Source organism: Micromonospora sp. NPDC048842 (assembly GCF_040649935.1).
Lineage (GTDB): Bacteria > Actinomycetota > Actinomycetes > Mycobacteriales > Micromonosporaceae > Micromonospora > Micromonospora hortensis.
Genome location: NZ_JBEZGK010000004.1, coordinates 173,938 through 230,304, shown reverse-complemented (window position 1 = coordinate 230,304; position 56,367 = coordinate 173,938). Strand labels below are relative to the sequence as shown.

The 56,367-nt window shown below is 70.3% G+C and carries 55 protein-coding genes, 1 tRNA gene and 1 other RNA gene (1 of these 57 only partly in view); 39 read left to right on the top strand and 18 right to left on the bottom strand.

The genetic code is table 11. The features are described from left to right. The first annotated feature begins 77 nt into the window (after positions 1–77). Positions 78–524 carry an SRPBCC domain-containing protein gene (locus AB0C19_RS08150; RefSeq protein ID WP_210783445.1) on the top strand — a complete coding sequence of 149 codons (447 nt, stop codon included), beginning with the start codon at positions 78–80 and terminating at the stop codon, positions 522–524. Between the two features lie 251 nt (positions 525–775). On the opposite strand, the gene aceE is transcribed toward AB0C19_RS08150, so the two are convergent. Beyond that, complete coding sequence (gene aceE / locus AB0C19_RS08145) at positions 776–3,514, bottom strand: pyruvate dehydrogenase (acetyl-transferring), homodimeric type (RefSeq protein WP_357181230.1); 2,739 nt, start codon at positions 3,512–3,514, stop codon at positions 776–778. Between the two features lie 178 nt (positions 3,515–3,692). Between aceE and AB0C19_RS08140 the strand changes: the two genes are divergently transcribed. From AB0C19_RS08140 to AB0C19_RS08110, 7 genes are all read left to right on the top strand, one after another. After that, a complete protein-coding gene (locus AB0C19_RS08140; protein WP_357181227.1) occupies positions 3,693–4,166 on the top strand; it encodes a hypothetical protein in 474 nt (157 codons plus the stop codon). A gap of 26 nt (positions 4,167–4,192) precedes the next feature. Then, entirely contained in the window at positions 4,193–4,597 is a 405-nt protein-coding gene (locus tag AB0C19_RS08135) for a YjbQ family protein (RefSeq protein ID WP_167457620.1), read from the top strand. Positions 4,598–4,847: 250 nt separating this feature from the next. Then, entirely contained in the window at positions 4,848–5,252 is a 405-nt protein-coding gene (locus tag AB0C19_RS08130) for a MarR family winged helix-turn-helix transcriptional regulator (RefSeq protein WP_330441281.1), read from the top strand. A 51-nt stretch (positions 5,253–5,303) separates the two neighbouring features. Further along, positions 5,304–7,835, top strand: a complete 2,532-nt coding sequence (locus AB0C19_RS08125) for a thiamine pyrophosphate-dependent enzyme (protein WP_357181224.1) — start codon at positions 5,304–5,306, stop codon at positions 7,833–7,835. Between the two features lie 112 nt (positions 7,836–7,947). Further along, positions 7,948–8,385, top strand: coding sequence for a DUF3052 domain-containing protein (locus AB0C19_RS08120; protein ID WP_030330240.1), 438 nt, complete (start codon positions 7,948–7,950; stop codon positions 8,383–8,385). Between the two features lie 87 nt (positions 8,386–8,472). Beyond that, positions 8,473–8,937: a peroxiredoxin gene (locus AB0C19_RS08115; protein WP_266304779.1), complete on the top strand. Its 465-nt coding sequence runs from the start codon at positions 8,473–8,475 to the stop codon at positions 8,935–8,937. A 73-nt stretch (positions 8,938–9,010) separates the two neighbouring features. Further along, a tRNA-Val gene (locus AB0C19_RS08110) sits at positions 9,011–9,082 on the top strand. Between the two features lie 69 nt (positions 9,083–9,151). Here AB0C19_RS08110 and AB0C19_RS08105 read toward each other — a convergent pair. Continuing rightward, a complete protein-coding gene (locus AB0C19_RS08105; RefSeq protein WP_266304780.1) occupies positions 9,152–9,895 on the bottom strand; it encodes an SDR family oxidoreductase in 744 nt (247 codons plus the stop codon). Positions 9,896–10,133: 238 nt separating this feature from the next. Between AB0C19_RS08105 and AB0C19_RS08100 the strand changes: the two genes are divergently transcribed. Beyond that, entirely contained in the window at positions 10,134–10,763 is a 630-nt protein-coding gene (locus tag AB0C19_RS08100) for an HAD-IA family hydrolase (RefSeq protein ID WP_357181220.1), read from the top strand. 6 nt (positions 10,764–10,769) lie between these two features. Here the strand turns inward: AB0C19_RS08100 and AB0C19_RS08095 are convergent, their stop codons facing one another. Both AB0C19_RS08095 and AB0C19_RS08090 read right to left on the bottom strand, forming a co-directional pair. After that, positions 10,770–11,363 (bottom strand): Pr6Pr family membrane protein, encoded by a 594-nt coding sequence (locus AB0C19_RS08095; RefSeq protein WP_357181217.1) that lies wholly within the window; start codon positions 11,361–11,363, stop codon positions 10,770–10,772. Positions 11,364–11,420: 57 nt separating this feature from the next. Then, positions 11,421–12,686: a glycosyltransferase gene (locus AB0C19_RS08090; RefSeq protein ID WP_357181214.1), complete on the bottom strand. Its 1,266-nt coding sequence runs from the start codon at positions 12,684–12,686 to the stop codon at positions 11,421–11,423. Between the two features lie 122 nt (positions 12,687–12,808). On the opposite strand from AB0C19_RS08090, the gene AB0C19_RS08085 reads away from it, so the two are divergent. Both AB0C19_RS08085 and AB0C19_RS08080 read left to right on the top strand, forming a co-directional pair. After that, a complete protein-coding gene (locus tag AB0C19_RS08085; RefSeq protein WP_357181212.1) occupies positions 12,809–13,288 on the top strand; it encodes an N-acetyltransferase in 480 nt (159 codons plus the stop codon). 93 nt (positions 13,289–13,381) lie between these two features. Further along, positions 13,382–14,524 carry a polysaccharide pyruvyl transferase family protein gene (locus tag AB0C19_RS08080; RefSeq protein WP_238680330.1) on the top strand — a complete coding sequence of 381 codons (1,143 nt, stop codon included), beginning with the start codon at positions 13,382–13,384 and terminating at the stop codon, positions 14,522–14,524. Positions 14,525–14,532: 8 nt separating this feature from the next. On the opposite strand, the gene AB0C19_RS08075 is transcribed toward AB0C19_RS08080, so the two are convergent. Further along, positions 14,533–14,739 (bottom strand): hypothetical protein, encoded by a 207-nt coding sequence (locus AB0C19_RS08075; RefSeq protein ID WP_030488784.1) that lies wholly within the window; start codon positions 14,737–14,739, stop codon positions 14,533–14,535. A gap of 82 nt (positions 14,740–14,821) precedes the next feature. Between AB0C19_RS08075 and AB0C19_RS08070 the strand changes: the two genes are divergently transcribed. The 3 genes from AB0C19_RS08070 (at position 14,822) to AB0C19_RS08060 (ending at position 20,032) form a co-directional block, all read left to right on the top strand. Beyond that, positions 14,822–15,340 carry a DinB family protein gene (locus tag AB0C19_RS08070; RefSeq protein ID WP_357181208.1) on the top strand — a complete coding sequence of 173 codons (519 nt, stop codon included), beginning with the start codon at positions 14,822–14,824 and terminating at the stop codon, positions 15,338–15,340. A 512-nt stretch (positions 15,341–15,852) separates the two neighbouring features. After that, entirely contained in the window at positions 15,853–19,089 is a 3,237-nt protein-coding gene (locus AB0C19_RS08065; protein WP_357181204.1) for a DEAD/DEAH box helicase, read from the top strand. Positions 19,090–19,123: 34 nt separating this feature from the next. Continuing rightward, on the top strand, positions 19,124–20,032 hold the full coding sequence (locus AB0C19_RS08060; protein ID WP_357181201.1) for an SWIM zinc finger family protein: 909 nt from the start codon (positions 19,124–19,126) through the stop codon (positions 20,030–20,032). Between the two features lie 46 nt (positions 20,033–20,078). Here the strand turns inward: AB0C19_RS08060 and AB0C19_RS08055 are convergent, their stop codons facing one another. Beyond that, complete coding sequence (locus tag AB0C19_RS08055) at positions 20,079–20,336, bottom strand: DUF3040 domain-containing protein (protein ID WP_091409372.1); 258 nt, start codon at positions 20,334–20,336, stop codon at positions 20,079–20,081. A gap of 431 nt (positions 20,337–20,767) precedes the next feature. On the opposite strand from AB0C19_RS08055, the gene AB0C19_RS08050 reads away from it, so the two are divergent. Genes AB0C19_RS08050 through AB0C19_RS08030 form a run of 5 tightly spaced genes read left to right on the top strand, consistent with a single transcriptional unit; the run spans position 20,768 to position 27,058 of the window. Then, positions 20,768–22,849 carry a DUF1800 family protein gene (locus tag AB0C19_RS08050; RefSeq protein WP_357181198.1) on the top strand — a complete coding sequence of 694 codons (2,082 nt, stop codon included), beginning with the start codon at positions 20,768–20,770 and terminating at the stop codon, positions 22,847–22,849. An 8-nt stretch (positions 22,850–22,857) separates the two neighbouring features. Continuing rightward, on the top strand, positions 22,858–24,240 hold the full coding sequence (locus AB0C19_RS08045; protein ID WP_357181195.1) for a DUF1501 domain-containing protein: 1,383 nt from the start codon (positions 22,858–22,860) through the stop codon (positions 24,238–24,240). Further along, positions 24,237–25,655, top strand: a complete 1,419-nt coding sequence (locus AB0C19_RS08040) for a ferredoxin reductase family protein (RefSeq protein WP_357181192.1) — start codon at positions 24,237–24,239, stop codon at positions 25,653–25,655. Before AB0C19_RS08045 ends, AB0C19_RS08040 begins: the two co-directional genes overlap by 4 nt. 13 nt (positions 25,656–25,668) lie before the next feature. Beyond that, positions 25,669–26,286: an FMN-binding protein gene (locus tag AB0C19_RS08035; protein ID WP_357181189.1), complete on the top strand. Its 618-nt coding sequence runs from the start codon at positions 25,669–25,671 to the stop codon at positions 26,284–26,286. Positions 26,287–26,335: 49 nt separating this feature from the next. Continuing rightward, entirely contained in the window at positions 26,336–27,058 is a 723-nt protein-coding gene (locus tag AB0C19_RS08030) for an FAD:protein FMN transferase (protein ID WP_357181625.1), read from the top strand. A 413-nt stretch (positions 27,059–27,471) separates the two neighbouring features. Here AB0C19_RS08030 and AB0C19_RS08025 read toward each other — a convergent pair whose 3' ends face one another. Then, positions 27,472–28,143: a bifunctional DNA primase/polymerase gene (locus tag AB0C19_RS08025; RefSeq protein WP_091409390.1), complete on the bottom strand. Its 672-nt coding sequence runs from the start codon at positions 28,141–28,143 to the stop codon at positions 27,472–27,474. Between the two features lie 248 nt (positions 28,144–28,391). Here AB0C19_RS08025 and AB0C19_RS08020 point away from each other — a divergent pair, with 248 nt between their 5' ends. From AB0C19_RS08020 to mctP, 7 genes are all read left to right on the top strand, one after another. Next, positions 28,392–29,621, top strand: a complete 1,230-nt coding sequence (locus AB0C19_RS08020) for a helix-turn-helix domain-containing protein (RefSeq protein WP_091409394.1) — start codon at positions 28,392–28,394, stop codon at positions 29,619–29,621. 16 nt (positions 29,622–29,637) lie between these two features. After that, on the top strand, positions 29,638–30,210 hold the full coding sequence (locus AB0C19_RS08015; protein WP_357181185.1) for a flavoprotein: 573 nt from the start codon (positions 29,638–29,640) through the stop codon (positions 30,208–30,210). A gap of 82 nt (positions 30,211–30,292) precedes the next feature. Then, complete coding sequence (locus AB0C19_RS08010) at positions 30,293–31,165, top strand: Nif3-like dinuclear metal center hexameric protein (protein WP_238690552.1); 873 nt, start codon at positions 30,293–30,295, stop codon at positions 31,163–31,165. Continuing rightward, positions 31,155–31,892: a C4-type zinc ribbon domain-containing protein gene (locus AB0C19_RS08005; protein WP_210783496.1), complete on the top strand. Its 738-nt coding sequence runs from the start codon at positions 31,155–31,157 to the stop codon at positions 31,890–31,892. The genes AB0C19_RS08010 and AB0C19_RS08005 overlap by 11 nt, the downstream gene beginning before the upstream one ends. 3 nt (positions 31,893–31,895) lie before the next feature. Then, positions 31,896–33,065 (top strand): bifunctional RNase H/acid phosphatase, encoded by a 1,170-nt coding sequence (locus AB0C19_RS08000; RefSeq protein ID WP_357181180.1) that lies wholly within the window; start codon positions 31,896–31,898, stop codon positions 33,063–33,065. A 162-nt stretch (positions 33,066–33,227) separates the two neighbouring features. Further along, positions 33,228–33,470 (top strand): DUF3311 domain-containing protein, encoded by a 243-nt coding sequence (locus AB0C19_RS07995; RefSeq protein WP_091409411.1) that lies wholly within the window; start codon positions 33,228–33,230, stop codon positions 33,468–33,470. Continuing rightward, the gene (mctP, locus tag AB0C19_RS07990) at positions 33,470–35,122 is read left to right on the top strand and encodes a monocarboxylate uptake permease MctP (RefSeq protein WP_357181176.1); all 1,653 of its coding nucleotides are present in this window, start codon (positions 33,470–33,472) and stop codon (positions 35,120–35,122) included. The genes AB0C19_RS07995 and mctP overlap by 1 nt, the downstream gene beginning before the upstream one ends. Before the next feature lie 325 nt (positions 35,123–35,447). Here the strand turns inward: mctP and AB0C19_RS07985 are convergent, their stop codons facing one another. After that, complete coding sequence (locus AB0C19_RS07985; RefSeq protein ID WP_357181172.1) at positions 35,448–35,909, bottom strand: MarR family transcriptional regulator; 462 nt, start codon at positions 35,907–35,909, stop codon at positions 35,448–35,450. Between the two features lie 54 nt (positions 35,910–35,963). Between AB0C19_RS07985 and AB0C19_RS07980 the strand changes: the two genes are divergently transcribed. Continuing rightward, positions 35,964–37,196, top strand: coding sequence for an MFS transporter (locus AB0C19_RS07980; RefSeq protein WP_357181169.1), 1,233 nt, complete (start codon positions 35,964–35,966; stop codon positions 37,194–37,196). A gap of 172 nt (positions 37,197–37,368) precedes the next feature. Here AB0C19_RS07980 and AB0C19_RS07975 read toward each other — a convergent pair whose 3' ends face one another. Then, positions 37,369–38,130: a sulfite exporter TauE/SafE family protein gene (locus AB0C19_RS07975; RefSeq protein WP_266304789.1), complete on the bottom strand. Its 762-nt coding sequence runs from the start codon at positions 38,128–38,130 to the stop codon at positions 37,369–37,371. A 127-nt stretch (positions 38,131–38,257) separates the two neighbouring features. On the opposite strand from AB0C19_RS07975, the gene rnpB reads away from it, so the two are divergent. The 4 genes from rnpB (at position 38,258) to AB0C19_RS07955 (ending at position 41,556) form a co-directional block, all read left to right on the top strand. Next, positions 38,258–38,673, top strand: an RNA gene (gene rnpB / locus AB0C19_RS07970) — RNase P RNA component class A. Between the two features lie 662 nt (positions 38,674–39,335). Next, a complete protein-coding gene (locus tag AB0C19_RS07965; protein WP_357181165.1) occupies positions 39,336–39,479 on the top strand; it encodes a hypothetical protein in 144 nt (47 codons plus the stop codon). Between the two features lie 74 nt (positions 39,480–39,553). Then, complete coding sequence (locus AB0C19_RS07960) at positions 39,554–40,081, top strand: hypothetical protein (RefSeq protein ID WP_357181162.1); 528 nt, start codon at positions 39,554–39,556, stop codon at positions 40,079–40,081. Between the two features lie 2 nt (positions 40,082–40,083). Continuing rightward, positions 40,084–41,556 carry a HEPN domain-containing protein gene (locus AB0C19_RS07955; protein ID WP_357181159.1) on the top strand — a complete coding sequence of 491 codons (1,473 nt, stop codon included), beginning with the start codon at positions 40,084–40,086 and terminating at the stop codon, positions 41,554–41,556. Positions 41,557–41,891: 335 nt separating this feature from the next. Here the strand turns inward: AB0C19_RS07955 and AB0C19_RS07950 are convergent, their stop codons facing one another. The 3 genes from AB0C19_RS07950 to AB0C19_RS07940 form a co-directional block, all read right to left on the bottom strand. Beyond that, the gene (locus AB0C19_RS07950; protein ID WP_357181156.1) at positions 41,892–42,083 is read right to left on the bottom strand and encodes a DUF397 domain-containing protein; all 192 of its coding nucleotides are present in this window, start codon (positions 42,081–42,083) and stop codon (positions 41,892–41,894) included. Positions 42,084–42,203: 120 nt separating this feature from the next. Further along, on the bottom strand, positions 42,204–42,395 hold the full coding sequence (locus AB0C19_RS07945; RefSeq protein ID WP_357181152.1) for a DUF397 domain-containing protein: 192 nt from the start codon (positions 42,393–42,395) through the stop codon (positions 42,204–42,206). Next, on the bottom strand, positions 42,382–43,188 hold the full coding sequence (locus AB0C19_RS07940) for a helix-turn-helix transcriptional regulator (RefSeq protein WP_357181149.1): 807 nt from the start codon (positions 43,186–43,188) through the stop codon (positions 42,382–42,384). Before AB0C19_RS07940 ends, AB0C19_RS07945 begins: the two co-directional genes overlap by 14 nt. Positions 43,189–43,454: 266 nt before the next feature. On the opposite strand from AB0C19_RS07940, the gene AB0C19_RS07935 reads away from it, so the two are divergent. Then, positions 43,455–43,721 carry a hypothetical protein gene (locus AB0C19_RS07935; protein ID WP_357181621.1) on the top strand — a complete coding sequence of 89 codons (267 nt, stop codon included), beginning with the start codon at positions 43,455–43,457 and terminating at the stop codon, positions 43,719–43,721. Then, on the top strand, positions 43,718–43,972 hold the full coding sequence (locus AB0C19_RS07930; RefSeq protein WP_357181147.1) for a hypothetical protein: 255 nt from the start codon (positions 43,718–43,720) through the stop codon (positions 43,970–43,972). The genes AB0C19_RS07935 and AB0C19_RS07930 overlap by 4 nt, the downstream gene beginning before the upstream one ends. A gap of 72 nt (positions 43,973–44,044) precedes the next feature. Here the strand turns inward: AB0C19_RS07930 and AB0C19_RS07925 are convergent, their stop codons facing one another. The 3 genes from AB0C19_RS07925 to AB0C19_RS07915 form a co-directional block, all read right to left on the bottom strand. After that, positions 44,045–46,840 carry a TIM-barrel domain-containing protein gene (locus AB0C19_RS07925; RefSeq protein WP_357181144.1) on the bottom strand — a complete coding sequence of 932 codons (2,796 nt, stop codon included), beginning with the start codon at positions 46,838–46,840 and terminating at the stop codon, positions 44,045–44,047. A 184-nt stretch (positions 46,841–47,024) separates the two neighbouring features. After that, entirely contained in the window at positions 47,025–47,396 is a 372-nt protein-coding gene (locus AB0C19_RS07920) for a hypothetical protein (protein ID WP_357181142.1), read from the bottom strand. Between the two features lie 47 nt (positions 47,397–47,443). After that, positions 47,444–47,824, bottom strand: a complete 381-nt coding sequence (locus tag AB0C19_RS07915) for a hypothetical protein (protein WP_357181138.1) — start codon at positions 47,822–47,824, stop codon at positions 47,444–47,446. A gap of 195 nt (positions 47,825–48,019) precedes the next feature. Here AB0C19_RS07915 and AB0C19_RS07910 point away from each other — a divergent pair, with 195 nt between their 5' ends. Then, positions 48,020–49,402 carry a hypothetical protein gene (locus tag AB0C19_RS07910; protein WP_357181135.1) on the top strand — a complete coding sequence of 461 codons (1,383 nt, stop codon included), beginning with the start codon at positions 48,020–48,022 and terminating at the stop codon, positions 49,400–49,402. Between the two features lie 51 nt (positions 49,403–49,453). On the opposite strand, the gene AB0C19_RS07905 is transcribed toward AB0C19_RS07910, so the two are convergent. Further along, complete coding sequence (locus AB0C19_RS07905) at positions 49,454–50,383, bottom strand: expansin EXLX1 family cellulose-binding protein (RefSeq protein ID WP_357181132.1); 930 nt, start codon at positions 50,381–50,383, stop codon at positions 49,454–49,456. 177 nt (positions 50,384–50,560) lie between these two features. Between AB0C19_RS07905 and AB0C19_RS07900 the strand changes: the two genes are divergently transcribed. Continuing rightward, positions 50,561–51,049, top strand: a complete 489-nt coding sequence (locus AB0C19_RS07900) for a hypothetical protein (RefSeq protein ID WP_357181130.1) — start codon at positions 50,561–50,563, stop codon at positions 51,047–51,049. 40 nt (positions 51,050–51,089) lie between these two features. Here the strand turns inward: AB0C19_RS07900 and AB0C19_RS07895 are convergent, their stop codons facing one another. Then, on the bottom strand, positions 51,090–51,728 hold the full coding sequence (locus tag AB0C19_RS07895) for a TetR/AcrR family transcriptional regulator (protein ID WP_357181127.1): 639 nt from the start codon (positions 51,726–51,728) through the stop codon (positions 51,090–51,092). A gap of 119 nt (positions 51,729–51,847) precedes the next feature. Here AB0C19_RS07895 and AB0C19_RS07890 point away from each other — a divergent pair, with 119 nt between their 5' ends. The 3 genes from AB0C19_RS07890 (at position 51,848) to AB0C19_RS07880 (ending at position 55,008) form a co-directional block, all read left to right on the top strand. After that, the gene (locus tag AB0C19_RS07890; RefSeq protein ID WP_357181124.1) at positions 51,848–52,684 is read left to right on the top strand and encodes an SDR family oxidoreductase; all 837 of its coding nucleotides are present in this window, start codon (positions 51,848–51,850) and stop codon (positions 52,682–52,684) included. Between the two features lie 155 nt (positions 52,685–52,839). Further along, on the top strand, positions 52,840–54,066 hold the full coding sequence (locus AB0C19_RS07885) for an epoxide hydrolase family protein (RefSeq protein ID WP_357181121.1): 1,227 nt from the start codon (positions 52,840–52,842) through the stop codon (positions 54,064–54,066). Beyond that, entirely contained in the window at positions 54,067–55,008 is a 942-nt protein-coding gene (locus AB0C19_RS07880; RefSeq protein WP_357181118.1) for a redoxin family protein, read from the top strand. A 48-nt stretch (positions 55,009–55,056) separates the two neighbouring features. Here the strand turns inward: AB0C19_RS07880 and AB0C19_RS07875 are convergent, their stop codons facing one another. Beyond that, on the bottom strand, positions 55,057–55,932 hold the full coding sequence (locus AB0C19_RS07875; protein WP_357181114.1) for a transglutaminase domain-containing protein: 876 nt from the start codon (positions 55,930–55,932) through the stop codon (positions 55,057–55,059). Positions 55,933–55,997: 65 nt separating this feature from the next. Here AB0C19_RS07875 and AB0C19_RS07870 point away from each other — a divergent pair, with 65 nt between their 5' ends. Next, on the top strand, positions 55,998–56,367 hold the 5' portion of the coding sequence (locus tag AB0C19_RS07870) for a GNAT family N-acetyltransferase (protein WP_357181111.1). 206 nt of this gene lie beyond the right edge of the window; the window shows 370 of its 576 coding nt (coding positions 1–370); its start codon is at positions 55,998–56,000; its stop codon lies off the right edge, out of view.

Genomic DNA, 56,367 nt, shown 5'->3' with positions numbered 1-56,367 from the left:
GAACCCGTCCAGGTAAGTCCGATTTAGCGCATAGAGTGCCGATATCGTGGGATGTCCTCACCGGAGGAAAGACGGAAATGATCCTCGTGGAACGCAGTGCGCACGTGGCGGCGCCAATTGAAGTGGTCTGGGATGTCGTGCAGCGGGCCGAGCAGTTGCCGGCCTGGCTGGCCGGGGTCCGAGCGGCCGAAGTGCTCTCGGGAGAGGGCTTCGGGCGGCGACAACTCGTCCAGGCCGGGCGCGGCTCGGCGCATGAGGCCGAGGTGATCGCCTACCAGGAGCCGACGCTGATCGGCTGGCGGGAACGGGCCAAGGGTGCTGGATCTCGGGCGGAGGCGCGTACCGAGATCTACGTCCAGCTCACCGGGGACGAGGAGGAGGGCGGGACCATAGTGCGCCTCATCGTGGTCCGCTGGCCGGCCGGCCCGGTCAAGGCGGCCATGCTGCGCCTCGGACTGCGTCGGGTCGGCGCCGACCTGGAGGACTCGCTGGCCCGGCTCACCGACCTGGCCGCCGTCGGCTGACGAGCGCCCATCCTCCCGGCGTCACCCGCGACGGCGGTGGTCCGGATCCCCGCCAGGGCTCCCGGACCACCGCCGCTCCGTACCCCGCCCCGCCCGCCGCTTGGCGTCGATCATGGACTTGTGGTGCCGGGAAAAGTGCGGTTCACGTGCTTCGTCCACCACCACAACTGCATGATCGACGGGTGCAGTTGGGGGCAGGCATGCGGGAGGGCCCGGCGCGGATGCGCCGGGCCCTCCCCAGTGGTGCTGGATCAGCTGTCGCCGCCGGTCTCGCCGACCGGGGCGGCGTTGACGTCGTCGATCGCGTACTTCTTGGCGGCCTCGGCCGGCACCGTGGTCGCCACCGCGCCGCTGCGGGCGAGCTGCCGCAGCGTGGCCACCACGATCGACTCCGCGTCGACGTGGAAGTGCCGGCGCAGCGCGTGCCGGGTGTCCGACATGCCGAAACCGTCGGTGCCGAGCGACGTGTAGTCGCCGGGTACCCACCGGGCGATCAGATCCGGTACCGCGCGCATGAAGTCGCTGACCGCGATCTTCGGCCCGTCCGCCTCGGCCAGCTTCTGCTGGATGTACGGAACCTTCGCCTCGGCGCCCGGGTTGAGGAGGTTGTACTCCTCGGTCTCCACCGCGTCGCGGCGCAGCTCGGTCCAGGAGGTCACCGACCAGACGTCGGCGCCCACCCCCCAGTCCTGGGCGAGGAGCTGCTGGGCCTTGAGCGCCCACTGCATCCCGGTGCCCGAGGCGAGCAAGTTGGCCTTCGGACCGTCGACCTGCGGTGCCGGCGAGTAGCGGTAGATGCCCTTGAGCAGGCCCTCCACGTCCACGTCGGCCGGCTCGGCCGGCTGGAGGGTCGGCTCGTTGTAGACAGTCAGGTAGTAGAAGACGTTCTCCTGCGCGTCCCCGTACATCCGGTGCAGACCCTGCTCCAGGATGTGCGCGATCTCGTACGCGAACGCCGGGTCGTACGCCACCACTGCCGGGTTGGTCGCGGCGATCAGCAGCGAGTGCCCGTCCTCGTGCTGAAGGCCCTCACCGTTGAGCGTGGTCCGACCCGCCGTGGCGCCGAGCAGGAAGCCCCGGGCCATCTGGTCGGCCGCTGCCCACAACCCGTCGGCGGTCCGCTGGAACCCGAACATCGAGTAGAAGATGTACATCGGGATCATCGGCTCGTCGTGCGTGGCGTACGCCGAACCGGCAGCGGTGAACGAGGCCACCGAACCGGCCTCGTTGATCCCCTCGTGCAGGATCTGCCCGGAGGTCGACTCCTTGTACGACAGGAACAGCTCGCGGTCGACCGAGGTGTAACGCTGGCCGTGCGGCGAGTAGATCTTCGCGGTCGGGAAGATCGAGTCCAGACCGAAGGTGCGGGCCTCGTCCGGGATGATCGGCACCCAACGCTTGCCGAACTCCTTGTCCTTCATCACGTCCTTGAGCAGACGGACGAAGGCCTGCGTGGTGGCCACCTTCTGCTTGCCAGAGCCGCGCTTGATGTCGGCGAACCGCTCCGGCCCGGGGATGGCCAGCCGCTTCGTGCTGGTCCGCCGGGACGGCAGGTACCCGCCGAGCTGCTCGCGCCGCTCCTTGAGGTACGCCAGCTCCTCGGACTTCTCGCCCGGGTGGTAGTACGGCGGCAGGTAGGGGTTGTCCTCCAGCGCCGAGTCCGGGATGTCCAGGTAGAGCCGGTCACGGAAGGTCTTCAGGTCCTCCAGCGTCAGCTTCTTCATCTGGTGGGTCGCGTTGCGGCCCTCGAAGTGCGAGCCGAGGGTCCAGCCCTTGATCGTCTTCGCCAGGATGACAGTGGGCTGACCGGTGTGCTCGGTGGCCGCCTTGTAGGCCGCGTAGAGCTTGCGGTAGTCGTGCCCACCCCGCTTGAGGTTCCAGATCTCGTCGTCGCTGAGCGGCTCGACCATCTTGCGGGTCCGTGCGTCACGGCCGAAGAAGTGCTCTCGCACGTACGCGCCGGACTCCGCCTTGTAGGTCTGGTAGTCGCCGTCGGTCGTCGTGTTCATCAGGTTGACCAACGCGCCGTCGGTGTCCGCGGCGAGCAGCGGGTCCCACTCACGACCCCAGACGACCTTGATCACGTTCCAGCCGGCACCCCGGAAGAACGCCTCGAGCTCCTGCATGACCTTGCCGTTGCCCCGGACCGGGCCGTCCAGCCGCTGCAGGTTGCAGTTGATCACGAAGGTGAGGTTGTCCAGCTCCTCGCGGGCAGCGACGCCGATGGCGCCGAGCGTCTCCGGCTCGTCCATCTCGCCGTCGCCGAGGAACGCCCAGACGTGCTGCTGGGAGGTGTCCTTGATGCCGCGGTGCTGCAGGTACCTGTTGAACCGGGCCTGGTAGATCGCGTTCAGACCGCCGAGACCCATCGAGACGGTGGGGAACTCCCAGAAGTCCGGCATCAGCCGAGGGTGCGGGTACGAGGGCAGCCCACCACCGGGGTGCGACAGCTCCTGGCGGAACCCGTCGAGCTGGTGCTCGCTGAGCCGCCCCTCCAGGAACGCCCGCGCGTACATGCCGGGGGAGGCGTGGCCCTGGTAGAAGATCTGGTCGCCACCGCCCGGGTGGTTCTTGCCCCGGAAGAAGTGGTTGAAGCCCACCTCGTAGAGCGAGGCCGAGCTGGCGAAGGTGGAGATGTGCCCGCCGACGCCGATCTCCGGGCGCTGCGCCCGGTGCACCAGCATGGCGGCGTTCCACCGGACGTATGCCCGGATCCTCCGCTCGACGTGCTCGTCACCCGGGAACCAGGGCTCGCGCTCCGACGGGATGGTGTTGATGTAATCGGTGGTGGTCAGGGGCGGAACCCCGACCTGGCGCTCACGGGCCCGCTCCAGCAGGCGCAGCATGACGTAGCGGGCGCGTTTGGCCCCGCGTTCGTCGATGACACCGTCAAGCGACTCGACCCATTCGCTTGTCTCTTCAGGGTCGATGTCCGGAAGCTGGCTCGGTAGGCCGTCGCTGATCACCGGGCGCTTGCGTTCCGTAGCCACAGGCGTTCCCTCGGTTGTGTGTGGGATAGGTCTCTAGCGCCATCCTGCCCCCTGGTGGCACCCGTCGTCACGTCTAGGTCCCCCCGACGCGATGCTGAACACAGGTACTCGCCGGTAACTTAACGCGACGACCGTGGGAAACCTGAGCGGTTTGACCGCCGGTCCTACCGTTACCGCCATGAACGGACGCCGTGTCGCGGTCGCCGCGAGCATGATCGTTGTCGGGGTGGTTGGCCTGGTCATCGGCGCTGTCGCCCTCGCCTCCGGCAACCTGCCGATGGTCGGACTGGTGGCCCTCGGCGCCCTGGTGGCAGTGCTCGGCGCGGGCCTGCTGCGCGACGCGATCCGCGCGGCCCGTCTGGGCGGCCAGGATGGCCGCCGCCGCCGCCGTCCGGACCCGGACGGCGCCGGGTACGGCTTCTACCCGATGCCCGCCGGGGACGCCGGGAGCGGGCACGTCGGCCGTCAGCGCGACGGTGACCACGACAGCTCCGACGGTACGGAGCCGGCCGGCGGCAGCGGCGACTCCGGGGGAGGCTGGTCCGGCTGGGGCTGGTCCAGCGGCGACTCCGGTGGCGGCTGGTCCGGCGGCGACTCCGGTGGCGGCTGGTCCGGTGGCGGCGACTCGGGTGGCGGTGGCGGCAGTTCCTGACCGCGCACTGCGGCAGAATGCGACGTATGCGCAGCGACGTGATCACCGTCCAGACCGGCTCCCGGCCGACGGTCCGGGACATCACCGCGGAGGCCCAGCAGTTCGTCTCGGGCGAGGGCGACGGCCTGCTGCACGTCTTCGTGCCGCACGCCACCGCCGGCCTGGCGATCATCGAGACCGGCTCGGGTTCCGACGACGACCTGCTCAGCGCCGTTGACGACCTGCTCCCCACCGAGGACCGCTGGCGGCACCGACACGGCTCGCCCGGCCACGGCCGCGACCACGTGCTGCCGGCGTTCATCCCGCCGTACGCCACGCTGCCGGTGCTCGGCGGTCGACTGGCGCTCGGCACCTGGCAGTCGATCTGCCTCGTCGACACCAACGGCGACAACCCGACCCGCCAGGTCCGCTTCTCCTTCCTCCCCGCCTAACCCGACCCCGGTCCCGCCCCCGTCTCGGCGATCTTGCACTTGCTGTCCCGGCACAAGGGGCATCCCACGCAAATGGACAACCGAAACTCCAAGATCGGCGCGGAGGGTGCGCGGGTGGAGCGTCCGGGCCTGATCGGTGAGCCGGTTGTGACGGGCTGTTGCGTACGATGTGGTCGTGACGCGGCAGGTGGGTTCAGCGGTGGGCGGTCCGGTGGATCGGGCCGGTCTCGCCGTCGATGTGGTGCGGCGGATGGCGCACGTCACCGCCGCGTTGCGACACCGGCAGGATTCCGCGTTCGCCGATGTGGGGCTCACCCCGGCGGCGGCCCGGGCGCTGCGGGAGTTGGACCCGGACCACCCGCTGCCGGCCCGGGATCTCGCCGGTCAGTTGGGTTGTGACCGGTCGAACGTGACGGTGTTGGTCGACAAGTTGGAGCAGGCCGGGCTGGTCGAGCGCCGCACCGACCCGACGGACCGGCGGCAGAAGACGCTGGTGGTGACCGAGGAGGGTCGCGTCGTGCGAGCCCGGGTGATCGAGGTGATGTCCGACTCCCGACTCCTGTCCGGGCTGAGCGACCAGGAGCTGAGCACCCTTCGTGACCTGGTCTGGAAGGTGTCCGACGGCGGCTGTCCGGAGTCCCTCGGGCCGGAGTGAGCGCACCCCTGCCGGCCGTGTCCCACTGGGCGAGCAGGCCTTCCGTCGGTAATGCTGTCCGACGTGACCACCCCGCAAGATCTCGACGACCGGTTCCGGGAGACGCTGGCGGCGCTGCCTGCCGCCGAGCGGCGGCGTGACCCCGCCGACCCGGTCACCGACGACGCCCCGCTGACCGGCGCGCAGGTGCTCGACCTGTTCGACGCCCAGGTGACCAGCCGGCAGCTCGACCTGGCCGGCCGCTGGTTGCGCAGCTTCGGGGAGGGTTTCTACACCATCGGCTCGGCCGGGCACGAGGGCAACGCCGCTGTCGCTGCCGCGCTGCGTCCCACCGATCCGGCTCTGCTGCACTACCGCTCGGGCGCCTTCTACTGTCTGCGCGCCGCCCAGGTCGCCGCCGACCCGACGCTGGTCACCGACTCCCAGCCGTCCGCCGACCCGAACCAGGACGACGACCGAGTGCGGGCCGTTGGCGCCGAGCGGTCCGCTGACAGTGGGTCGACAGTCGACGGCGCATCGACCCGCGCACCCGAGCCGACCGCCGACCCGCAGGTGTCCGAGTCGGAGCGGGACGGGACCGAACCGAACGGGGCCGCCAACGGGTTCGCGGCGTACGCCGAAGCGGCCCGGGACGTGCTGCGCGGGATGGTCGCGTCCAGCCTCGAACCGATCGCCGGGGGCCGGCACAAGGTGTTCGGCCGGGCCGACCTGGCCATCGTGCCGACGACCTCGACCATCGCCTCGCACCTGCCCCGCGCTGTCGGAATGGGACTGGCAGTGGAGCGGCTGCGTCGGCTGGACAGCGCCGGACGGCGTACCGGGGCCGGGGTGCGGGTCGGCAGCGGCGCGGGGGCCACGCACGCCCCCTGGCCACCGGACGCCATAGTGGTCTGTTCCTTCGGCGACGCCTCGGTCAACCACGCCAGCGCCACCGCCGCCTTCAACACCGCCGGCTGGTACGACCACGCGGGGCTGCGGATTCCGGTGCTCTTCGTCTGCGAGGACAACGGGCTGGGCATCAGCGTCCGCTCGCCGGAGGGCTGGGTCGAGGCGACCCTGCGGGCCAAGCCGGGCATCCGCTACTTCAGCGCTGACGGAGTCGACCCGGTGCGGACGTACGAGGTGGCGGCGGAGGCCGCGGCCTGGGTACGCCGCAACCGGCGGCCGGCGGTGCTGCACCTGCGCACCGTACGGCTGATGGGGCACGCCGGGGCGGACGCGGAGTCGGCGTACCGGAGTTCGGCCGAGCTGGCCGAGGACCTGGACCGGGACCCGGTCGCCGCCACCGCGCGGCTGCTTGTCGACGCGGGCGTGGCAACCGGCGAGGAGTTGCTGGCCCGGTACGACGAGACCGGCTGGCAGGTGCGCCGACTGGCCGAGGAGGTGCTGGGCGAGCCGAAGCTGACCTCCGCTGCCGACGTGGTGTCGGCGCTGGCCCCACGTCGTCCGGTGCGGGTGGCGCGGGCGGTGGCCGACGCCGCGGCGCGGGCCAGCGGGCCGGGCGCGGGCGCCCGGGCGGAGGCGTTCGGCGGCAAGCCGCCGGAGCTGGCCGGGCCGATGACCCTGGCGCAGAGCATCAACGCCGCGCTCGCCGACGGGATGCTCGACCATCCGCAGATGGCGCTCTTCGGTGAGGACGTGGCCGCCAAGGGCGGCGTGTACGGGGTGACGAAGGGGCTGCGCGACCGGTTCGGGGCGGCCCGGGTCTTCGACACCCTGCTGGACGAGACGTCGGTGCTCGGGCTGGGCCTCGGCGCCGGGCTGGCCGGGATGCTGCCGGTGCCGGAGATCCAGTACCTGGCGTACCTGCACAACGCCGAGGACCAGCTGCGTGGTGAGGCGGCCACCATGCGGTTCTTCTCGCAGGGGGCGTTCCGCAACCCGATGGTGGTGCGGGTGGCGGGCCTGGCGTACCAGGAGGGGTTCGGCGGGCACTTCCACAACGACAACTCGGTGGCCGTACTCCGGGATGTGCCCGGTCTGGTGGTCGCGGTGCCGGCGCGGCCGGACGATGCCGCGCCCATGCTGCGGACCTGTCTGGCGAGCGCGGCGGTGGACGGCAGCGTCTGCGTGTTCCTGGAACCGATCGCGCTCTACCACACCCGCGATCTGTACACGGAGGGTGACGGGGAGTGGTTGGCCGGCTATCCCGAGCCGGGCGGGTGGGTGGCCGGTCACGTGCCGATCGGGCGGGCCCGGGTCTACCGGGTCGGCTCGGCGGACGACCTCACCATCATCACCTTCGGTAACGGGGTACGGATGTCGCTGCGGGCCGCTGCCGTCCTCGCCGAGGAGGGGGTGGGCACCCGCGTGGTGGACCTGCGCTGGCTGGCTCCGCTGCCGGTGGCCGACATCATCAGGGAATCCTCGGCGACCGGCCGGGTGCTGGTGGTGGACGAGACGCGCCGCTCCGGCGGGGTCGGCGAGGGCGTGATCGCCGCGCTGGTCGACGCCGGATATGTGGGCGCCGCACGTCGAGTGGCGGGAGTTGACTCGTTTGTACCATTAGGTCCGGCAGCACGCCACGTACTGGTCTCCGCTGAAGCCATTACCGACGGTGCCCGTACGCTGCTGGCACGGTAAATTCCGTTCCACCCGGTGCGCCACTTGCGCGCAGCCCAACAACTGTGTGGACTTTGCCTGACGGCGTCGCACCGACGCCGCGAGCAGGGACGAGATGAGGAGGCACGCGACAGTGAGCGCGACCGCTGGTCAGGCCGCCGACGGGGTACGCAGCCTGGCGGACCGGTTCGGAATCGAACCGGGGATGGTCGTCATGGAGATGGGGTACGACGACGACGTCGACCAGGATCTCCGAGACGCCCTGACCGACCGCTGTGGAGATCTGGTCGACGAGGACACCGACGAGGTGGTCGACGCGGTGCTGGTCTGGTACCGGGACGGCGACGGTGACCTTTTCGAGCTGCTCGTCGATGCCCTCGGCCCGCTGGCCGACAACGGCGTCGTGTGGCTGCTCACCCCGAAGGCGGGGCGTGAGGGGCACGTCGAGCCGAGCGAGGTCGCGGAGTCCGCGCCCACCGCCGGCCTTCAGCAGACCTCGACCGTCAACGCCGGCCGGGACTGGAGCGGCGCCCGTCTGGTGCTGCGTCGAGGGGCCAAGGCCAAGAAGTAGCCAGCGCCGCTCCGCTCGCCCGACGGTCCGCCCACCGCCGGGTAGCAGGCTGACGCCGTCACCCGACTCGACGCGAGGGGAGTTCGCATGCCCATCGAGGTTGGTGCCGAAGCACCCGACTTCGTGCTCAAGGACCAGAACAACCAGGAGGTCCGCCTCTCGGACTTCCGGGGCAGGCGCGCCGTGCTGCTGGTCTTCTACCCGCTCGCCTTCACCGGCACCTGCCAGGGCGAGTTGGGCGAGGTGCGCGACAACCTCGGCGAGTACGTGAACGACGACGTCCAGGTGCTGACCGTCAGCGTCGACTCGGCCTACAGCCACAAGATCTGGGCCGACCGTGAGGGCTACCAGTTCCCGATGCTCGCCGACTTCTGGCCGCACGGCGCCGTCGCCCAGGCGTACGGGGTCTTCAACGACGTGGCCGGCTTCGCCAACCGGGGCACCTTCGTCATCGACAAGACCGGCGTGGTCCGCTTCGCCGAGATGAACGGCCCGGGCGAGGCCCGCGACCAGCAGGGCTGGCGCAAGGCCATCGCCGAAGCGACAAACTGACCGGGTACGCCGTGCGCCCGGGTCGGTGGCGGGCAGGTAAGCTTGCCAGCCACCGGCCCGCCACGGGCGATCCGGGCGCGTAGCTCAGTGGGAGAGCACTCGCCTTACAAGCGAGGGGTCGCAGGTTCGAAACCTGCCGCGCCCACCCTTCAGCACGACGTCGCCGCCGACGAGGACCCGCCCCGGCACGAGCAGTCAGGCGAGGGTCGACGGGTCAGCTGGTGAAGCCGCCGTCCACGTTTACCACCGCACCGGTCACGTAGCCGGCTTCGGGGCTGGCCAGGTGCGCGACGGTGGCCGCGATATCCGCGGGGCGCGCGTACCGGCCGACGGCGGTGAATCCGGTGATCGCCGCCGCGTTCGGTCCGTCCGCCGGGTTGGCGTCGGTGTCCGTCGGCCCGGGGTTGACCAGGTTGACGGTGATGGCCCGTGGGCCCAGTTCACGGGCCAGGCCCCGGGTCAACCCGACCAGAGCGGTCTTGCTCATCGCGTACAGCGTCAGCCCGGGAAAGACCGCCCGTTCACCGACGTTGCTGCCGATGCTGATGATCCGTCCGCCGTCGCCCAGGTGCCGCAGTGCCGCCCGCGCGGCGACATACGGTGCCCGGATGTTGACCGCGATGGTCTGTTCCACCTCTGCCGAGCCGAGCTCGTCCAGGGCACCGACCAGGAACACCGCGGCGTTGTTCACCAGGATGTCCAACCGGCCCAGTTCGGCGGCCACCCGGTCGACCGCATCCCGCACGGCGGCCGGGTCGGCGCCGTCCGCCTGGATCGCCAGCGCTCTGCGGCCCAGCGCCTCGATCTGCTTCACCACTATCGCGGCCCGCGCGGCGTCCTGCCGGTAGGTCAGCGCCACGTCGGCCCCGTCCTGTGCCAGGCGCAGCGCGATGCCGGCTCCGATGCCCCGGGAACCCCCGGTAACCAGGGCGACCTTCTCGTTGAGTGTCGTCGTCATGCGAACGATCATCTGTCCGCGCCGCCCTCCCGTCTGGCGGCCATCGGACGTCTCGCTCCGACCTCAAGGTCCGATTCCCGCGATCCTCGACGGCCTGCCGACCCGGCGGGCCGCCATGATCCGCGCAACGTCACAGCTCCTGCTGCCTCCCGAGGCGACGAGACAGCATGAGCACCGAAGTTGCGCGGATCTTGCGAGGTGGGGGAGGGTGGGGCGGGCGATTCGGGGAGCGTGTGTAGTGGAACTGGCGGGCATTGGCGCGGTGCTGTTCGACATGGACGGCACCCTTGTCGACTCCGACGCCGCAGTGGAGCGGGCCTGGGAGCGGTGGGCCGCCGAGTACGCCGTCGACCCGACGGCGGCGTTGGCGATCGCGCACGGCAGCCCGGCCGACCGGACCATCCGCCAGCTGCTGCCCACGCTCGACGACGCCGAGGTAGCCGTGGCTGCGGCGCGACAGCTCGCGTTGCAGTACGACGACCTGTCCGACGTGACGGCCACCCCCGGGGCGCACGAGCTGCTGAACACGCTGGCCCGGATGGCGTTGCCCTGGGCGGTGGTGACCAGCGCCGACACACGGCTCGCCGAGGCACGGCTCGGTGCCGCCGGCATCAAGGCGCCGGTCCTCGTCACTGTGGAGGACGTCAGCGTCGGCAAGCCGGACCCGGAGGGCTACCTGCGGGGCGCGGCGCTGCTGGGCGTACCCGTGGGGCGGTGCCTGGTCGTCGAGGACGCCGAGGTCGGCCTGCGGGCCGGTCGGGCGGCCGGGGCGATGACCGCCGCGCTGAAGGGCCTCGACGGCGACCTGCGTCTACGCGACCTGGCCCAACTGGCGCACCACCTGGAGTCGACGCCGTCGGCACCCTGACCACTGTCAACCAGTGCGCCCTTGGGTCAGGCGAACCGCGGTCAGGGCGATCAGCAGCAGTGTGACGCCGAAGAGCAGGGCGTTGAGGGCGACGGTGGGGTATCCGAGTCGGGGTACGTCGAGGAACGGGTAGAGGTAGCGGCCCTCGGCCCCGCCGACGGCGCCCCGAACCAGGATCACCGTCAGCCACAGCAGCGGGTAGCCGAGCAGGCTGACCGCGTACGCCGGGCGCAGCGCGGCCCGAGGTCGGTGGTTGAGCCACTCGACGGCGGCCAGCGGCGGCACCACGGCGTGCAGCAGCAGGTTGGCGGCGTCGGAGACCAGCCCCCGAGCCTCGGGGGTCACCACCATGGCGTAGCCGCTCCACGGGTTGGCCAGTACGAGGACGAAGACCACCGCGGTGCCGACGAGGTAGACGGTGAGCGCGGTGCGTACCCGGTCACCGCACCCGACCAGCAGCACCACCAGGTAGGCCAGGTCGACCTGCACAGTGAAGTAGAAGAGCAGCTCGACGGGCTCCTCGCGGGCGGCGATTCCGGCGAGCACCAGCCCAACGGCGAGCACGAGCGCGGTGCTCACCCGCAGGACCCGGTCGGCCACCGGCGGACGCTATCACCGCCGCATCGATGGACGCCACGATGAGCAGCGGCGCCCGGTTCACGGCGCCGGGTCGACTGGTCGTTCCGACCTGGCCCCCGCGTCACCTCGCCGCGCCTTGGGAATGGCAGCTCCCACCGGGCCGACGGGCGGCAGCGACGCGTACAGCTTGACCAGCTCGGCCAGGTAGCGCTGGGCGGACCAGTCCGTCGCCGCCGCCAGGCCGTCCCGGATCACGGCCCCGCCCAACTCCCGCTCGGTCAGCAGCCGGGTGAGCAACGCCCCGAGCGCTGCCGGGCTGGGCTCGGCGACCGGTCGGGTGGTGCCGGTGCCGGGTCGCTCGGCGAGCAAAGTGTCCACCATGGCCACCGGCAGTCCGTACGCCTCGGCCTCGGCGAGCACCAGGCCCTGCGTGTCGGTGGTGGAGGTGAACGCCAGCACGTCCGCCGCCCGGTAGTGGGCGCCGACCCGGTGGCGTGGCACCGGACGGAGCAGGTGCAGCGCGCCGCTGACGCCGTACCGACGGGCGATCCGGCGGACCGCGAGCCGGTGTCGCCGGGCCCCGAGCAGCACCAGCCGGGCGGCCGGCAGCTCGCGGCGGACCTGGGCGAACGCCGCCAGCAGCAGCTCGGGATTCTTCTCCGGCGTGGCCCGTCCCACAGCGAGCAGCACAGGCGCGTCCGCCGGGATGCCGAGCCGGGCCCGCAGCCGCCGCCGGTCGTCGGCGTCGACGCGCGGTGCGGCCGCCGGGGTCGGCAGGACCACGATCGGGGTACGCCCCGCCATCGTCGTCATCATCGCCGCGGTCTTCGCCGAGGGAGCGATCAGAACAGTGGTGTGGGACAGGAGAGTTCGCCCGAGCGCCGCCAGTCGGGCCTGTCGACCCGGCCCGGGGTGGGCGAGCGCCCACAGGTCGGCCGCCCGCCAGCGCAGGCCCAGCCGTAGGCCGGCGTACGCGGCCCCGATCGGGATCTCCGGGTAATGCGCGGCGTACGCGACGAGGTCGGTGTGCCAGGTCAGCACTGTCGGTACGCCCCGGGTGGCGGCCCACCGCAGGCCGGCGACGCCGAGCGGGCCGGTGGTGTGCACGTGCACCACGTCGACCGGTGCGCTGGGCGGCCGGGGCAGCGCCAACCGGTACGGCCGGGTCGGTACCGACAGCGAGGGCACCTCGCCCGGTCGGCGGCGACACCGGGACAGTGGGCCGGGGCAGTGCAGCACGACCCGGTGCCCGGCGGCGCGCAGCAGCGCCACTGTGGTGCCGACCGAGGTGGCCACCCCCTCCGGGTTGGTGAGGTGGCTGTCGCTGACGTGGGCGATCCGCACGTTGCCATCGTCGCCCGCCCGCGCACCCCCGGCCGTCCCGTCCGCCCCGGCGGGGGAAACAGTTGGCGTGGCCGGACCGGTTCTGCTGCACTACCCGCTCGCGACGACGAAGGGGAGACGCTGTGGAGTTGACGTTGACGCCGATGACGGCACAGGAGTTGGCCCGCCTGCTCGGATCACTGGAACAGGGGTACGCCGATGATCTGGTGGCGCACCGGGGGATGACCCCGGAGGCGGCCCTCGATCGGTCCGTCACCCAGATCCGGGAGTCGCTGCCCGCGGGCGCGGCCACCGAGGGGGCCCTGCTGCGGGTGGGCCGGGTCGGCGACACCGAGGTCGGCTGGATCTGGGTGACACTGCCGACGGCCGCCGCCCCGGACCAGGCCTGGATCCACAACATCGAGGTGCACGAGGAGCACCGAGGACGCGGGCACGCGCGACGGATGATCCAGCTCATCGAGGCCGAACTCGCCCAACTCGGCGTGCCCGAGCTGGGCTTGAACGTCTTCGGTACGAACGCCGTGGCGATCGGCCTCTACCGCAGTCTGGGCTTCGAGGTCACCTCGCAGCAGATGGCGAAGCGCCTCACCGCGGGGAGCTGAGCCGGCGGCGGCCCAGGGACGGGTCCCTTCGGCAGGACTGTTCACCTGCCCAGCGGGAAACCGGCGCGGACCGCACCTGGGGAGGAGCGACGGATGACGCACGGCGCCGGACTGACCATCGGTGTGCTCGGCTCGTACGGTGGGCGAAACCTCGGTGACGAGGCGATCCTCACCGGCCTGCTCACCGATCTGCGTACACAGGAACCGAACGCCCGGATCATCGTCTTCTCTCGGAACCCGGAGCACACCCGGGCCGCACACCCGGATGTCGAAGCGGTGCCCTGGGAGGGCGTCAGCCGCACCGACTCGGCACTGGTCCTGGCCCAGCTCGACCTGCTCATCCTGGGCGGCGGCGGCATCCTGTACGACAGGGAGGCCCGCCGTTACCTACGGGTGGTCCGGGTGGCCCAGGAACGTGGCCTGCCGCTGATCACGTACGCGGTGGGGGTCGGGCCGCTCAGCGACGGCGTCGACACCGGGATGGTCCGGGAGACGCTCTCCAGCGCGACCCAGGTGACGGTCCGGGACCAGGAGTCCCGGATGGTGCTGGAGGAGGCTGGCCTGCTCAACCCGATCACTGTCACCGCGGACCCGGCGTTCCTTTTGCAACCTGAGGAGTTCCCGGCCCACCTGCTGGCCGAGGAGGGTGTGCCGGTCGGCAAGCGCCTCGTCGGGATCAGCGTGCGGGAGCCGGGCCGGGCCGCCGAACGCCTCGACGTGGACGGCTACCACCGGCTGCTGGCCCAGATCGGTGACTTCCTGGTGCACCGGATCGACGCGTACGTGCTGTTCGTGCCGATGGAGCGCGACGACATCCGGCACTCCCACGGGGTGCTGTCGCACATGGTCGCCGCCGAGCGAGGTCGAATCCTGCACGGCACCTACTCTCCGCAGCAGGTGCTGGGGCTGATGCGGCACTTCGACCTGGCCGTCGGCATGCGCCTGCACTTCCTGATCTTCGCGGCGATGGTCGGTACGCCGTTCCTGCCCCTGCCGTACGCCGGCAAGGTCTTCGACCTGGCCCAACGACTCGGCGTGCCGGCGCTACGCGGCGTGGAGCGCGAGGTCGAAGGGCCGCTGCTGGCCGAGGTCGACCGGCTCTGGGACGAGCGGGAGCAACGCGCCGAGGCCACGGCACGACGGGTGGCGGAGGTGTGCGATCAGGCCCGGGGCACCTCGGAGGTCACCCGAGGCGTGTTGGAGAGCCTGCGAAGCCAGACCCTCACCCGGGTCTGAGCGGGCGGTCACACCGCCGGGCCGGTCCACCGGTAGCGCCACTCGCGGGCCTCCTCGCGGGCGGTCTCCAACTCGTAGATCTGCGCGTCGGCCAGCCCACCGGAGCCGAGGTGATGGTGGGTCAGCGGCGGACGGCCGTTGCTGTCCAGTTCGACGGTGATGGTCTGCCCGTCCGCCGTGCCGCCGACGAGAAGGATCTGCACGGATGAAGCCATGCGCCCATCCTGCCCGGCCCAGCGCCCGCCCGCAGCGGATAGCGGGGCAGCGGGGCGCCCGGCCCGTGGCTAGGGTCGGCGGATGGAGCAGACGATCGATCCCACGCTCGGTCCGGTGCTCGCCCGCACCGGCGACGAACGCGCCGTCCTGACCTCGTTCCTCGACTTCCACAGGGCCGTGCTGCTGCGCAAACTGCGCGGTCTCTCCGACGCCGACGCCCGACGCCGGCTGGTGCCGTCGGCTACCACGCTCGCCGGGCTGGTCAAGCACCTGACAATGGTCGAGCGGAACTGGTTCCCGACCCTGTTGGCCCCCGAGCCCGGCGACGTCTACCTGACCTCCGAGGAGGACGCGGTCGCCAGCTTCACGCTGAGCGACCAGGAAAGCATCGTCGGGCTCACCGAGGCGTACGAGCGGGCCTGCGCCCGCTCGCGGGCGGCCGCCGCGAGCATCGACCTCGACCACGTGGTGCCGCACCCACAGCTCGGTGAGGTGTCGCTGCGCTGGATTCTGGTGCACATGATCGAAGAGACCGCCCGGCACGCGGGCCACGCCGACATCCTGCGCGAGCTGACCGACGGCGAGGCCGGCGCGCTCTGAGCCCCGGGTCGTCGCACGCCGTCGGCCGTCAACCGGTGGGCAACAGGCCCGACGGGTACTCCATCCCGTCGTGCGTACAGGCCGCAGCGGCAACCCGCGCCGCGGGTCACCACCACCGTCCGGGGCGCCAGCGTGCCGGCGAGCGATGCGGCCCGGTCGCCCAACCGCCGTTCGCGCAGGTCGCCGACCTGGTTCTGCTGAGCGGGGTGCGCCTCGGCCCGGGTCAACGCCGCCCGGACCAGCTCACCGGCCGGATCGGCACCGAGGGTGTCGACCACCAGTACGCGCAGGCCGAGCGCCCGGGCGGCCAACGCCACCCCGGCACCGGTGTTGCCGATCCGCAGCTCCCACCTCCAGCTCCCCGCGATCTTGCGCTTTCGGTTGCGACAAAAGGTGCACTGGTCGCAGAACGGCGACACAAAGCGCAAGATCGCGCAGGTGGGCCGGTGGGTGCGGACGCCTGGTCGGGCGGGCCGCCTATTCTGGGGGCGGGCGGCGAGTAGGGGGAGCGGGTGCTGGTCATCCACGGGCTGTGGTTGCCCGGCGGCAGCTCGACCGGCGGCCTCGCCATCTGGGCCGAGGACAGCGCCGCGCCGATCCCCGCTGCGCGTTCGGGCCGGCCGGCCCGGGAACGCCCGCATCCGTTCGCCGCCGGGCACACCGACCTGGCCGCCGTCCTCGCCGACGCCGCCGAGCCGAGCCGGCCGGACACCGCGCTCATCACCCTGCCCACGCTGGCGGGCGCGCCGACCGACTCACCCGAGCTGATCAGGACCACCGTCGCACCTGCGGCCCGTGGCCGGCTCACGCTGGCCGGGTGGCGGGTGCCCACACTGGTGTACGCCCCGGACGACGCCCTGTCGCTGCTGCGAGCCCTGGACGACATCCCGGCGGTGTCCGGGGCCACAGTGCGGCACCTCGCCGAGCTGGCCGACTTCGCCGCCGACCTGGTGACCCGTGGCCGCGTCCTCCCCGGCGTGCAGACGACGATGGTCGACCAGACGCGCGTTGCTGGCGCGACGACGGTCGACCAGATGCCCGGCGCTGGCAGGAAGACGGCGTCGGGCGGCGCCGGGCAGGTGCCGGCGCAGGCGGTCTGGCGTCCGCTGCTGACCGGGACCGACGCGGCCTGGGCGCGCTCGCTGGCGCTGGCCCTGCCACCGGCCGCCCGCGCCGCCGTCCTGCCGTCCGCTGCCGAGCTGACCGCTGCCGAGCTGACCGCTGCCGTGCTGGTCGCGGACGCGCTGGACGCGTTGACAGATGCCGCCGCGCGGGCTGCGCTGGCGACCACCACGCTGGCCCGGGGGCTGCGCCCGGGTGGTCCGGCGCCGGCCTGGCTGGCTGCGCTCGCCGGCCCACAGCGGGACTTCACCATCGACCCGGCCGGGCTGGCCACCCTCTCCACCGAACTGGACGCCTGGCAGCGCGACGCCGCCGGTGGCCCGGTACGGGCCAGTTTCCGCCTTGTGGAACCAGCCCCCGACGAGGTCACCGAACCGATCCTGGCCACCCGAGCGGTGCCCGCCGGCAGCGCGCCGGTGCCGGTGCCCGCCGACAGCGCGCCGGTGTTAGCCGGGCCGCTTGGTGCCGGGCGCTGGCGGTTGGAGTTCGGGTTGCAGGCCGCGGACGAACCCGGCCTGCACGTCGACGCCGGGGACATCTGGCGAGCGCCGCAGACCCTCGGCGGCCTGGTCGGTCGCACGACCAGCCCGCAGGAGACGCTCCTCGCCGAGCTGGGCCGGGCCAGCCGGCTCTGGCCGGACCTGGACGCCGCGCTGCGCACCGCCGCCCCGGAGGCGATGGAACTCGACGTCGAGGGGGCGCACCGTTTCCTCAGTGCGGGCGCACCGGTGCTGCACGCGGCGGGTTTCGGGGTGCTGCTGCCGTCCTGGTGGCAGCGGCCGTCGGCGCGACTGGGCGCCCGGTTGCGAGCGCGCAGCCGCACCGCGCCGGGCACTGTGGGTGGCGCCGACGCCGGTGTCGGCCTGGACGCCCTGGTCGACTACCGCTGGGAGATCGCGCTCGGTGACCACCCGCTCTCCGCCGAGGAGTTGGCGGCGCTGGCCGAGACGAAGACCCCGCTGGTGCGGCTCCGCGGCCGGTGGGTGGAACTGGACCCGGGGCGGCTCGCGGCCGGGCTGCGTCTGCTCCGCTCCGCGGGTGAGCTGACCGTCGCCGACCTGCTCCGCCTCGGGCTGGCCGACGGCGAGGCCACCGGTGAGCTGCCGGTGCTGGAGGTGACCGCCGACGGGGCGCTGGGCGACCTGCTCGCTGGCGCGGTCGAGCGGCGGCTCACTCCGCTGGACCCGCCACCGGGCTTTAGGGGGACGCTGCGGCCGTACCAGCAGCGAGGGCTGGCCTGGCTTGCCTTCCTGCGCTCACTCGGCCTGGGCGGTGTGCTCGCCGACGACATGGGGCTGGGCAAGACTGTGCAACTGCTCGCGCTGCTCGCCGGGGACCCACCGGAGGTCGGGCCGACCCTGCTTGTCTGTCCGATGTCGCTGGTCGGCAACTGGCAGCGGGAGGCGGCACGCTTCACCCCGGAGCTGCGGGTACACGTACACCATGGTGCTGAGCGGGCGCGGGGGGCGGAGTTCACAGCGGCCGCGCACGGCGCGGACCTGGTCCTGACCACCTACTCGGTGGCCGCCCGCGACGCCGCTGACCTGGCCGGCATCGACTGGCACCGGGTGGTGGTGGACGAGGCGCAGGCGATCAAGAATGCGTCGACCCGGCAGGCCGAGGCGGTTCGCGCGCTGCCCGCCCGGCAGCGGGTGGCGGTGACCGGTACGCCGGTGGAGAACCGCCTCGCCGACCTCTGGTCGATCATGCAGTTCGCCAACCCGGGTCTGCTCGGGCCGGCCGCGACGTTCCGCAAACGGTTCGCCGAGCCGATCGAGCGGCACGGCGACGCCGAGGCCGCCGAGCGGCTCCGCCGGATCACCGGCCCGTTCGTGTTGCGCCGGCTCAAGACCGACTCGTCGATCATCTCCGACCTGCCGGAGAAGCTGGAGATGGAGGTGCTCTGCAACCTCACCGCCGAGCAGGCAGCGCTGTACCGGGTGGTGGTCGACGACATGCTCGCCCGGATCGAGACCAGCGACGGCATCGAACGACGCGGCCTGGTGCTGGCCACCATGACCCGCCTCAAGCAGGTCTGCAACCACCCCGCCCAGTTGCTGCGCGACGGCTCACCGCTGGAGGGCCGCTCCGGCAAGCTGGCTCGGCTCACCGAGATCCTGGAGGAGGTGCTGGCGGCGGGGGAGCGGGCACTGCTCTTCACCCAGTACGCCGAGTTCGGTGCGATGTTGCGGGGTCACCTGTCGGCGCGGTTCGGCCGGGAGGTGCTGTTCCTGCACGGTGGCCTCGGCAAGGCCGAGCGGGACGCCCTGGTGCAGCGTTTCCAGTCGGCGGAGGGTCCGCCGCTGTTCGTCCTCTCCCTCAAGGCCGGTGGCACCGGGCTGACCCTGACCGCCGCGAACCACGTGGTGCATGTGGACCGGTGGTGGAACCCGGCGGTCGAGGACCAGGCCACCGACCGGGCGTTCCGGATCGGGCAGCGCCGACGGGTGCAGGTGCGCAAGTTCGTGTGCGCCGGCACTGTCGAGGAGAAGGTGGCCGCGATGATCGCCGACAAGCGCAGCCTCGCACAACGGGTGGTCGGCACCGGCGAGCAGTGGATCACCGAGTTGTCCACCGGCCAGTTGCGGGACCTGTTCGCCCTGGAAGCCGGCGCGGTGGTCGAGTGAGCGAGCGAAGCGCCGACATGAGCGGAGCGTCGACGTGAGCACCGACCGGTTCGCCGACTACGGGCGCCCGCGTCGGGTCGACGGGGGTCTGCGGGCACGCAGTGCCCGGGGCGCGATCGGCAGGTCCTGGTGGTCGCGGCGTTTCCTGGAGGTGCTGGAGTCGTTCGCGCTCGGCACCCGGCTGACCCGGGGCCGGTCGTACGCGCGGGCCGGTCAGGTGCTCACGCTCGACATCACACCCGGGCGGGTCAGCGCGGTGGTGCAGGGCTCCCGACCGCAGCCGTACCAGGTGTCGATCGCGCTGAAGCCGTTCCCGGCTGCGCTCTGGTCCCGCATCGAGGACGAGCTGGCCGGGCAGGCGTTCTTCAGCGCCCGGCTGCTCGCCGGGGACCTTCCCGAGGAGTTGGAGGAGCTGTTCGCCGCCGCCGGCGCGCCGCTCTTCCCGGCGGCCGTGGACGAGTTGACCCAGCGCTGCAACTGCCCCGACTTCGCGGTGCCGTGCAAGCACCTCGCGGCGACGTTCTACCTGCTGGCCGAGGCGTTCGACGCGGACCCGTTCGAGCTGCTGCACTGGCGCGGTCGGTCCCGGGCGGAGTTGCTCGACGAACTCCGCGCCCGGCGGGCCGCGACCACCGGTGCCACCCCACCGCCCCCGCCGGTCGACTCACCGTCCGAACCGGACGGCGAGGTGTCGACGGTGGACACGGTGGCGCCGGTCGGTGCCGCTCGGGCGCTCGCCGGGCTGTCGGCTACGCCGCTGGCGGAGGCGGCGGACCGCTTCTGGTCGCCGCCGGTGCCGCTGCCGGATCGGCCGCCCCGACTGGTGACCGGCACCGACCTGCTGCTGCGCCAGCTCGGAGCACCGGCCCCGGCCATCGGTGGGCCGGGACTGCTCGAACGGTTGCGCCGCGCGTACCGGGCGTTCGGTCCGGCCGACAGGTGAGCTGTCACGTCCACCGGTTGAGCCGTCCCGTTGAGCTGTTGAACAGTCACGTCCAGCGGCGGCGGAACCGCCACATGATCGCGGCGTTGGCCACCAGCACCACCGCGCAGATCGCGCCGGTGAGTCGACCGGCGAACACGGCTATCGCCGGCAGCGACGCCCACAGCACGATGGTCAACAACATCAGGTAGCGGCCCCTGCGGGCTCGGGCCCGGTGGTCAAGCCGGTTGAAGAAGGCCGGGTCACTTTCCCGGAGCTGACGGGTGATCTGGTCGAATCTGCGCTGATCCTCTTTGCTGAGCATGGCGCTGCCTTCCCCTCACGCGTTCAGCGGTTCGGCGGCATACCCGCTGCGGTGGCGGCTCACGCTCACCCGCTGCTGCTACTTTTCCTCCACGCGAGCGCGCTTCATGTCCGTCTTACCTGAACCTTAAGTTTGCCTTTGGTGGTGAACGACGCCGAAACTGTCGCGTACGGCGGCGTGGTCCGATCCGTGCTCGGCTGCCGCGCGTACGCCCTGCTGGGAAGGTCTGCGGGCAGGCGCACCCCACCGCCCACCACCGAGGTCGCGCTGAGCGCTGTCTTAAGTGCCCTCACGAGTGGGTTCCGGCCACCTTGAAGGCCCCTGGGGCCTTGGTTACCTTGCCGTAGCAACCCCCTCAGGCAACAGTCGCCGCACCTGCCGCACCTGCCCGGTAGCAGCTTCCGGCGCTCATCAGAAATCGGGATTGGTACATGGCCGACCAGAATGTGCCACCACGTCGACCGCGGGACGACCGCGGTTGGGACGGACATCAGCACCCCAACGCTGACGGCTACGGCGACCCCCACACGCCAGCGCCCTACGGCTACGACTCGCCCCACCCCTACCAGGGCGGCTACGCCGCGCAGGCCGACCCGCGTGAGCAGTACGCCGGGCAGCCCGCGCCCGCCCCGCGCGGTCCGCAGTGGGTCGGCCCGGAGGGCCTCGGCCGTCCGGCCCCGGCACGACCGGCCGGCACTGGACTGCCCACCCTCGACGATGACAACGAGCCGGGTCGCAAGGTCGGCCGACGTAAGGCGATGGTGGCCCTCGGCGGCACCGCCGCCGTCGTCGCCGGTGGCGCGGCGCTCGCCATGACCCCGCAGATCCGTGGCCTCTTCGGCGACGAAGCGGCGGCCGGCGACGCGACCGGCAGCACGGTGACCGACGGCACCGCGGCGCGGCCCAGCGGCCAGCAGCCCAGCACCGTGCGTACCTACACCGAGCAGAACGAAAGCTACATGGGTTCCCGGGCCGGCGAGGCGCTGAAGAAGAACGCGCCGGCCGGTGGGCGGACCTTCTCCGGCCCGGCCGCTGCCGCTGCGGCGACCAAGGTGACAGTGAAGACGGTGCTGGCCAAGGACCCGATCCTGCACCTGGCCCGGCGCACCACCTTCGGCGTGACGCCCGCTGTGGTCGCCGACATCAAGCGCGAGGGCATGGACGCCTGGATCCGCGCCCAGCTGGACCCGGAGAAGTTGGAGCCGAGCAAGGGTGAGCTGAAGCTCGCCGAGCTGCCGACCCAGAAGCTCTCCGTGCAGCAGTTGCGCGACCAGCGGGACAAGCTCAACGAGCAGGACGCCCACCCGGAGCGGGAGATGGTCGACGCCACCATCGCCCGGCAGATCTGGTCCAAGCGCCAGCTGTTCGAGGTGATGGTCGACTTCTGGAACGACTTCCTGCACGTCGCCGCGGACTTCGACGGCGGCGAGGTGTACCGCAACTCGTTCGACCAGGACGTCGTGCGCAAGCACGCGCTGGGCAGCTACCCGGAGATGCTGGTCGCCGCGAACAAGCACCCGGCGCTGCTGATCTACCTGAACCAGAAGGACTCCCGTAAGGACGCGATCAACGAGAACCTCGCCCGGGAGAACCTCGAGCTCTACTCGGTCGGCGTCGACGGCGGTTACAAGGAGCCCGACGTCCGGCAGGCCGCCATGTTGCAGACCGGCCGCGGTGTCGACGACAAGGGCAAGTACGTCTTCCGCCCCGAGCAGCACTACGTCGGCAAGGTGAAGATCCTCGGCTTCACCCACGCGAACAACTCGGCCGACCCGAAGAAGGCCGAAGCGGCGATCGACGCGTACATCACCTACATCGCGACGCACCCGTCGACAGCGAAGTACGTGGCGCAGAGCCTGGCCACCCGGTTCGTCTCGGACACCCCGCCGAAGTCCCTCGTGGACCGGCTGGCGAAGACGTACACCACGAACAAGGGCATGATCAAGCCGGTCCTGATGACGCTGTTCTGCTCGTCGGAGTTCTGGGCCGGTGTGGGTCAGAAGGTGCGCCGGCCGATGGAGTACCTGGTCGCCACGTACCGCACCCTGGGTGTCTCGCCGGAGGCGTCGCCGAAGCACAACAACGGCGACAGCAAGCGCACCGCGTACGCCCGGGGGCTGCGCCAGATCCACGACAAGATGCGCGAGCTGGGCCAGTCCCCGATGGGTCATCCGACCCCGGACGGCTACCCGGACGTCTACGTCGCGTGGACCTCGGCCGGCACGATGGTCAACGGCTGGAACGAGGCGGGCGAGATCCTCGCCGGCTACCGCACCACCTTCACGTACACGGCGCCGGAGAAGCTGGTCGCCAAGCCACCGGCGACGGCCGGGGCGTTCGTGGACGCGCTCTCCCTGCGGCTCGTGGGCCAGAAGTTGAGCACGCGGGAGAAGAACCTCATCCTCGGCGTGGCCGGTGTGGCGGCGACCACCAAGGTCGACGCCACGTTCAACGGGGCCATCACCGCCGTCGCGCGGGCGATCCTCGCTTCCCCCCAGCACCACCTCCGGTGAGGCACCCGATGGAGAAGACTGTGTACAACTCTTTCCCCCTGCACCCCGAATGCCCCGACGTGCGACGGCTGGCCGACAACCCGGCCGAGGCGTTGCTGCGCGCCGAGGCGGACATCGTCGCCGCCGAGAACGCCGCCGAGTTCGACAGGTACCGCACCCTGGAGGACCTGGAGGAGGCTCAGCAGGACGGTCGCGGCGTGACCCGGCGGACCTTCGTCGCCGGTGCCGCGGCCACCGCCACCGCGCTGGCCACCGCCCAGTTCGTCACCACCTCGGCATCGTTCGCGGCGACCAAGACCGGCACCCTGATCCACGTCTTCCTCTATGGCGGGCTGGACGGCCTGAGCCTGATCGCGCCGGACAACGACGCGGTGCTCAACAAGGCCCGGCCCGACCTGCTGCTCGGCAACGACTCGCTGGCCCTGGGCCGCGGCTTCAAGCTGACCAGCGCGTTCAAGCCGCTGGAGAAGTGGCTCACGGCCGGTCAGCTCGGCTTCATCCCGGCGGTCTCCGACGAGCGGCTGTCCCGCAGCCACTTCCAGGCCGCCGACGCCTGCAACCTGGGCGGGCTGCCCAACGAGACCGGCGGCCGGGGTTGGCTCGACGGTCTGGTCGACAACCTGGGCAAGGGCACCGCGTTCCGCAGCGTCGGCATCGGCAGCACCCTGCCGCGTTCGCTGGTCGGCAACAACGGCGCGCTGTCGCTGAACAACGTCGGCTCGCTGCGGCTCAACGGTGACGAGCGGTTCCGGGCCGCCACCGAGAAGGCCATCAAGGGCCTCTTCACCGGGATCAACCACCCGGTCGAGGAAGCCGTGCAGGAGGGCATGGGCGCGCTGGCCACCGCCCAGAAGCTCGCCGCCAAGCCGTACCAGCCCGCCGAGGGCGTCAAGTACGAGGGCGTCGGCAACGCGTTCCAGCAACTCGCCCAGTTGATCAAGGGCGGCGCCAACGTCCGGGTCGCCACTGTCGGCATGGGCGGCTACGACACCCACGAGAACCAGGGCACCCGCGAGGGTGGCCAACTGCACCGCCGGCTCAACGAGCTGGCCAGCGCGATGGCCGCCTTCTTCACCGACCTCGGCCCGAAGGCCGCCGACGTGACGATCATGGTGTCCAGCGAGTTCGGCCGTCGGGTCGGCTCCAACAACAACGGCACCGACCACGGGCACGGCGGCGTGATCACCCTGCTGTCCGGCAAGAAGCTGGCCGGTTCGCTGCTGGGCACCTGGAACGGTCTGGACAAGCTGGACTCCGGCGACGTGCCGGAGTACAACAACATGTTCAACGTCTACGGCGCCGTGGCGCAGGGCCGGTTCGGGCTCACCAACGCGGAGGTCGACAAGGTCTTCCCCCGCCAGAAGTACGCCCCGATGAAGCTGTACGCGTGACGCATTCGCACACCCACGCCGCCGGCCGTCGTATCGGGACATCGTCCCGGCACGGCGGCCGGTCGGCTGCGCCCGTACCCCCGCAGATCCCGGACCGGCGCGGGCCCGGCGGCCGACGGCTGTTGGGCGTGCTGCTCCTGGTCGGCCTGCTCGCCAGCGTGCTGCCCTGGTGGCTGGGCACCCCGGCCGGATCGTTGCGGACCACCGCGGCCACCGTCACCTCGGCCGGCCGGATCACCGGCCTGGTCGCCGGCTACCTGCTGCTGGTGCAGGTGCTGATGATGAGCCGACTGCCGGTGCTGGAACGGTGGATCGGCGGCGAGCACATGGCCCGCTGGCACCGGGACATCGGCGCCACACTGCTGGTCGCCGTGCTGGCGCACATGTCGCTGATCCTCGTCGGCTACGCCGACCTGCGTAAGCAGTCGGTCCTCGCCGAGGTCGGCACGTTGCTCGGCGACTACGAGGACATGGTCTCGGCGTTCGTCGCGGCCGGCATCATGATGCTTGTCGGCTTCAGCAGCATTCGCGCCATCCGGCGGGCGCTGCCCTACGAGATGTGGCACCTGCTGCACCTGTCCAGCTACCTGGTCCTGCTGCTCGGCTTCGGCCACCAGTTCACCCACGGCGCGCAGCTGTACCGGCCCGGCCCGGTGCGCACCGGCTGGATCGCGCTCTACGTGCTGGTGGTCGCCGCCCTGCTCTGGGGCCGCGTGATCGCGCCGCTGGCGTTCAACCTGCGATACAAGCTGCGGGTCGCCGACGTGGTCGCCGAGAGCCCCGACACCATCTCCATCTACCTCACCGGGGAGCGGCTCGGCCGGCTGGCGATGCTCGGCGGCCAACACTTCCGCTGGCGGTTCCTCACCCGGGGCTGCTGGTGGCAGTCGCACCCGTTCTCCGTCTCCGCCGCCGCCAACGGCCGCTGGCTGCGGGTCACCGTCAAGGTGGTCGGTACCCACACCGCCGACCTGCGCGACCTGGAACCGGGCACCCGGGTCTGGGCCGAAGGCCCGTCGGGCACCTTCACCGCCGCGCACCGGCTTGGCGAGCGGGCGCTGCTGATCGCCGGTGGCAGCGGCATCACGCCGATCCGGGCCATGCTGGAGGAGCTGCCGCCGGGCGCGGCGCTGATCTACCGCGCCCGCACACCGGCCGACGTGCTGCTCAGCCGCGAGTTGGACTGGCTGGCCCAGGAACGCCACACCTCCGTCTGGTACGTCATCGGCTCCCGCGACGACCCCGGCCCCCGCCAGTTGATGAGCCCCGACGGGCTGCGGCAACTGGTGCCCGACGTGGCCCGCCGCGACGTCTACCTGTGCGGGCCACCCGGTTTGGTGGAACAGTCGGTGCGGGCGCTGCGGCGGGCCGGCGTGCCCCGACGGCAGATCCATCTGGCCACGTTCGAGCTGTAGGAAGGGCATCCCCATGCGTCGCGCGCTCCTCGCGATCACCGGCCTGGCCGCCAGCACCACCGCGCTCGTGGTGTTCAAGGGCTCGCCAGGCACCAGCCAGGTCGCCCAGAACCTGCCTACCGCGCAGCCGGTCAACCCCTCCGGGCCGGGCACCGACCCCGGCGCCGCCGCGGGTGCGCCGGGCACCGACCCGGCCGGCGGCACGCCGACGTCATCGGAAAGCGCCAAGCCGTCGACGTCGCCCAAGCCCGGCAAGACCACCGCCCGCCCGTCGGGCACCAAGACGACGAAGGCCCCCAGCGCGCCGCGGACCACCACCAAGGCACCCCAGTCGACCACCCGCCGGGTCACCGGAACCGGCTTCGACGCGGTTGACAGCAGCCAGAAGTACGGGTTCGTGACGGTGCAGATCGTGGTCTCCGGCAACCGGATCGTCGACGCCGTCGCGCTGTCGCTGCCCAGCGGGGGTGAATCCGACATCCACAGCGGCGACGTCCGTACCGCCTACGACGGCAGCGGCGCCGAGGTGGTGCAGAAGCAGAGCGCCAACCTCAACACCGTCTCCGGTGCCACAGCCACCAGCGACGCCTACAAGAAGTCCCTGCGGTCCGCCATCGAGAAGGCATTCTGACGTGCGGGCCACGCTGACCCGACCCGGGCTGTGCCGGGTCGAACAGATCATGGGTACGACGATCACCCTGGACCTCGCCGACGATCTGCCACCGGCGACAGCGCGCGAGCTGGCGGATGAGGTCTTCGCCTGGATGCACGAGGTGGACGCGCGGTTCAGCACGTACAAGCCGGACAGCGAGGTGTGCCGCTTCGACAGGGGTGAGGTGCTGCTCTCCGAGGCGTCAGCGGACCTGCGGTACGTGCTGGAGACCTGCGCCGACCTGTGGGGTGCCACCGACGGGTTCTTCGACGCGTACGCCACCGGTCGGCTCGACCCGTCCGGCTACGTCAAGGGCTGGGCCGCTCAGGTCGCCTCGGACCGCCTCGTCGCGGCCGGGGCCGTCAACCACTGCGTGAACGCCGGCGGCGACGTACGGGTGCGGGGCCTGTCACCGTCCGGGGAGCCGTGGCGCATCGGCATCCGGCACCCGTGGGACGCGATGGCGGCCTGCCTGGTGCTCAGCGGGACCGACCTGGCCGTGGCGACATCCGGCGTGTACGAGCGGGGCCGGCACGTGCTGGACCCGCGCCGGGGCACACCGGCCAGTGGGCTGCGCTCGGTGACTGTGGTCGGCACCGACCTCGGGGTGGCCGACGCGTACGCCACCGCCGCCCTCGCCATGGGCACCCCCGGCCTCAACTGGCTGGCCCGCCTGGACGGCCACACCCACGCGGCGATAACCGACAACGCCCGCCAGTACCACTCCGCCGACCTCCCCCTAACCGACTAGCCCCCGCGCCCCCGCGCACCCCCGCGCACCCCTCCGCTCCCCGCGATCTTGCAGTTTCGGTTGCTGGCTTGTCCCGTTATGTAGAGATTGTCGGGACAGAAAGTGCAAGATCGACGGGAGTTTGGGGTGGGGGTCGCGGCGACCCGACTAGCGGAGGGGGCGGTGGGTGCCTGCTGGGCGGGAGCCAGTGGGGCGTGGGCGGCCGGGGCGGGAGCCGGACGGGCGGGTGCCGGCCCAGCGGCGCCCCGGGTGGCTGCGCCGGGGCGGCTCGGTGCCGCCGGGGTGAGGTGCTCTGTCGTTTGTGGACATCGTTCCCCCGTTCGTGGCGCGCGTTCGCACCGTCCCCCTGTCAACGAGGACCGACGCCTCGGCGACGCTGTCGGGCACCGGATCGAATCGCCGACCGGCCGGTTTCACATGCCTCGTCGGGGCAGCGGCAGGTGACCGGGGAGCAGGTCGGGGGCGAGCGTCACCCCGGCGGCGCGCAGCGCCCCGATCAACGTGTTCTGCACGAGGTACGAATCCGGAAGCTGCCAGCGCGCCTGTTCCGGGGCGACCGCCCAGCGGACAGTGCCCTCCGGCAGTCGGGTGGGCGGCGCGGGGATCCACGAGCCCGGCCCGTGCCGGACCACGTGGAAGCAGTGCTCCAACTCCGGTCGGAGCGGGTCGCCGGGGCGGACCAGGAACATCCACCGCCCGGTGGGCGTGACCAGCACCGGTCCGCGTACGCCGGTGCCGGCCGGGTGGATCTGGACCGCGTCGAGCACGTGTCGGCCGAGGTGGGCGGGCACCTCCAGCACGTCGAAGGCCCGGCCGGTGGGCAGCAGCACCCCGTGTGGTCGGCTCCGCCACCAGGTCGCCACCCGGGCCGGGTCGGCGCTGGCGGCCAGTTCCCAGTTCTCCAGGGCGGGGTGGCAGCCCACTGTGGGACAGCCGGCCCGCCCGCAGACGAAGCGGCTGCGGGCCAGACAGGCACCAGGGGTGACTTCCCAGCCGTGTACCGCGTACCGGATGGCGACCCGGCGCAGCCGGACCCGTTCCAGCGGCGACAGTTCGGCAACGCGCGGTACGACATTCCCCCACATGTGTGCCAACTCCTCTCGTCGGGCCCGGCGTTCGCCAGGTCGCATGTCGAGCACCGTCACTGCCGTAACCCACGATCGTTGAGGTTGACGAACGGCTCGTGCAACTTGCACGAAAAGTACGAGGACTACCTGTACGGCTGACGTACATCCTGTGCGACCAGCGAAAACCTGAAAATGAACGGCAGTCGCCGCACCCGCGGACATCGCCCCGACTCGATTGGTCGTCGGTGGCAGGGGAGGATGGGGAGATGGACGAGCTACCCATAGGACGGCGAGTGGCCTACTGGCGGGGGCGACGCAAGATGTCGCAGCAGGTCTTCGCGGACCGGCTGGGCAAGTCCAAGAGCTGGGTGGACAAGGTCGAACGCGGCGTCCGACGGTTGGACAAGTTCTCCGTCCTCTACGAGATCGCCGACATCCTTCAGATGGACGTGCAGCTGCTGATGGGCAAGGACCCGGAGCGGCGCGCCGATGCCCTCAACTGCATCGACCAGGTGGAGGTGCAGGAGATCCGGGCGGCGCTGGAGCGCTACGACTCGATGAGCGCGTACTTCGACGCGGCGCCGTACCCGCCCCCGATGGACGACATGCGCAAGGCCGTCAACCACGCCTGGCTCACCTACCAGTACGGCCGCTACGGGATGCTCACCCGGGCGCTGCCGAAGCTGCTGCGCGACGCCCAGGCGGCCGACGCCGCCTACGGTGGTGAGCAGGCCGCCGAGGCGGCCCACCTGCTCGGCCAGGTCTACCAGATCGCCTCCTCGGTGCTGCGCAAGCTCGGCGAGTGCGAGCTCGCCTGGCTGGCCGCCGACCGGTCGATGGCGGTGGCCCAGCGGGCCGACGATCCGCTGCTCGCCGGGATCGCCACCACCCGGGTGTGCAACGCCCTGGTAGCGATGGGCCGGGCCCGCCCCGCGCTGGAGCTGAACGTCCAGATCGCCAACCGGCTGGCGCCGGGTGGCAGCAACGAGGTCTCACCGGCCCGCCTGTCCGTCTACGGGATGCTGCTGCTCCAGGGCGCGATGGCCGCGTCCCGCATCGGTGACTCGGCCAGCGTCGACGACCTGATCAACTGCGCGCAGGAGGCCGCGACCCTGCTCGGCGGCGACCACAACCACTACTGGACGTCGTTCGGCCCGACAAACGTCGAGCTGCACCGGGCCGCCGCCGCGGTGGAGCTGGGCGACGGGGGGCGGGCCGTGGAGGTGCACCAGCTGCGCATCGCGGAGCCCGCCTTCAACGCGCTGCTGCCCGAGCGCCGCGCCCACCACCTGCTCGACATCGCCCGCGGGTACGCCCAGATAGGTGACGTGGCGAACGCCGGCGAGATGCTGCTGCTCGGTGACCGGCTCGCCCCGTCGGAGATCCGCTGCCGGCCGATCGCGCACGAGGTGATGTCCGACATCCTCCGTCGCACACGTGGTGCGCCGCCTTCTCCGGTAGCGGAGTTGGCTGAGCACATGGGAGTAGGGGTATGAGCGCGGAGCCGGTCTGATGGCCGGTGCAGCGCACAGCAGCGGGCACCGCGAGGTGCTCTACGTCATCGCCTGCGGTTCGCCGCTGGCCCGGCACGTCGGTCGTCTGGTCGACCTCGCCCAACAGGACGGTTGGGACGTCTGCGTGGTCAGCACGCCGGACGGCGCGAAGTTCGTCGACCAGTCGGCCCTGATTCGGCAGACCGGCCACCCGGTCCGGACGCACTACAAGAACCCCGGTGACCCGGACGTGCTGCCGCCCGCCGACGCCATGATCGTCTGCCCGGCCACCGTCAACACCGTCAACAAGTGGGCCGCCGGGATCACCGACACCCTGGCGCTCGGGCTGTTGGTCGAAGCCCAGGGAAAGGGCGTCCCCATCGTGGCGGTGCCGTACACAAACGCGGCGATGGCCTGCCACCCGGCGTTTCGGGCCGGGGTGGCCCGGCTGGCCGAGTGGGGCGTCACTGTGCTCTTCGGCGACGATGTGATCGCTCTGCATCCGCCGGGGACGGGGGAACAGCACCTGCACGCCTTCCCCTGGGCGATGCCGCTGGCGGCATTGCAGACCGTCTCCTGGAGTGCCGCCTAGCGCGTCCGGCAGATCTTCCACCCGACGCGGCCGGGCCGGGTGTCACCGCCCGGCGGCCCCGACGCCGGTAAGCTGGCCCGCCGTGAGCACAAGCGGATCCGCCCCCACAGTCAGCGACGTGGTGGCCGCGCTGGAACGGCGCTTTCCGCCGGTCTGGGCGGAGGAGTGGGACCGGGTGGGCCTGGTGCTCGGTGAACCGGCCACCCCGGTCCGCCGGGTGCTCTGCGTGGTCGACGTGGTGCCCGAAACTGTCGACGAAGCCCTCGCCGCCGACGCGGACATGATCGTGGCGCATCACCCGCTGCTGCTGCGCGGGGTGTCGTCGGTCGCCGCGACGACCTTCAAGGGGCGGATCATCCACCAGTTGATCCGGGCCGGGGTGGCGCTCTACGCGGCGCACACCAACGCCGACGTGGCCTCGCCGGGTGTCTCCGACGCCCTCGCCGCCCGCTTCGGGCTCACCGGTCTGCGCCCACTTCAACGACCCGCGCCCGGCTCGCCCGCCCACGGCGACGACAGGGGTTTCGGCCGGATCGGCGAACTGCCCCAGCCGATGACCCTCGCCGAGCTGACCCGGCACGCGGCAGCGGTGCTCCCCGTCACGTCCTGGGGAGTTCGCGCGGCGGGGGATCCCGGGCGTATGGTTCGTACCCTCGCCGTCAGCGGCGGGTCGGGGGACAGCTTCCTCGGCGCCGCTACCGCCGCCGGGGTGGACGCGTTCCTCACCGCCGACCTGCGGCACCACCCGGCCGGCGAGCACCTCGCCGCCGATGGTCCCGCCCTGATCGACGCCGCCCACTGGGCGACCGAACGACCGTGGCTGGACGACCTGGCCGCCTTCCTCCGGGAGGCGCTGGACGTCGAGACGCTGGTGTCCGACCTGGACACCGACCCGTGGACCGTGCACGCCGCCGCACCCGCTGTGGACGACAAGGAGCCCGACCGTGAAGGCTGACCCCAAGGTGCAGCGCCGCCTGCTCGACCTCCAGGCGATCGACACCAACCTCGCCCAGCTCGCCCACCGCAGGCGGACGCTTGCCGAGCGGGCCGAACTGGAGTCGCTGGCCCGGGAGCTGTCGTCGATGGAGGACGAGCGGGTCCGCGCCCAGGTGGCGGTGGACGACCTGGACCGGGACATCGCCCGGTTGGAGAAGGACGTCGAGCAGGTCCGGGCCCGCAAGGAGAAGGACGAGAACCGGCTGGCCGCCGGCACCGGCCCGGCCCGCGAGCTGGAGGCGCTCCAGCACGAGCTGGTCTCGCTCAAGCGCCGCCAGGGCGACCTTGAGGACGCCGAGCTGGAGCTGATGGAGCAGCGGGAGACCGCGCAGGGCGTACTGGACGGCGTGGAGCAGCGGCTGGCCGAGACCCGGGACAAGCGGGCCGCTACCGAGCAGCGCCGCGACGAGGCGCTGGCCGAGATCGCCAAGGAGGAGGAGTTCAAGCGGGGCGCCCGTCAGCCGCTCGCCGCCGACCTCCCCAGCGAGCTGGTCAACCTCTACGACAAGATCCGCGAGGACACCGGGTTGGGTGCCGCGCTGCTCACCGGCGGCCGCTGCGGCGGGTGCCGCCTGGACCTGTCCGGCGCCGACCTGGCCCGGATCCGCAAGGCCGCCCCCGACGACGTGGTCCGCTGTGAGGACTGCCGACGGATCATGGTCCGCACCAACGAGTCGGGCCTGTAGGTCGTGGCGCCGCGCGTGGTCTCCATGGAGGCCGACGGTGGGTCCCGGGGCAACCCCGGCCCCGCCGGCTACGGCGCGGTGGTCCGCGACCCGGAGACCGGCGAGGTGCTCGCCGAGCGCTCCGAGTCGCTCGGCACCGCCACCAACAACGTCGCCGAGTACCAGGGCCTGATCGCCGGGCTGACCGCCGCCGCCGAGCTGGGCGCCGCCGAGGTGGACGTCCGGATGGACTCCAAGCTGGTGGTCGAGCAGATGTGCGGCCGGTGGCAGATAAAGCACCCCGGCCTGCGCCCTCTCGCCGCCCAGGCCGCCGCGCTGGTGGGCCGGTTCACAGCGGTCCGGTTCAGCTGGATTCCACGCGAGCAGAACCGGCACGCCGACGCCCTCGCCAACGCCGCGATGGACGCCGCCGCGGGTCGTCCGTCGGCGACTGCGGCCCCCGCCCGTCCCGCGACGACGCCGTCCGCCGGCCAGCCCTCGACCCCGATCATCGGCAGCGACCCGGCGACCGCGCCGGCCTCCTGGGAGCCACGGCCGACCTTCACCGCCACCCGGCTGATCCTGGTCCGGCACGGCGAGACCGCGTACACCGAGCAGCGGCGCTACTCCGGGCGCGGCGACGTTCCGCTCTCCGAGCGTGGCCGGGCCCAGGCCCGCGCCACCGGCACCCGGGTCGCCGAGCTGGCCCCGTCCGTCGCGGCCGTGCTCAGCTCACCGTTGTCCCGGTGTACGGCCACCGCGGCGTCGATCGCCGAGGCGCTCGGCGGCGACGTGCCGGTCCGCACCGAGGACGACCTGATCGAGTGCGACTTCGGCCAGTGGGAGGGGCGCACCTTCGCCGAGGTACGCCAGCAGTGGCCGGGGGAGATGGACGCCTGGCTCGCCTCACCCCGGATCGCGCCGCCGGGCGGGGAGTCGTTCACCCAGGTCGCCGAACGCGCGCACCGCGTCATCAGCGGGCTGCTCACCGCGTACCCCGGTGAGACAGTGGTGGTCGTCTCGCACGTCTCGCCGATCAAGCTGATGCTGCGCGACGCCCTCGCGGCCGGCGACGGTTTCCTGCACCGGCTCTTCCTGGACGCGGCCGGCATCTCGGTGCTCGACATGTGGCCCGACGGCGGCGTGGCAGTGCGCACTGTCAACGACACCGCCCACCTCGCCAGCCTCGACTGAGCCGCCGCACCCTTCGTTGGTAGGGCCGGTCGGCCGCGCCGTTCGGCGCAGCCGACCGGCCGTTCGGCGCAGCACCTTCCGAACGGGTCAGGTGACCGCCGTCACAGAGTCGTAGCCTCCGGCCGTTACATCGAGAGCCACGACTCCCCGGAGGTGTGTCAGATGGCTGCACCCGAACCGGAGGCGCCGCCCACGGCGCCGACCAGGGCTAAGGACCACAGCCCCTGGAACTGGTTGCTCTTCATCCCCATCGTGGTGCCGCTGATCCCGGCGTTCTTCAATGGCGACTCGCCCCGGGTCTTCGGTTTCCCGCGCTTCTACTGGCTGCAGCTGGCCTTCATCCTGCTCGGCGTCGGTACCACCACGTTGGTCTACCAGATGACGAAGAAGCGGGGAGGCCGCTGATGTGGCGCGACCATCTCACCGAGATCATCGTCTTCTCCCTGCTGTTCCTCCTGGTCAGCGTGATGGGCTTCGTGGCCGCCCGGTGGCGGGCACCGAAGGACATGGCGCACCTGGACGAGTGGGGGCTGGGCGGGCGCAGCTTCGGCGGCTGGATCACCTGGTTCCTGGTCGGCGGCGACCTCTACACCGCGTACACCTTCGTGGCGGTGCCGGCGCTGGTGTTCGGCGCGGGCGCGATGGGCTTCTTCGCGGTGCCGTACACCATCGTGATCTACCCGTTGGTGTTCCTGGTGCTCTGTCGGCTCTGGTCGGTCTCGCACCGGCACGGCTTCGTCACCCCGGCGGACTTCGTCCGCAGCCGGTTCGACTCGCCGGTGCTGGCGCTGCTCGTCGCGATCACCGGCATCGTCGCCACCATGCCGTACATCGCATTGCAGCTCGTCGGCATCGAGGCGGTGCTCAAGACGATGGGGGTGACAGGCGATAGCGCGCTGGCCCGGCACCTGCCGATCATCATCGCGTTTGCGATCCTGGCGGCGTACACGTACCAGTCGGGGCTGCGCGCGCCCGCGCTGATCGCGTTCGTCAAGGACGCCCTGATCTACGTGGTGATCCTGGTCGCGGTGATCTGGCTACCGCAGAAGCTGGGCGGCTGGGGCAGCATCTTCGACGCCGCCGAGGCGAAGTTCCAGGCCACGGCGCAGAACCCGAACGACGGGATCCTGCTCAACGCCAACAATCAGCTCCAGTACGTCACCCTGGCGTTCGGCTCGGCGTTGGCGCTCTTCCTCTACCCGCACAGCATCACCGGCGTGCTGGCCAGCAGGAACCGCGACGTGATCAAGCGGAACATGTCGGCGCTGCCCGCGTACAGCCTGATCCTCGGATTGATCGCGCTGCTCGGCTACATGGCCATCGCGTCCGGGGTGAAGCCACTGCCCGGCGCCAAGGAAGGCACTGTCGACAACAACACCGTCGTGCCGGTGCTGTTCGACCAGCAGTTCCCGGACTGGTTCGCCGGCGTTGCGTACGCGGCGATCGGCATCGGCGCGCTGGTGCCCGCGGCGATCATGTCGATCGCGGCGGCGAACCTGTTCACCCGCAACATCTACAAGGAGTACCTGAAGCGGGACGCCTCCCCGGCCCAGGAGGCGAACGTCTCGAAGATCACCTCACTGGTGGTGAAGGTCGGTGCGGTGGCCTGCATCGTCTTCCTCGACCCGCAGTTCTCCATCGACCTCCAGTTGATCGGTGGCGTGATCATCCTGCAGACGCTGCCGGCGGTGGCGCTGGGTCTCTACACCCGCTGGTTCCACCGCACCGGCCTGATCGTCGGCTGGGTGGCCGGCATGGGGTTGGGCATGTGGATGCTCTACCAGGTGGCCAGCCCGACCCGGAAGCACTTCGGCGGCTCGGCGTTCCCGCTGTCGGAGTTCGGGTTCGACACCACTCGGACGATCTACGTCGGCATCGTGGCGGTGGCGGTCAACCTGGCCGTGGCGGCACTGGTGACGCTCGCGCTGCGGGCCGCCAAGGTCGAGGAAGGAGTCGACGGCACCGAGCCGGACGACTACTTCGCCGACGAGGGCGACCCCCGCATCACCCCGGGCCCCGACCGCGACGCCGACTCGGCCCGCGAACCGGTCGCCTGACCTCAGACACGAACGCCCGGGCGCCGACGCGTGTCGGTGCCCGGGCGTACCTGTCCCGTGCGCGTGTTCTCGTGCCCCGTGTCTCCCGCGCCCGTGTCCTCGCGCCCCGCGTCTTCCGCGTCTCCCGCGTCGATCTTGCAGTTATGGTGCCCGGTAGGTGGTGATTCAGGCCGTTTATCCCCCACCATAAGTGCAAGATCGACGGGGCTGGGCTGGGCTGGGCTGGGCAGGGCGGCTGGGCTGGGCTGGGCGGGGCGAGGCGTGGGGTGGGGTGGGGTGGGGTGGGCGGGGGTGCGGTGTGGAGTGGGAGTGGGAGTGGGCGGGGTTAGCGAGGGCGGTTGCGGTTGATCAGGGCCTGGTTGAGGCGGCCCAGTAGGGCAGCCAGCGTGGAGCGGTCCTCGGGGGTCCAGTCGGCCAGCATGTCGCCGTAGAGCCGGGTGCGGGCGGCCTGGACGGCGGCCATCCGTTGCAGGCCGGCCGGGGTGGGGGAGATGACAGTGCCGCGGCCGTCGGACGGGTCCGGGGCACGGATGATCAGGCCGTCGCGCTGAAGTGCGGACACCTGCCGGGTGACTGTCGAGCCGTCCAGGTTGAGCCGGGCGGCGAGAGCCGAGACGTTCTGCGGGCCGGCGTCGGCCAGGTGGCGCAGGATGACGTACGCCGCGCGGTCCAGCACCCGGTGCTCGGCGGTGCCGGTGGCCCGCCGGGTGGCCTCACCGAAGCGCATCAGCAGGGCCACCTCGGTCTCGATCCGGCCGAGGGTGCTCTCGTCATGGTCGTCGCTCATAGCTGTATGATACAGAATAAGTACCTGCATGATACAGCTATCTGAGGAGTCGGAGTGGATCGGCGTTCCGAACCGAACCGCAGTGCCATCTACGCCACCACGCTGGTGGCCTTCCTCGCCATCGCCGGCATCGCCGTCGTCGACCCGATCCTGCCCGCCATCGGCGAGGCGATCGGGGTCACCGCCTGGCAGGTCGAGCTGCTCTTCACCGCGTACATCGCGGTCATGGCCCTTGGGATGATCCCGGCGACGCTGGCCAGCGGCCGGTTCGGCTTCAAGCCGGTGCTCATCACCGGCGTCTCGGTGGTCGGCCTCGCCGCGATCCTCGCCTCGTTCAGCGACAACATCGTGCAGCTGTCAGTACTGCGCGGCGTCTGGGGGCTGGGCAACGCGATGTTCTTCGCCACCGCCATGGTGGTGCTTGTCAACCTGGCCGTCGACCGGGAATGGGTGGTGGGCCTCTTCGAGACCGCCCTGGGCCTGGGCTTCGCCGTCGGACCGCTGATCGGTGGCCTGCTCGGCGAGGTCAGCTGGCGGCTGCCGTTCTTCGTCTGCGGCGTCTTCATGGTCCTCGCCCTCGGCGTGGCGTCCCGCAAACTCCGCGAGCCCACCAACCGTCAGGCCCCGGTACGCGTCGGCCAGATCTTCGCCACCTACCGCCGGCCGGCGTTCATCGCCCTCTGCGTGGTCACCGCCGCGTACAACTTCGTGTTCTTCGTGGTGCTCGGCTACACGCCGCTCTTTCTCGGCCTGGACGTCATCCCGCTGGGGCTCGCGTTCACCGGCTGGGGGCTCGGCCTGGCCGCCGGCATCATGGTCATCGGTCACCGGCTGGCCCACCGAATCGGCGCGGTACAGACCGTCGGCGTGGCCATCGCCGGGCTGCTGGTCTGCATGGTCCTCTTCGCCACCTCCACCAGCACCGCCGAGGCGCTCGTGGTGCTGGTACTCGCCGGACTCTGCATGGGGCTGGCCAACGCCAACCTCACCGACCTGGCGCTCGGCCTCGGCTCCAGCGACCGGCGCGTCGCCACCGGCGCGTTCAACCTGGTCCGCTGGGGTGCCGCCGCGCCGGCACCGATCATCTCCGGCAAGCTCGCCGAGCAGTCGCTGGCGCTGCCGTTCTGGGTCGGCTTCGGGGTGCTCGCCGTCGGCGTGCTCGTCTACCTGGCCTTCGCGCACCTGATGGCCGCCGGCTACGGCGAGCGGGTCCTCTGGTCCCGCTGGAACCGCGCCGCCGCGAGTGCCGAGAACACCGCCGAGGAGCCGGTAGGCGAGGCGTACTGACCGCGTTTCTTTTGCGCTCTGCCGCTCCGCGCCGCGCCGTGCCGGCCAAGATCCGCGCAGTTTCGGGGAAACTGCTGCCTCGGCGCCAATTGAGCCAGCACTATCCCTGAAGTTGCGTGGATCTTGAGCGGGGGCCGGGCGCCGGGGGCCGGTCGGGGTGCGGGCGGGCGGTTTAGTTCAGGGCGCGCCAGAGCAGGTAGAGGCCGATCGTCGTACCGAACACCACGATCACCGTCTTGAGCACCACCGCCGGCAGCCGGCGGACGAGCCTGGCGCCCGCGTACCCCCCAATGAGGGTGGCCGGCGCGACCACCGCGACGGCCGCCCAGTTCAAGGGGCCGAACAGGGCGAACACCACGAGCGTCGTCAACCCCACCACCGCGGAGAGCAGGTTCTTGATCGCGCTCACCCGGGCCAGTGTCGCGTCCAGCACCAGGGCCAGCCCGGCCACCAGCATCACCCCGAGCGCCGCACCGAAGTAGCCGCCGTACACCGCACCGAGCGCGACCATCGTCTGCACCGCGACAGTCCGCCGACGCGGCGACAGGTCCCGGGGGTGACCGACCAGGCGGCGCAGCGGGTCCTGGAAGGCCAGGACCGCTGTCGCGCCGAGAACAAGGAAGGGTACGACCAGCTCGAACGCGCGGGCCGGAGTGGCCAGCAGCAGCAACGCCCCGAGAATCGTGCCCACGATGGTGGTAGGCACGAGCGTGGCCAACGCGCGGGGGCGCGGCAGGTCCTGCCGGCTGCCCGCCACGCTGGCCAGGTACCCGGGGAAGACAGCGACGGAGTTGCTGACGTTCGCCGGCACCGGAGGCAACCCGATCGCGATCATCGCCGGGAAGGTGATCAACGAACCGCCACCGGCCACCGCGTTGACAGTGCCAGCGGCGAGACCGGCGGCGAGCAGCAGCGCGGCGTGGGAGAGATCCATAGCCCCACGAGGCTAGCCGTCGCCCTACGGCAAGCATTCGCCGGATCGTCCGTGAGCTGCGCGATCTTGCTCAGGCAGGGCGGCAATACCCGCAGCACGCTCGTCGTTAGGATGAGGGCGCGACGGACGAGTCGACCGGGCGGCCGCGTCGGCGGGCTTCGGCCCGCCGCCGAGGAACGTCCGGACTCCACAGGGCAGGGTGGTTGTTAACGGCAACCCGGGGCGACCCGCGGGAAAGTGCCACAGAAAACAGACCGCCGACCCCAACGGGGACGGTAAGGGTGAAACGGTGGGGTAAGAGCCCACCAGCACCCCGGGTGACCGGGGTGGCTCGGTAAACCCCACCCGGAGCAAGGCCAAGCAAGGGCCGTCACCGCAAGATGACGACCCGGCGCAGACGCTTGAGGGCTGCCCGCCCGATGTCTGCGGGTAGGCCGCTGGAGCCTGCCGGCAACGGTAGGCCGAGATGGATGGCCGCCGCCGGCGCAAACCCCTTGGGGTACGCGCCGCGCACAGAATCCGGCGTACAGGTCGACTCGTCCGTCGCCTACCAGCTCAGATCCGTGATCGAGGCCCTGAGCTGGTTCTATGTCCGGGTGTCGATGGTCGTTGATGGTCAACTTTGGCCGACGTTTGACGCCCTCGAGACTCCCTGACGCCCTGGACACGCCCTGAGCGCTGGCTCAGTTGACCCCTTCTCGGGCCGGGCTGGCTGTGCCGCTGTGAGCCGTATGAGGGGCCGGCGCTTGATGGTTCCGGAGAGGGTCGGCGGCTGTTGGGGAGGGCCGGGCGCGTCCTGGCGGTGGAGCTGGTGCCGCAACCCGGTGACTCGGTGGCAAGCCAGTCCCAGGGTTGGACTGGCGCGGCAGACGGAAGCCCCGACCACTCGACCAGATCGGCCTGCCGGCTTCCGTCATGGCCTCGCTGAGGCTGGTTCCTCTTACCGCGCGGGGGCGGTGTCCCGGCGGCTGTCGGTGGCTCACCGCCCCGGCGCCGTAGGCGGCCGGAGCAGCTTGCCTCCCGCCGGGCTTGCCGCCCCGCATCGCGCGGAGCGCGGTGCCTTGATCCAGAACAGAGGAAATCGGTAGTAGCGCGGGGTGACGTGCGGGGGGTGAGGCGCCCTAACCGCCGCCGCTGAGGTTGGTCGCGAATGGCCCTGCGAGAGTGTCAGGACGAATCTGTTTGCGGAGTACGAAGGCGACCGAGTGGGACTGTCTGTCTACCTTGCCGGCCAACTCTTCGATGCCGTGGCCGACCTCTACCAGCTTCGCCCGAACGACATGCCGACGCCCGGCGAGATCTTCGCCCGCTTCCTGGGCTGGAATGATCCCCGCAAACGCAACCAGTGACCATGACCTATCGGCGCCGTCAGCTACCAACACGGCTGACACGAAAGACTCCCCCGCTCCCCTAAAGTCGAGCGGTGAACCTCAACGACCTTCTCAAGATCGTCCTCTCCTCGTCCCAGGGTGACTGGCGTTCCATGCCCGGCCCAATCGCTCCCGAAGTTCTCGGCGAGGTACAGGAGGGGGACCGGCACTGGCTGGAGGTTTCCGGGCACTACCAACGCTGGGTGTTTGTGCCGGACGTGAGAGTTTCGATCGCTTACGGAATGCCGACATCGCTGAATGCTGAGCCCCTAACCTTCGAATGGACCTTTCCCGACCCGAAGGTTTATCAGGCATATGGCGACATTCTTTACAACGGAAGCCCTGTTCACCGAGCATGCCTTCTGCACGTCGATGGCGCACGAGCCATCCTTCCGACGCCACGGAATGAAGTAGCTCCGAGCGGCGGACCTTTCGGCATGGAGCTGTTTGCCTATAGCGCGACCGAATCTGAGATCGCCTTCGCTCGCCTTGTCGACGGACTTGCCGGACACGGCGAATTCGATAGATACCTCCAGCGAGCGAGCATCGTTCCGGTCCCCGACTCAGCCGAGCGGGGGTAACAATGCAACCGCTTGATGTGATGGGCTCGTTCTGGCTCCCTGGGCATGAACGGATTGCACGATATGGCCGCCTCGTGTTCAACACAAAAGACGGCGGTACTCTTCACCTCTCGGACGCACTCGCCGAGATGGCAGACAACGGCGAGACGACCGAGAAAGAGGGCGGCAAGCGGAATCATGTCGTCGGATACATCCATGAGCCGAACTGCATGCGGCCGGTAACGCTCCTCGATTGCCTGTGGCTTTCGCCAACGAAGTACCACGCGCACATGATCCTCATCGGCGCACACTTCGAGCGTGAGGAAGACACAGTCTTCGACTCAGTTAGCGTTCGATTCAATGACGCTGCGGCATGGGTCGGTAAGGATGCAATCTCAGACGACGTCGATCTGGCCGTCGGCGGCGTCGAGAGGCGAGAACTGGTAGTGCGACTCGACAGGCCGCCCAGTAAAGCAGCGCGCTTCGAGCGAGGCGCCGTTGCGCTCGACTTCCGCTGGTCCCGGCAAGACGTCGACCACAAGAGCCTGACTATCGAGCAGTGGCCGCAATTCGAATTGACTTACGACGAGAAGACGCCGGTAGGCGAGATCGTCGAAGACACCGGCCACATATGCAACCTGATGTCGCTCTGCACCGATCGTCCGGGGCTCTTTGAGAGTGTCTACCTCTACCGAGCAGACCTGCCGATGAAGGCGCTCTCCGGCGACCCGTTTCCCGACTCCCAGCAAGCCATAGAACTAAAGGCGCGCCTCGGTGACCGCAGTCTACCCGGCAACGCGCGAGTGCTCTCAGCACCCGAGGTGCCCGTTCCGTTCGATGACATCGGTATAGCAGGCGTAGCAACCTGGCTAAACCAGTCGCCTAGCATCACGCCCATCATCGGCGCCCTGCTCACGATGAGGCATCACGGAATCTACAGCGAGAACCGCTTCCTTAACATTGCATCAGCGGCCGAGGGTCTTCATCGAGCAACCGTAGGCGGCCGATACCTTCCCGAATCTGCATTCAGACGTTTGCGGCGACAACTCAGGGAACATGTCCCAGAAGAGCACCACAAGTGGTTCAACGATCTAATGGGACACGCCAACGCTCCCAGCCTCGTTCAGCGACTCACCGAACTGACGGGGGAACTTGGGGATTCGGTCCATTCCCTCGTGGGCAACAACGTTGAGGCATGGATTCAGGCGATAAAGAGAATTCGAAACGACCTGACTCACCTCGACGAGGACCGACCAATGTACGACGGTGGCGATCTACTTCATCTCGCTGAGAGCCTATTCCATGTGACCCGCCTGTGCCTTCTGTTGCGTATCGGTTTGAACCCCGACCGCCTCCCTTGGATAACCAGAACAATCCGGTTTCGCGGGAACTTTGTTCGTGTCGAGGACGCCATCGAGCGCATCTTTCCGCCGCGACCAGCGGTAGAGGACAGCGACGAAGTGACCGGGGGTGTGACCCCTGGGGCGCAGGCTTGAGGACCGCCGAGTGGTAGCAGGAGCCTCGCTGCCCGGGATCCGAGGTCGGTCGTTTCAACTCAACCATCAGGCACAGACGCCCGACGAGCAGGAAGAACGCCACTTTCGGCAGATGCCGGCCGCCCAAGAAACCAGCCCGCCCCCGTGGCCGGCCGCCCGGCCCGGCTATGGCAGCGGACCTTGACGGAGGGTCGGACTGTGGCAACGCGGACGATGGTCTGCTCGGCTTGCCGGGTCGATGGCAGGCGGCGTGGCCTACCGGAACCACGAGCACGACGCTGGACACGAGCCTCTCGATGTACGACGTCCCAGCGCGATGGCTTGCCTCGCGTCGGTTACGGCTGCTCGGCGATCTGGGTGACGCACGCGGCCCAGGTAACGGGGGCGAAGGTCAGTGCCGCTCTAGTGACGTCCTTCGAGTCGCGAACGGCCACAACACCGGGCAAGTTGCTTGCTACCTCGACGCAGTTCCCGCCGCTCGCGCCGCTGCGCGTGGACTTGCGCCACCGGGCGTTACTGAGGTCCATGATGGCTCTCAACTTCCTTTAGGAGGTCGATGGACTGCCGGCGCGGTAGCGCGGTGATCTGGGACGTGGTCGATTGCGGCGCTTTGGTCCGGGGCAAAGCCTTCGCGCGTCTGGCTTTGGCTACGGCCGTTCGGTGAGCTGCGCGACGAACGCCCGCCACGCAGTCGGAGCAAAGGTCAGGGCCGGACCGGCAGGGTCCTTGCTGTCCCGGACACCGATGACGCCGGGCAGGTTGTCGGCGACCTCGACGCAGTTGCCCCCGGACGATCCGCTGCGCCGGGACTTGCGCCAGGTGGCGTTAGTGAGGTCCATGATGGCTGTGCACTTCCTTCATCAGCTCGTTGGACTGTCGGCGCGGGAGTGCCTCGTTCCTCACGTTCTCCCACCTCGTCTGAAGAGTATGTAGCCCATCTTCGTTGTCGACCACGATCCCGCCTAGCTGATTTTCGAGGTGCCCGACCCAGGTCCCGTCACCAGCCCGCGCCAGCGCGAACGGCCCGGACAACCCGATGTGCAGGCCAGCACCAGCCGGGATCACATGCACGTGAACGTGGGGCAGCTCGGCGACCGTGATGAGGTGGGCGACCTGCTCGACCATGATGCCGGCGTATTCGTCGCCCGCGCGGTGGAGCGTGGACTCATCCAGCACGGCCACCACCTGCGGCGGGCTGTCGCCGGTCAGGATCTTGTGTCGGCTCATCCGGGCGCTTACCTGCTGGTCTACCTCGGTGGCGGACATGAGGTCGTTCAGGCGCATCACGACGCGGGCGTAGTTCTCGGTCTGGAGTAGGCCCGGGATCAGTAGTGGCTCGAAGAGACGGAGCTGTCGTGCGCCACGCTCGGCGTCCAGCCACGGCAGGAACCACGACGGTGCGCCGAGTTTCACCACTAGGCGACCGAACAACCCGTCGTTACTGAAGGCGCGGTCCGCTCCCCGGATGAAGTCCATCGTCAAGGCGCGGGTGCCGCTTTCCACGGCGCTGACGTGTGAGGCGCTGAAGCCCGCAGCGCGGCCGAACGACTCTTGCGTCATCCCTGACGCTCCGCGAGCACGGCGGATCTCGCTCACGATGAAGTCCGCGAGAGGGCTTGGCACGTCAGCCATACATCTCTCCTCAAATCGGAGATCCACTACCCGAGATGCCACACGCCTGGAGCCTGTTCTGCCAGCTCCGGCCCGGACACCTGGAACGCCTTCCGAGCGTAGTGGTCTCCACAGCAGAGTGTCACCAGGCGGCGCGGCTGGCAGGCCCACGAGATCCGGCGGTCGCGTTCGTAGCGGGGCCGCTCCCGACGGGCGAGCACTCACGGGAGTGGCCCCTTCCCAACGGCACCAAGGGGGAGACCGTGCCCGACGACAAACCCGAGAAGATGGGGGCCGGTGACGTGGTCCTCCTGACCACCGCGGCGAGCGTGCAGTTCCTGCGCCCGATCTTCGTACGCGTCATTCGCGAGCTGCCCGAGCGGCACACGTACGCCGGGTGGGTCTGGATTGAGGGCTACCAGCTGAACGCGGCCGGCGACGCTGTGGCGCGGCGCGAGTTGTTCGTGATGCGCGCGGGCGTGCGGCTGCAAGCCCTGCCCGCCAAACCGACCAGGCCAACCAAGCGTCCGCGACGTCCGGTGCGGGTCGGATGACCCCGCACCTGCCGATGCGTCCAGCCTGGCTGTGCCGCAACTGCGCCGCGCCCTGGCCGTGTGCGCCGGCGCAGCTCGCTCTCGTGACCGAGTTCTACGGTCATTCGATCGCGCTGGCGTTCTACCTGGCCGCGTCGATGCAGGAGGCTATCGACGACGTGTACGGCCTGGGGCTGCGCCCGGACCCGTCCGCGATGCACGCCCGGTTCCTCGGTTGGTTGTCGCTGGCCCGCCGGCCCCACCGACGCTGAGCCCAGCCAACAGACGAACCGGCCGGGTGGGTTGCCCCACCCGGCCGGTGTCCGGATCCCTGCGAACAGGCTCTAGTGCTTCTTGAACACCGGCATGGTGTCGAGCGTGGTGGTGATGTTCTGCGTGGTGCCGCCCCGGTACGTCTTCCCGGTGAAGATGTCGGTCCAGCTGTTGCCCGGCGGGAACCACACCGACGTCGTGGCGGTGGTGCCGGGCGTCGTCACCGGTGCCACCAGGTAGTCCGGTCCGTAGAGGTACTGGGAACCGGCGGTGGCGTAGGCGGCCTGCTCATTCGGGTACGCCAGGTACATCGAGCGGACGATGGGCGTACCGGTCCGGGTGGCCTCCTTGGCTGCGGCGTAGGTGTACGGCAGCAGCTTCTCCCGCAGGTTCAGGAACTTCTTGGCCGACGCGTTCGCCGCCGGGCCGTACTGCCAGGGCAGCCGGTCGCTGTGGTTGGAGTGCAGCCGGTCGATCGGCTGGAACGTGCCGAACTGCACCCACCGGGCGTAGAGGTCGTCGGGCAGCTTGGTGCTGCCCGGTTCGCTGCCCGGCTCCTGGAGGCCGCCGGTGTGCCCGCCGATGTCGTGGCTGACGGCGGCCAGCCCGGTCGCTGCCGACTCGCCCGGCGTGTAGCCGACCTCCATCTGCAGCGTTGACCAGTCGGAGGTGGTGTCGCCGGTGAAGTGCAACGTGGTGCGCTTGTCGGCCCACGGTCCGGTCGACACCGGGGTCGGGCTGCTGTAGCCGCCGGCCTGCAACGAGCCGTACGCCCGGGAGAAGGCGAAGCCGGTCTTGTCGGCGTACTGCTTGTTGATCCAGGCGTCACCGGTCACGCCGGCGAGCGAGGACTTCGTGTTGTCGCAGCACCAGTCCAGCCACCAGAGGTCCGGGCCCTTGGTGCCCTTCGGGATCATCCCGTCGTGGAGCTGCATGTACGCAGTGAGCTGGTCCGGGTCGCCGAAGTCGAACGCGTAGCAGTCGGGGCCGCCGTTGCAGCCGACGCGCTGGAGCTTGCCCTTGGCGGTGGCCTGCGCCTTTGCGAACTTCGGGTCCGAGCCGAGGATGCTCGGGTGGATGTTGATGCCGGTGTGCAGGCCCTGCTTCCTGGCCCAGTCGAAGAACGCCTTCGGGTCGGGGATCCGGGTGGGGTCGATGCTCCAGCCGTTCCACTTGTCCGGCGCCTTGACGTCGGTGTCGAGGACGAGCACGTCCAGCGGGACACCCTCGGCCTTGGCCCGGGTCACCAGGTTCTGGAACTCGGCGGCGGTGCGGTCGTAGTACTCGGAGTACCACACCCCGTACGCCCACTTGGGCAGCAGTTTCGTGGGCCCGGTCAGGGTCGACAGGTCCTGCAGAGCGCGGGTGAAATCCTGCCCGTACGCGAAGACGTAGCCGTCCTGCTCGGCGGCGGGCCGGGGCTTGGTGGTGCTCAGCGCCGAGGCCGAGTCGTCGAGCAGGTACCAGCCGTCCTGGTAGAGCAGGCCCGGAGCGGTGAGGGCGGAGCCGGTCACGCCGTCCAGGCCCCGGCGGTAGCCGCCGAGCGGCGCGTGCGGGGCGAGCAGCGGGGAGCCCTTGCTCGTGACGGCGACCGTGTCCACGTTGACGTTGCAACTGGCATCCGTGGGGCACCCCAGCGTCACCGTGTTGGTGCCACGGTTGAGGTGGACCGGGACGGAGACGGTGTTCCAGTAGTCCCATCCGCTGGTCGGCGGAAGGGTCGCCGTGACCGGCGCCGCCGTTCCCGCCGTGACCGACATGGTGCGCGTCTGGCTCGGCTGGGCGGCGGCCTGACCGTTGGCGTAGCGGATCTGCACCTGGTAGTCACCGGCGGACGGAACATCAGTCACTGTGAGTGTGTCGGCGGACGTGGTGCTTTCCAGGCCGGCCAGGAATCCCGTACCGGATGCGCCGTTGTGGTCGTTCGCGGGCCTCGCGCCGCCGGTCAGCGCGCCGGTCTCGGCCTCTCCCAACGTGCCGAACCGCAGGGGCTGCGGCTGGGGCGGGGTCGGCGCCGGGAACGAATCACCCGGGTTGACCACCGCGAGGCTGTCGACGTTCACGTTGCCGGAGTCGTTGGAACCCCGCACGACGCTGATCTCGTGCCGGCCCGCCGTGAGGTCGACCGGCACGGTGGCCAGGCCCCAGGTGTCCCAGTTCGCGGTGGGCGGCAGCGTCAGCGTGTGGCCGGCGTCGCCGTCGACCTGGACAGTCAGGGTGCGGTCCACGTTCTGGCCGTCGCCGCCGGTGCTGTTGGCGTAGCGGACGGCGAGCTGCTTCGTGCCGCCCTCGGGAGCGTCCAGCGCGAACGTGACCGAGTCGCCAGACGAGGCGAAGCCGGCCGCGAAGCCGCGTCCGGTGAATCCCTGGTGGTCGGTGGCCACGCCGGGGCCGTTCAACTGCAGCGATTCGGCCTCGCAGAGCGCGCCGAACGCGCAGGTCGGGGCGGTGTGGCCGGCCCAGGGTTGGCCCTGCACTACCTGCTTGCCGGTCTTGAGCCGCACGGTGAGGTTGTCGGCGGTGAACGCGCCCGAGCCGACCCGGTAACGCACCGTCATCGCGCCGGTGTCGATGGTGAGCCAGCCGTTGTCGACGTGCTTCGTGAAACGCGTGCGGGGGAAATCGTCGCGCCCGATGGCGTTGAACGTGGCGGCGTCGGTGAACCTGCCGTCCTTCTGGTACTCGGTGCGGATCAGGGTCGGGGACAGCACCTCGAAGCGTGCGTCACCCGACCGTACGGCTCCGTCTTGCGCCCGGTGGCGGCTCGCCTGGGCCGGCGCGGACGGAGCGAGCGCCAGCCCCGTGATGAGAATGCCGACGGCGGCGGCTGCTGTCGCGCTGCGGCGGGGTGAGTTCCGATAGAGCAAGATGCGCTCCTCGTCTCAAATGGAGGAAATGAGTCGATGACAACGCTGTCACTCGCTCGAAACGCATGTCAACGGGCCTCGGAGGGTGTCCCTTCTCTCTTTCGTCATCCGCCGTACTCGTCCGACAGGCGTCGCTGCGCACGGTGACGAAGACGGGTCGCCGGGCTACCGCACGACCCTCGGATCAGACGTACGGGGTCCAGGGCTCGGGCTGTCTGGCGTCCCAGCCCAGCTCGTCGAGTGCGCGCAGGACCGCACCCACGCGGGGAGTCCAGAAGAGCAGGACCTGGTCGCGTCCCTCGACCTCGAAGCAGACGGCCGTCGCCGGGACCGGGATCCGTCGGTAGAACGGATGGTGCGCCAGCGCGGCCACGTTGAACTGCTCCAGGGTGTCCGATCCGGAACGCGACGTGAAGGTCAGCGTCCTGTCGTCGGCGTGCAGTTTCACTGTCGGCCAGGCCATTCGTCGGACAGCCCTGAGGGGGTTGCCTCGGGTGACGTCGAGGCGGTCAACGTAGGTGAGCCCGCCACGCGCATCGAAGGTTTTCGAGATCACCGTCGGATGGTACGGCGGCTTCGAGGGCCGAGGCGCGGGGGCGGCGACTACCAGATGAGCGCGCGCTCGTCGATGAATCGAGGCGGTTCGCCGAGGAAGGTGTCGGCCGGAACTGCGCCATGTGCCAGGTTGAGCGTGTCCAAGCGGTACAGCCATGCGCCGTCGGATCCGGTGAAGCGGTAGTTGATCTGCCAGCGCAGCCATTCGCCGTGAGCGAGTCGCACCGCGGGTGGCCGGCGGTGACGGCGCGGCCTACCCCAAGCCGACGCGAGCAGGTCAATCCGGAGCTGACCGTCCACCAGCCGGAGACGCACCTCGCTCCGGTACGACACGCGTCGCAGGCCCCCGCGGGGCTCGAACCCATCAGCCTCCGCCATGTCCACCTCGTGGGTGAGCGGCGCCGCCCGTGCCGGCAGGACGAACGACACCGGTACGGCGTTACGCCGGGTCGCCTCGGCACCGCCGCGCGAACGCTTCGTCCACGACGTACGAACCCACTGCACCACGGCATCCACACCGGGATACTCGGCCCCTACCTGCTCCGACACAACTCAGATTCACACCACGGATTCGGCGCACTGTCACCCCGTCTGCGGCTTGACCTCGTGCTGGACGATGGGCTGGTGAAGGTACGGCGACCGTACTTCGACCGTCTCGCACTCCTGGTGTTCGGGATACTGCTGCTCACCGGAGCTGTCGGCATCGCGTACGCGCTGATGGACATCGCCTGGGTCGGCCTGTTCCTGGGCGCGGCGGCGGTGGCGCTCGGCCTGGCGACAGGTGGCCGGCTGGTGCGCGACGCGGTGTTGCCGTTCCGCGTCGACGTCGACTCGCACGGCTTGTCGGTGCGGATTCCGAAGCTCAAACGCCACCTGCCGTGGGACGAGGTCGCCGCTGTCGTGCTCGCCGACGCTCCCGGGACCACCGTTCAACGCATGCTGCGGGGTCCACGGTTGCTCCTGGTGCCTGCGGCCGGAGTGAGCCTGGGCGTCCCGCTGCCCGAGAAGAGCCCGGTGGACGGCCAGGCGGCCGTCGAACTGTTCGAGCTTGGTGAGGTGGCCTACAAGGAGGACCGGTTCGCGCGGGACCTGGCGCTGCTGGCGGGTGAGCGCTTCCATCCTCTGTTCCGGCCACCGATCCCGCCGACCAGCGGTGTTCCCCTGCGGCCCTTTCCGGACCAGCCCGACAGTGCCCGGCTCGAGCGGTGGCTGGACCGGCGCAGGGCCCTGCTGTTCGTCGGCTGGTACCTGCTCGTCCTCGTCCCGTCGCTGTCGCTCACCATCGTGGCGACACAGCACAACGAGTTGCTCGGCGTCATAGTGCTGGTCGTGTCCCTGATGGTGGTCGGCATCATCACCACGGTCGTTCGACACGTCACCGAGAGCTGCCGGGACCTGCTCGACGACGAAGCGAGGATCGACGGCACCGACCTCGTCATCGGTGCTGGTCCGGAGTCGCCCCGGATCAGCCTGGTTTCCGGGGCCGTCACGGTGCTGCAACCGGGCCAGCTCAAGGGCTTCGGCGATGCGTGGGTGCTGGCCCGCTCGGCAGACGAGGAACCTCCCGTTCCCCTGCTGCTCCTCGCTGATCCGCGTACCGGACTGCTCCGCGATCGGGACGACCTGCGTGCACTGGAGGCGGTCCTGCGTGGCTCTGCCGAGGAGCGGGACCGCGCCGCGGGTCGGCAACTCGACGAACTGGCGTCGCAGGCACCGACATCCGTCGCCTCGCCCGTCACGCCCTCAGCGGGAGCCCTGCCGGACCGTGCTCACGGGACAGCCCTGTGGCAGGCGTCGAAGGGGGTGGGACGTGCCGTAGTGCTGCTCGGCGTCGTGGTCACCGTGATGATCGCGGGCGGCTGGGTGGTCGAGGAAACGAACGTCGTGGGGCCCGCTCTGATCGTCACCGCCATCGGCATGTTCTGCGTGTGGATCTTCTACGCGGTGTTCCGCGTAGTGGCGCTGCTCAGGGCGCTACTGACGATCGTCGCGCGCGCGTTCCGCTGAGGCGGATTCCCGGCGCACGGCAAGGCTGACGACCGTGCCGCTGCGGCTCGGTCAGCAGCGGGGGCGGTCGAGTGGGGCGACGGCACCCGCGAGCGCTTCGACTGTCCCCGTCGGCGCGGCCGACTCCGTCGGCGTCGGTGCGGGCGCGATGGTGGGACTCGGCGGGGCCGAGGGCGGGTTGCTGGGCGTGGGGGAGGCGCTGGCGAGGGCGGCAGTGCTGCGTTGCACCTGCTTGGTGACCATGCGGATGCCGGTGGCGGTCGCCTGGCGTCCGTACACGTCGGTGACCCTGATGTTGTACGGCCCGGGGCCGATCCCGCCCTCGATTGTCCAGTGGTTGTCGCTCTGCCGGGCGGCCTTGCTGAAGCCGCCGCCCGGTCCCTTCGCCTCGACCGAGCGCAGTGGGTTGCCGTGGTTGCCGACCTGCACCGCGAACCAGTATTTCGAGGCGCCGCCCTTCATCCGGAAGGTGAGCCCTCCGTCGAGCGGCGGGTTCACCACCGCCCGGTACGTCACGGACGCGATGCCCTGCGACCGATCGGCGATCTTGGTGAACGCCTCGGTGGACAGGTCGATCTTGCTGGGTCCGCAGCCGCCGCACTGGTCCATCACCATGACCCGCACCGTGCCCTTCGGACCGGTCACCTCCAGGTAACTGCCGCAGGCCGCCGATCCGGAGTACTGGGATGCGCCGAGGGCCACGTAGAGCCGGTCCGCCGGAGGGCCCGGGAAGGAGCAGTTGCCGCCCGAGCGGCCCGCGTCGTAGAAGCTGGCCTTTCCCTTGTGTACGGCGTTGCCCGTCGGTGGCGCGGCGCAGGCGGGCGTGGCGCCGCCGCGGACGGCGAGGGTGATGCCGAGTACGGCGGCCAGGGCGGTGACCCCGGCGCCGGCCAACCAGTGTCTGACCCGCCGACTCGACCGCTGCGTGCCGTTGTCGCCGGCCGGGATGTCGCTGTCGGGGGCCGTGCCTGGTGCCGTCACGGCGCCTGATGTTGCCGCAAGGCGCTGTGGCAGCGCAAAGCCGTCCCACCGATCGTCACTCGCCGGATCGGCGGGGACGCAATCCGTTGAAGGCTGGTGGCGACGAGACCGGCGTCGGCGGCAGGAGTGGCGTCTGGCGGTCGCCGACGCGAACGTGTCGTCCCGGATACTGATCCGATGATCAGCTTGCCGCATGCCGCTTCAGGATTGTCCAAGGCGACCTGGACCGACGCCGACTTCCCGAACATGGGATGGCATGACTGCCGGATCCATGCGGTGAGCATCGGCGTGGATGAGACCCTTCCGCCCGCCAGGCTCCTGCTGGACCTCGACTACATCGTGCGGTGGGTGCAACCCGTGGGAGAGGAGCGCCACTTCACCTTCTGGATCGCGCCCGCGACGCTGGTGTTCGAAGGCGCGTGGAACATCGACGGCAAACTCGGACCGCTTCACGACCTTATGGAGATCGCCGACCTGCACCGGCTCGACTCCCCGGACAGCAGCCCGGAACCGTTGTGGCACATCGAGGGTCAGAACTTCGATCTCCGCCTTCGAGCTGCTGGCTACACCCAGTTCCTTCGGATGCCGCCGCAGCACGTCCCCCAGCAGATTCTCACCCCCGCCGAGCGCGCCGGGATCAGCTTCGCCGAGCAGCCGTTCGCCTGACATCGGTGCCGATGCCCCCGCTGTTCAGGAGCGCCTGGGATCAGGCATCCCTGACCGTGCTGACGCTGACCGGGGCGGAACGGGCCTGTCCACGGGGGCGTAGGCCGTTGAGGGCGGTGGCGACGACGAGGTCGGCGTACTCGGTGGTGAGCGGCCCGCTGCGGTGCAGCCACCGGTTGAGCACCGGCCCCCAGATCATGTCCACCGCCACGTTGAGGTCGACGTCGTCGGCGATCTGACCGGCCTGCTGGGCGCTGCGCAGGCGTTGCCGCTTGGCCTCCTTCAACGGCCCGTCCAACCGTTCGGCGTACGCCGCGGCCAGCTCGGGGTCGAGCGCGATCTCGGTGGCCAGCGCGCGCATCGGTTGCTCGTACCGGGGGTCGTTCATCTCCTCGACCGTCGCGCGCAGCACCACTGTCAGGTCCGCCGCCAGGTCGCCGGTGTCCGGCAGCGCCGGCGGCCCACCCTCGGTGGCCTCGCTGAGCATGAGGAAGGCGTCGAAGATGACAGCGCCCTTCGACGGCCACCAGCGGTAGATGGTCTGTTTGCCGACGCCGGCCCGCGCGGCGATGCCCTCGATGCTGAGCTTCGCGTACCCCGTTTCCTGGAGCAGGTCGAAGGCCGCGGTGAGGATGGCGCGTCGGGAGGTCTCTCTCCGGCGGGCCGTGTTGGGCGTCATGAGCACGACCATACCAGCGTACGAGACGAACCGTCTCGTCTTGACGGCGGCGACGTCACGGGCCTAGTCTCGATCCATCGCGAGACGGACCGTCTCGTCTTGAAGCGCTGGGAGAACACATGCGTACCTGGTTCATCACCGGTGCCAGCCGCGGCCTGGGCCGCGCCTTCGCCGACGCCGCACTCGACCGGGGTGACCGGGTGGTCGCCGCCGCCCGGACCATCACCGCTGCCGACTTCGACGAGAAGTACGCCGACCGGCTGCTGGCCCTGACCCTCGACGTGACCGACCGGGCGGCGGTCATCGCGGCAGTGGACACCGCCGTCGAGCACTTCGGTCGGCTCGACATCGTCGTCAACAACGCCGGAACCCTGTCCATGGGCATGATCGAAGAGTTCACCGAGGCCGAGGCGCGCGCCCAGTTCGAGGTCAACCTCTTCGGCGCGCTCTGGGTCAGTCAGGCAGTGCTGCCGCACCTGCGCGCCCAGCGGTCCGGTCACATCGTGCAGGTCTCCAGCATCGCCGCGCTCGGCGGCTTCCCGAGCACCGGCCTGTACAGCGCGAGCAAGTTCGCCCTGGAGGGCATGAGCGAGGCGCTGGCGATGGAGGCGGCGGCCTTCGACATCACCGTCAGCATCGTGCAGCCGGGCGGATACTGGACCGACCTCTACACCAGCGTGCGCGCCACCACGCCGATGGATGCCTACGCGCCACTGCGCGCCGAACTGGAGCGCCAGTGGGCGGAAGGCTCGATCGACAGCGAGCCCCGGCTCGCCGCCGAGGCGCTGCTGCAACTGGTCGACAGCGACGAGCCGCCGCTGCGGCTCCTGCTCGGCAGCATGGTGTACGACCTGGCGTTCGACATCGCCCGTCGGCGGATGGACACCTGGGCGGGTTGGGAGCAGGTCAGCCGCGCCGCCGAACACGCCGTCGCGGCCCCCGGAGCTGACACATGAGAGGGCTGCTCGTATCGCCACGAGCAACCGGTGCGGCGTTCTAGGCTCCGAGATATGGCGGCGGCGTGCCCATCGTTGGCACATAAGTCCGGGCAGAGCCTTTCACCCATGATTTCTCCTCGCGAGGCGCACACCTAGACGGAGAGGAAACACGCATGGCTGTCAAAACCAAGACTCGTCCGGGCACCACGGAGATTCGGCCGTTCTCGGTCGACATTCCTCAGGCCGACCTCGATGACCTGAAGAGGCGCATCAAGGCCACCCGCTGGCCGGACAAGGAAACGGTGGACGACCAGTCGCAGGGCGTGCCACTCGCGACCATTCAGGCCGTCGCCCGCTATTGGGAGAAAGAGTACGACTGGCGCACTGTCGAGGCGCGGCTGAACGCCGTACCGCAGTTCATGACCACCATCGACGGGGTGGACATCCACTTCATCCACGTGCGCTCGAAGCACGAGGACGCGCTGCCGCTCATCGTCACCCACGGGTGGCCAGGCTCGGTGATCGAGCAGATGAAGATCATTGAGCCGCTCACCGACCCGACAGCGCACGGCGGGAGCGCGGCGGACGCCTTCCACCTGGTGATCCCGTCGCTGCCCGGGCACGGCTTCTCCGGCAAGCCGACCGAGTCGGGGTGGAACCCGCAGAAGATCGCGACCGCCTGGACAGAGCTGATGAAGCGGCTCGGCTACAACCGGTTCGTCGCGCAGGGCGGCGACTGGGGTGCTGTCATCGTCGACCAGATGGGCCTCCAGGCGCCGCCGGAACTGCTCGGCATCCACACCAACATGCCCGGTGCCGTCCCACCCGAGATCGACCTGTTGTTCCAGGGCGACACCACCGGCGCGAACAACGCCATGGGCTCGCTGCCATCCGGGCTCTCCGACGACGAAATGCGCGCCACCGAGGAAGTCAACTTCGTCTGGAAACACGTCGCCTACGCCCTCATGATGGCGACACGTCCGCAGACACTGACCGGGCTGGCGGATTCTCCGGTCGGTCTGGCGTCCTTCCTGCTCGACCACGACGCGAAGAGTCTGGCCCTGATCTCGCAGGTGTTCGACGGGGCCAAGGCGGGCCTCACCCGCGACGACATCCTGGACAACATCTCGCTCTACTGGTTGACGAACACAGCGGTCTCCGCGTCCCGTCTGTACGCGGAGAACAAACTGTCGTTCTTCGCCGCCAAGGGCGTGAACGTCCCGGTCGCCGTGAGCGTCTTCCCCGACGAGCTGTACGAGGCGCCGCAGAGCTGGGCCGAGCAGGCGTACTCCAACCTCATCTACTACAACAAGCTCGACGTGGGCGGGCACTTCGCGGCCTGGGAACAGCCGAAGATCTTCTCCGAGGAGCTTCGCACCGCCTTCCGGTCACTGCGCTAGATGGCCGTGCACCTGCCCCCGCTGAACGGGGCGGCCGAGTGGCTCAACGCCGAGCCACTCGGCCCCGCCGACCTGGGTGGGCGCGTCGTCCTGATCAACTTCTGGACGCTGACCTGCATCAACTGGCTGCGCCAGGAGCCGTACGTGCGTGCCTGGTCGCAGGCCTACCGCGATGACGGGCTGGTCGTCGTCGGGGTGCACACCCCGGAGTTCGGGTTCGAGCACGAGGTCGACTGGGTGCGGCGAGCGGTGGCGGCCCGGTCGATCGACTACCCGGTGGCGGTCGACAACGACTACGCGATCTGGAGCGCGTTCGACAACCACTACTGGCCGGCGCTCTACTTCGTCGACGCCGACGGCGTCATCCGCGACGAGCACTTCGGGGAGGGGCGCTACGAGCAGTCCGAGCGGATGCTCCAGCAGCTGCTCGGCATCGAGCGCGAACCCGTACCCGTCAAGGGGCTCGGCCCGGAGGCGGACGCCGACTGGAACAACCTGCGCACGCCCGAGACGTACCTCGGTTTCGGTCGCGGCGAACACTTCGCGTCGCCGAACGGCCCGGCGCTCGACGAACGCCGCGCCTACCAGGTGCCGCAGAGCCTCGGCCTCAACCAGTGGGCGCTGGCGGGGGAGTGGACGATCGGGTCGGAGAACGTCGTGCTGGACCGGGCCGTGGGTGGCATCGCCTTCCGGTTCCACGCCCGCGACGCGCATCTCGTGCTGGCCCCCGGGGCGGGAGCGTCGATCCCGTTCCGCGTGCTGCTCGACGGTGACGCCCCCGGCCCGGCGCACGGCGTCGACGTCGACGAGGACGGCAACGGCGTGCTCCAGGACGGCCGGCTCTACCAGCTCGTCCGCCAGGACGGCGCGGTCCGTGAGCGGACCCTGGAGATCACGTTTGGCGAGCCCGGCGCCGAGGCGTACGCCTTCACCTTCGGCTAGGGCGTGTGTCGAATTCCTGGCCGGGGCTTCGACACACGTCCGGCTTGCTCAGCGGCGCAGGTCGACAATGCTGACGGTGCCGGAGACCGGCGAGACGCTCTCCACCCGGAGGCCGGGGCGGAGTCGGGCGTCGCTGGCGTACCGGCCGGCGAGGGCCTTCTCCGCGGCCTCGTCGCCGTCGTCGGCGGCGAGCAGCAACGCGGCGATCTCGTCCACGAGAGTGAGGTCGGCGGTGGCGACGTCGTCGGTCATCGCGTCCAGGCTGTCCCAGAGCAGCAGCTCGTCCTTCTGCCGGTGGGCCAGTTCCAGCAGGACGTAGTCGTGGATGAACCAGGCGCCCCGGATCGGCAGCTCCGGGCTCACGCCGTACACCTCGGGGTCGATTGTCCCGGCCCGGTACGCCGACCACACCCGCGCGGCCGAGTCGAAGAGGCCGGCCTTCGGGTCGATGTCGTAGCCGTCGAACCCCCAGTCGCCGGCCGGGTCGACCTCCGGGTCGGCCCAGACCCACCGGTCGCCATTCCAGTACTCCACCACCACGTGGTCGTGGTGCCAGCCGGGCACGAAGTACGAGGCGAAGCCGACCCGGCTGCGGCTGGGAATGCCGTGCTGACGGAGGATCGCGATCGATAGCAGTGTGTGGTCCCGGCAGCAGCCGGCCACCCGTTCCACGGCCGGGCGCTCAGCACTCAGCGGCAGGGGAAAGCGGGACTGGTCGGTGTCGAGGATGCGGTCCACCCAGCGGCGGTTCACCTCGTCCTGCCGGTCGTCGGACAGCTCCACGCCGCCGGCCCGGTAGTGGACGATCACGTTACGGGCGGTCGCCGCCACCGTGGGGATGTCGGACGCCATGGCGTCGAGGAGTCCGCCGTGCCGCCCGGGGTCGCTGTAGGGGGAGTGTCCCCGGTAGTCATCGAGGTCCATGGGGCCAGTCTCCGGTCCGCCACCGTGTCAGGGTCAAGGCTCCTTTTCGGATAGTGTCGACTGCTGTGACAACGCCCGAGATCACCATCGCCACCCCGGCGGCCCGCGACGCGGTGGTTGGTTCGCTGGTCGCCGCGTTCGTCAAGGATCCGATCCTGCGGTGCCTCTTCCCCGACGAGCAGACCTATCCGCGGTACGCCGCCACATTCTTTGGGCACCTCTTCGACAAGCGGGTGCACCAGTCATCGATCTGGACGATCGGTGGGGGCGCGTCGGTCGCCATCTGGGAGCCACCGGCGGGGTCGCCGACCGGGTCACCGGAGGGCGGGCTCGCCGCTCACTACCCCGCCGACGTGCTGGCCCGCGTCCAGAGCTACGACGACGCCGTGCACGCCGCTCTGCCGACGTTCCCGTTCTGGTATCTCGGCGTCCTGG

Bases quoted from the DNA above. Each gene is read 5' to 3' on its own strand.
- AB0C19_RS08150 (WP_210783445.1), top strand. From the start codon at position 78: ATGATCCTCGTGGAACGCAGTGCGCACGTGGCGGCGCCAATTGAAGTG.
- AB0C19_RS08140 (WP_357181227.1), top strand. From the start codon at position 3,693: ATGAACGGACGCCGTGTCGCGGTCGCCGCGAGCATGATCGTTGTCGGG.
- AB0C19_RS08135 (WP_167457620.1), top strand. From the start codon at position 4,193: ATGCGCAGCGACGTGATCACCGTCCAGACCGGCTCCCGGCCGACGGTC.
- AB0C19_RS08130 (WP_330441281.1), top strand. From the start codon at position 4,848: ATGGCGCACGTCACCGCCGCGTTGCGACACCGGCAGGATTCCGCGTTC.
- AB0C19_RS08125 (WP_357181224.1), top strand. From the start codon at position 5,304: ATGCTGTCCGACGTGACCACCCCGCAAGATCTCGACGACCGGTTCCGG.
- AB0C19_RS08115 (WP_266304779.1), top strand. From the start codon at position 8,473: ATGCCCATCGAGGTTGGTGCCGAAGCACCCGACTTCGTGCTCAAGGAC.
- AB0C19_RS08105 (WP_266304780.1), bottom strand. From the start codon at position 9,895: ATGACGACGACACTCAACGAGAAGGTCGCCCTGGTTACCGGGGGTTCC.
- AB0C19_RS08080 (WP_238680330.1), top strand. From the start codon at position 13,382: ATGACGCACGGCGCCGGACTGACCATCGGTGTGCTCGGCTCGTACGGT.
- AB0C19_RS08075 (WP_030488784.1), bottom strand. From the start codon at position 14,739: ATGGCTTCATCCGTGCAGATCCTTCTCGTCGGCGGCACGGCGGACGGG.
- AB0C19_RS08070 (WP_357181208.1), top strand. From the start codon at position 14,822: ATGGAGCAGACGATCGATCCCACGCTCGGTCCGGTGCTCGCCCGCACC.
- AB0C19_RS08055 (WP_091409372.1), bottom strand. From the start codon at position 20,336: ATGCTCAGCAAAGAGGATCAGCGCAGATTCGACCAGATCACCCGTCAG.
- AB0C19_RS08050 (WP_357181198.1), top strand. From the start codon at position 20,768: ATGGCCGACCAGAATGTGCCACCACGTCGACCGCGGGACGACCGCGGT.
- AB0C19_RS08045 (WP_357181195.1), top strand. From the start codon at position 22,858: ATGGAGAAGACTGTGTACAACTCTTTCCCCCTGCACCCCGAATGCCCC.
- AB0C19_RS08035 (WP_357181189.1), top strand. From the start codon at position 25,669: ATGCGTCGCGCGCTCCTCGCGATCACCGGCCTGGCCGCCAGCACCACC.
- AB0C19_RS08030 (WP_357181625.1), top strand. From the start codon at position 26,336: ATGGGTACGACGATCACCCTGGACCTCGCCGACGATCTGCCACCGGCG.
- AB0C19_RS08025 (WP_091409390.1), bottom strand. From the start codon at position 28,143: ATGTGGGGGAATGTCGTACCGCGCGTTGCCGAACTGTCGCCGCTGGAA.
- AB0C19_RS08020 (WP_091409394.1), top strand. From the start codon at position 28,392: ATGGACGAGCTACCCATAGGACGGCGAGTGGCCTACTGGCGGGGGCGA.
- AB0C19_RS08015 (WP_357181185.1), top strand. From the start codon at position 29,638: ATGGCCGGTGCAGCGCACAGCAGCGGGCACCGCGAGGTGCTCTACGTC.
- AB0C19_RS07995 (WP_091409411.1), top strand. From the start codon at position 33,228: ATGGCTGCACCCGAACCGGAGGCGCCGCCCACGGCGCCGACCAGGGCT.
- mctP (WP_357181176.1), top strand. From the start codon at position 33,470: ATGTGGCGCGACCATCTCACCGAGATCATCGTCTTCTCCCTGCTGTTC.
- AB0C19_RS07985 (WP_357181172.1), bottom strand. From the start codon at position 35,909: ATGAGCGACGACCATGACGAGAGCACCCTCGGCCGGATCGAGACCGAG.
- AB0C19_RS07975 (WP_266304789.1), bottom strand. From the start codon at position 38,130: ATGGATCTCTCCCACGCCGCGCTGCTGCTCGCCGCCGGTCTCGCCGCT.
- AB0C19_RS07955 (WP_357181159.1), top strand. From the start codon at position 40,084: ATGCAACCGCTTGATGTGATGGGCTCGTTCTGGCTCCCTGGGCATGAA.
- AB0C19_RS07950 (WP_357181156.1), bottom strand. From the start codon at position 42,083: ATGGACCTCAGTAACGCCCGGTGGCGCAAGTCCACGCGCAGCGGCGCG.
- AB0C19_RS07945 (WP_357181152.1), bottom strand. From the start codon at position 42,395: ATGGACCTCACTAACGCCACCTGGCGCAAGTCCCGGCGCAGCGGATCG.
- AB0C19_RS07940 (WP_357181149.1), bottom strand. From the start codon at position 43,188: ATGGCTGACGTGCCAAGCCCTCTCGCGGACTTCATCGTGAGCGAGATC.
- AB0C19_RS07935 (WP_357181621.1), top strand. From the start codon at position 43,455: ATGGGGGCCGGTGACGTGGTCCTCCTGACCACCGCGGCGAGCGTGCAG.
- AB0C19_RS07930 (WP_357181147.1), top strand. From the start codon at position 43,718: ATGACCCCGCACCTGCCGATGCGTCCAGCCTGGCTGTGCCGCAACTGC.
- AB0C19_RS07900 (WP_357181130.1), top strand. From the start codon at position 50,561: ATGATCAGCTTGCCGCATGCCGCTTCAGGATTGTCCAAGGCGACCTGG.
- AB0C19_RS07895 (WP_357181127.1), bottom strand. From the start codon at position 51,728: ATGACGCCCAACACGGCCCGCCGGAGAGAGACCTCCCGACGCGCCATC.
- AB0C19_RS07890 (WP_357181124.1), top strand. From the start codon at position 51,848: ATGCGTACCTGGTTCATCACCGGTGCCAGCCGCGGCCTGGGCCGCGCC.
- AB0C19_RS07885 (WP_357181121.1), top strand. From the start codon at position 52,840: ATGGCTGTCAAAACCAAGACTCGTCCGGGCACCACGGAGATTCGGCCG.
- AB0C19_RS07880 (WP_357181118.1), top strand. From the start codon at position 54,067: ATGGCCGTGCACCTGCCCCCGCTGAACGGGGCGGCCGAGTGGCTCAAC.
- AB0C19_RS07875 (WP_357181114.1), bottom strand. From the start codon at position 55,932: ATGGACCTCGATGACTACCGGGGACACTCCCCCTACAGCGACCCCGGG.